Consider the following 57343-nt stretch of genomic DNA (forward strand, 5'->3'; position numbering starts at 1 on the left):
AAAATCCCATGTCTCGGGCCACACGTTTGACGGACGCGATATACCTTCCAAGCTCGGTTGCGATTTCACCCGCGGTCACGGCAGTTGATCAAATCGCTGCAAGAAAATAGTGGCACCTGCCCTCGGCATTGCTCTCAATCAATGCGGGCAGAGAACCCTCGTTCGCCCCGTGAATTGTAGCATGGCAATGCTGGCGTGAGCCGGCGGGCTTTTGGGGTATATTTTCTAAAGCGAACTGAACCTCCACACCGCGCGCCTATACGGATCAGTATCCGGGATTTTTGCTAATCCTGTCCCGGGGCTGGACGGATATCAGGCCGCCGGGACAAGGTATTGTTTGCCCGGCGGCTTCATTTTCGCTTGTCGACTCAGGGGGAGCGCCTGCGAGCGTGACGCGGCGGACGTTCAGGCGACTTTTCCCCACCTACGACAAACGGTAGCTCGCGCGCGTTCCGAGCTACTAGGAATCGATAATTTGCGCGCTACCTACGATGCCGCTTTGATGGCGGCATGCGCACTCGCCGATACGCGAAATGGGCAGGCCACTAACCGCCCCGCAGCCCCGCTGAATGGCTGGCTGACGGCCATGTGACCTGCAGCATCCAGTACCTGAACGGCCGCTGCGATCGCAGGGTCGACGTGCGGCTCGACACACTCCCGCAAGATCAGCCCTGGTCGCGCGTCGGCTTGCGCATGGTCTGCTCAGCATGCGGCGCCGCAGGATCTGTGCATATCGTCCCGAACTGGCATGACAGTCGCGGGCAAGTCAGGCCAAGCAGGGGCTTGAGGTTTTGATTCCAGCGATGAAGCACGTCACCGAACGCCCTTTTGCCAATCCGGAAGTCGCCGCCCGCCAGCTCGTTCAGCTAGCTTCGGGCATCGAGGCGGTACAGGACGGCAGAATCCATATCGAGACGATCAACTACCCCTTCCTCTACACGCTTAAGGCAAGCGGGGCAGAGTTCGGTGCCGGCATTAGGTGCGCTGTAGAGAAGGGCTGGCTGGAGCTGCACGAGAGCGGTACCTACGTGCGGCTCCTGACAACTGTAGGAACCTAGCATCACTGCCCGGCTTGCCGTCTCGCTAGCTCTCTTCTTCGAGCTGGCGGAGCGGCCCCGGCCTTTAAGCTCCAGCCCCCAGAAGCCGGGGCCGTCTCTAAGCCGTGCGGCTTGCCTTACGCGGCGGAGCTTCCTTGGGAACATAAAGCTGCGTCCAGAGTCTGCCCACGTACTGGCGAGACGTGCCTATGACATCAAGACAAGATCCCGTCCGATGTCCCAAGTGCGACCGACTGACACGGGTTATAGAGCGCATTTGGAACTCACAGCCACCCGGCTTCCTCCGGATCTTCGAATGCGAATGCGGCGAGTTGGTCTGGGAAGAACAGCCACATGAGAACGTGGAGGCAGGACCTTGAACAAGGCGCCCGCCCTACGCACGCCGATGGCCGGCAGATGAAGATTACATTTGGCGAGATGGACTTACGGCGCATCCTGGTCCACTGCCATTGCGGTCGTAACGTTGCTTTCAGCGCCGATCGCTGGCCGGACGATGTTCGCTTGTCTGATAGCGAACCGCGGTTTGTGTGCGCCGGATGCGGCAACCGAGGGGCGGAGGTCAGGCCGGATTTCAGCAGCGGCAAGCCACCTCAGTTTGAGGCCTCGAAGCAGACATAGCACCCCGGCCATTTGGAGCATCAAATCCAGAAAAAAGCCCCGGCACTGCCGGGGCTTTGATGAATTTTCAAGCTGAATGGGAGTTCAGTACCTCGCAGCCGCACCGCTCCAGTTGAAGCGGTAGACCAGCGCCGCGCTGATCGTCTGCGTCCACGGCTTGAAAGTAGCCGATACTCCGGTCGTAGCTCCAGCCGGAAAGGCGAAAAAGTTACCCGGAGCGAACGTGACCGGAAGCGTGACGCGGTCATAGAACGCCGAACGGTACTCTGTCTTCATGAACCAACCGGGCGCGGAAATCCCGAAGATGTCCAAATTGTTCTCGACGCCGCCGCCGATGAACCAGCCGTCGCGACGGAACGAAGGTGTAGTCGTCTGCGCGCCTCCGGGGGCTCCGGGAGCAAGAAACGTCTGAGCAGTTCCGGACCACTCCGATCCAGAATAACCGCCGTTGACGTAGGACAGGACGTTCGGAGCGACCAAGTAACCGAGTCTCACACCAGCGGCGTAGCTCGTGCGGAGCTTCTCCCTGCCTTCCGTCCCTAATGTGAGGTCAGACAAAGATCCATGGATGTCACCAAATTGGCCGTCAGCGAAAACGCCAGCTACCCACTTGGAGCTGAATTGCATGTCATAGCCGATGCCCACCGTTCCGAACCAGCCGCTACCGCCTAGCCGCTGATCACGCGTGACAGCTCCGGCCGGCAAAAGGAGGGGGCCAAGGCCGCTGCTGACCAAGTTGCTGTCCGCATTCCAGAGGCCACCGCCGCCACCGCCGAATACGTAAAAGCCGGTCCAGCTAGTGACAGGCGCTGCCATCGGGGCCTTCACGTAGGGACGGGCGCCAAGGTCAGCGGCCGAGGCCGAACCGGTCATCACTGCAACGGCAGCAAGAGAGAGCAGTATCTTCTTCATGGCAAATTCCCCAACCGAGTGCGTCAATGATGTTCGCAATGTACATACGATGGGGAACAATGATGTACCCGAACCGCCACACCAACGAGTAATCGATGAGCGATACACGTCGAACGGGGGCTTGTCTGATTTCGGTTGCAGTCGTGATGTCGACGGGCTCGGCGCCGATGCTCGGGAAAGGCTTTCATGCGAGCAGCACTGAAGGGCGGTGAGCCTGATCGCCTTACCCCTCCGGCGAGGAACGAAGGCTAGCCGATCGGCTTGACAGTCTGGCCAGCCCGCCGCCCGAGCTGGCGGAGCGGCCCCGGCCCATTAACCCCAGGTCTCCCCGACGCCGGGGCCGTCTCTCGGCGAGACCACGCAGCCGGAGCATCCGCGCTTTGGCTGGTTTGGGGGGGGGGCGCTCTTGCTCACCGGTGACCTGGACGCTAAGGCGCTCGCCTAGGTGGCGGCATTCTTCCTGGCGCTCGATACAGCTTCGATGAGGACCGAGCACTTTCCATATTCCTTAGCATCGCCCGCGACGGTACCGCGAAGCTCCCTACATTCGCCGCCGTCGAAGAACCACTTGTCTCTGCCAATGGCGACGATCACCTTGCATTTTGGGCATTGCACCTGCATTTGCCTATCATGCACTCAGAGTCGGTGCATTTCCAGTCACAACCTCAGCGAGTTTGGAAACGAAGGCTGATTTAAGTGCGGATCAGAGCGCCGGAGGCGCGAAAGTGAAGGTCGCAGGAACGGCTAAAGGGCTGCTCCTGCGACCGACGCCGCGACGTTCCGCACGATCGGCACGGCACCGGTAGTGCTAGCACGGAGACCCGGCAGCGTGAACCAACGAGCCGCAACTCGCCTTCTAGCCGACGCGACGGGGCCGTGGGGGACATACGCGGCCTTGTGCTTGTGGTTGAGGACCCGCCAGCTCAGGCAGCCCCGGCGGGTCCTCCCACACCTTGATGCGTGTTAAGCCTGCTGCCGATTGTGAAATAGATCATATAGCAAGCCTGAAAGGCTGCAGTACGATCATCGCACCGGGGCTGGCTGCATATTCCACTTAGACCTTTTTCACCCGGATTTTTTGACAGCGCTAGGCCGCAGCAGTCCCCCTGCTGCGGCCTAGCGTCGGCGACGCTTAGCGCGATCAATCTGGCCGCCGTACTTTGTACCGATGACTTCGGCGTCCTGTGCCATTGGAGAATGGTATTGTGTCCAAACAGAAAAATTGCCTGATCGTTCGTGCTGCGGGAAGACAACTGGACTTGTTACGCGGCGAAGCCTCCCGCATCGTGAAAGGCAGCAACGTCGATTGGTGGATCGATCAGGCGGAGGTCGGCATTCGCTTTTGCTTCGAGGATACAAAAGCAAAAGAGTCATTCGCTCTCGCTTGTGACAACTTCGGTATTCCCTGCCAAGACGGTTAGCCCGCGGTCGATGCTGTAAGCCGGCGGCGGGACCGCGCACCATCATAGAAGTCCAGCGCTAATGCGGCCCCCGTGCCCGGAGGTCCGCACCTGCCCCCAAGCACGGGAACCGAGCCCGTCGCGCCGGCGCCGACAGCGGGCCGTGAAGCAACGCACTGCCCGAGATGAGGGCCAAGCTGCTCTCGTCTGAATTCGTTGGCACGCGCTCTGAGGCCACGCACTGAGATCAGATTGCGCTGTGTAGAGTGCGCCTGAATGGGACGCGAGATCAGAACCAGCTGCGGTTATTTTGGAAGCACGCCTGTTTGGTGCGGTCCCAGATGAAATCCCCGCCGCCGCAGGGTGGACGGGGGCGAGAGGTCGCCGGGCATTCGTTCCGAACCTTGGCTCCCGTGCCCCAGCCGTCAACGACACATGCGCCACCGCTTGTCCTATGACAGCCCTCGCCACAGCCACCCGCTGCGTGCGCCCCACTAGCAGCAGCGAGAACCGTGGTCGCGAGGAGCATTCTTTGTAAGATTTTTATCACTGCCAGCCTCCTGAAAGCGAATGATCCCGAGCGAGAGGGACAAGATAATAGCGCCTGCCGTGCCTCTTAGCTACGATCAGCGCGGCGCGAAGTCCCCGGCTCCGCACGAACCCCTCGATAGCTGCGCTCCCCGGTTCAAAGCTGTTGCGTACCGACCGGCCGTTTTCAGTTGGCTGTTGTAGGCAACAACCGTCGTTTCGGCACCGGCGCTAACCGATCGCGCAAGCACAGTGATAATAATCCCGCTGCAACGAGGCCTCGTCTGTCGATCATGCGACGCCCCTCCTGAAGGTGCGTTACGCCTTGTGCAAAGCACGATACACGCTTGTCCCCATCCGTGACCCGCGAAACAAGGTCGCAGCGAGAGAGGTGGTCAACCGTGAGGGTCGCTCCGGATCAGAAGCTGCCGTCGAGGCAACTTAAGCCGCGCGACCGGTTTGCCAGCGACAGCGGACATCGCGGTTGTTGAGGCGCTCTTCGCTTAGGGCCATCAGCGGACGTATTAGGCAGTTGCGGTGAGTAGGTGAGCTGCTATCGGGAACGATAACCCGCTACTACCTACGTATTTTCTCAAGTCCAATTTGGTATCTTCGGTCAGGTGTTCGCGAGCCACCTCGCTTGTTTGCGATACATGACTGGCCAGTGGCGAACCCGCAACATAGCTAGATACAAATCGTTCGACGGATGGAAACTCGATGGCACCGATCCTCCGTTGAACCGTGATGTCCTGAAAGTTCGCGGCAGCGACAAGCCGGCTCAGCTCATCGGCATCGGCGAGTCCAAATGGAGCTCGCATGATTGTGGCCGCCGCTGGACCGATGTGGCGCTCCAGTATTTTGGCTAAAGATTCAAACCCGGGACTTTGATCGATGCCGCACCACACCATGAGGGCGAGCCTTCCCCTTGAAGATAGAACCCTGCGCATTTCGCGCAAAGCAGCTGGTCTGTCGGCGAAGAACTGGAGGCCGAGTTGGCAGTACGCAATATCAAACGCGCTGTCAGGGGACGGCAGTTTGTCTGCACTGGCCTCCTGCCATTGAACCGAGGCAGCGTCATCGGCCATCCCGAGCGATCGTGCCACGTTCAACATGCCAGGATTGAGATCGATGCCCGTCACGATCCCGGTAGGGCCCACCTTCACCGCCGCGAGGCGCGCCACTATTCCAGTGCCGCAAGCAATATCGACTACGCGTTCGCCCAGCTTCGGTCGAGCGAGGTCTATCAGGATGGGGGCCCATGGCGCAAACACAGCCGGGACCAACTCCCGTTCGTACACTTCGGGCGCACTACTAGCGACCTGCCACTGACCTTGCTGACCCATCAGATGATGCCAAAAGGACGTTCGCTCCTGCGCTTATAGCTCAACACGGCGATGTCCGCCACGGGTCAAAGGCAACCGTCACGCAGCGTCGCGAGGAGCGGACAAGATCTCTGCTTATTCGGCTAAACGCCAATCTCTCCTCGGAATAAAGGCACGTCGGCCGACGGCAGCACGATGTATGCGCCGAAAGGATCGCCTATTTTCCCGTCCATACCGGCTTGCGCTTCTCGCTGAACGCTTTCAGCCCTTCCTTGGCGTCTTCGGTCATGGCAAGCAGCGCGATCTGGCTTTCGGTGTAGGCGATGCTCTCGTCGAAAGACATCGAGGCGATCGCGCGCATCGCGTATTTGCCGCGCCGGATTGCCGTCGGGGATTTGTCGACGATGCGGCCGATCAGCCAGTCGACCTTGGCGTCCAGCTCGGCCGTGGGCACGACGTAGTTCAGGAGGCCCGCTCCCTGCGCCGCTTTCGCGTCGAACGGCTCGCCGGTCAGCGCCCATTCGTTGACGAGGCGAGGTGGCGCGATGGACTGCAACAGGCTCAACACCTGCATCGGGAACACGCCGACTTTCACTTCCGGCAAGCCGAAGATGACGTGATCGGCGGCGACGGCCATGTCGGTCATGCAGAGCAGGCCCATGCCGCCGGCCATGCAGACGCCGCCAACGCGCGCAATCGCGGGCTTGGTCGCGTTCTGCGACAAGCGCAACAAATCGGCATAGTCGACATTCGGCTTCGAATGATCCATCGCGAAAGCCGCGCCGGAGTTCTGCAAATCCGCACCGGCGCAGAACGCCTTGTCGCCAGCGCCCGTCAGCACGATGATTCGGACATCCTTGTCGTCATGCGCGTCGCGATAGCCGCGTGCGATGCCGGCGATGACCTCGCCATTCAGTGCGTTGCGTTTCTCGGGCCGGTTGATGGTGATCCAGAGCGCCTGCCCGCGCTTCTCGATGATCACGGCTGTGGTGTCGGTCATGGCACGCTCGCTTCCTTGGGCTCCCGTTTAGCGGCCATTTGCGGCAGCTCGGGCGGAAGGTGCAAGGACAAACTGCGGCACCGCGCCGCTTTAGCGCCTCGACACAAACTTGAAAGGCGATCGAAGCGCAGGTTCAGGCCGCAACCGCTTTCCTGATCCAGACCTTGTTGTCGTGGAACGCCGCGCCGCCAATCGGCGCAATGGTGTCGGCGCCCGTCAGCATGTTGATGCCGCGGTTGCCGATATGGTTCTTGTTGGGATGAACGGACTCCGCGATCAGCACGCCGCGCCGCACGCCCTCGAACAGTGTGGCGATCAGCGTGGTCTCGCCGCGGGTGTTGCCGAGCGTCACGGCATCGCCATGGGCGATGTCGAGCGCGGCCGCATCCAGGGGATGGATCATCACGCTCGCCTTGCCCTCGCGCGCCTGGGAGGACGGCGTCTCGTTGAAGGTGGTGTTGAGGAAGCTGCGCGACGGGCTGGTGGCAAGGCGGAACGGATGGGCCTGGTCGGAATGCTCGATCACCGCCCAATGGTCCGGCAGCGACGGCATCTTGTCGAAGTCACCCATCTTCTGGCCGAACGGCGGATGCGCCCAATCGGCCTTGAAGTGGAATCTCCTGTCGGCATGGGCGAAGCCGTCGAGATAATGCGACGTGCGGAAGTCCGGCTGCAGGTCGCGCCAGAGGTCGGCTTCGAGGCCGGCAATGTCGCCGTGGTCGCTCAGCTTCAGCGTCGCGTCGATCAACTCGCGCGGCGTCAGCTCGAACCCGGGATGACTGGCGCCAAGCCGCGGCGCCAGCGCCTGCAGCGCCTCGTGGTTGGAGCGGCATTCCCCGGGCGGATCGATCAGCTTCGGTCCGACCGAGATGTGCTGGTGGCCGCCGCCGTAATAGAGATCGTCATGCTCCATGAACATCGTCGCCGGCAGCACGATGTCGGCCATCTCGGCGGTCTCGGTCATGAACTGCTCGTGCACCGCGACGAACAGATCCTCGCGCGCAAAACCCTGCCGCACCAGCGCCTGCTCCGGCGCGACCGTCATCGGATTTGTGTTCTGTATCAGCAGCGCCTTGACCGGACCCCTGCCGTGCAGGGCGTTGGCATCGCCGGTAAGGATGCGGCCGATCTGCGACTGGTCGAGCGCGCGGATGGTTGGGTCGATGGCGTCATGGCCTTCGATGATGGATTCGTTGAAGTGCCACAGCGCGTAATTGTTGAAGAAGGCACCGCCGCCTTCATACTGCCAGGCGCCGGTCACCGCGGGAATGCAGTTCGCGGCATGCATCTGCGCCGCGCCGTTGCGCGAGCGGGTGAAGCCGTAGCCGAGCCGGAAAAAGGTCCGCTTGGTCTCGCCGACCAATTTGGCAAAAGCCTCGATCTCCGCCACCGGCACGCCCGAGATCGCGGACGCCCATTCGGGCGTGCGCGTCTTCAGATGCGCCTCGAGCTCGCCAGGGCAATCGGTGTACTTGTCCATATAGGCGCGATCGGCATAGCCGTCGCGGAACAGGACATGCATCACGCCGCAGGCGAATGCGCCGTCGGTGCCGGGCCGCAGGATGATCTTGATATCCGCCTGCTTCATGGTCTCGTTGTCGTAGATGTCGACGGCCGCGATCTTGGCGCCACGCTCCTTGCGCGCACGCGCGGCGTGCGTCATCACGTTGACCTGCGTGTTGACGGGGTTGGTACCCCAGATCACCACCAGATCGGACAGCGCCATCTCGCGCGGATCGACACCGGCGATCTTGCCGGTGCCGATCGCAAAGCCGATGCGGCCGACATTGGCGCAGATGGTCTGATAGAATCGCGAATATTTCTTCACATGCGTGAGACGGTTGAGGCCGTCGCGCATCACCAGCCCCATCGTGCCGGCGTAATAATAGGGCCAGATTGACTCCGCGCCAAATTCGCGCTCGGCCTGGTTGAAGCGATCCGCAATCTCGTCCAGCGCCTCGTCCCAGCTGATCCGCGCGAACTGACCGGAGCCCTTCGCACCCGTTCGGCGCAGCGGATACATCAGCCTTTCAGGATGATGGATGCGCTCGGCATAACGGGCGACCTTGGCGCAGACCACGCCGGCCGTATAGGTCTGCTTTTTCGAACCGCGGACACGACCGATGCTGCGTCCCTCGACCACCTCGACATCGAGGGCACAGGCCGACGGGCAATCATGCGGACAGGTCGAATGGCGGATTTCGATCTTGGCGTGCTGGTTCATGTCCAATTTGGTAACACCAAAATACCCCTCAGCCGAGGGTATTTATCCGGCAACGCCCATGCGATTTGCTCAAATCACGCGCCGCCGGTTCCTGCCGCGACCGCGAAGAGCGGCGCCGCCACACCGAAAACCACCCGATATTCCAGGCAGCATCGGCCTTGTGAGGCGTCGACAGTCCGCCTCCCCTGCCGCTACAGTGCCGGCCAACAAGAACGACATCAGGGAGGTGGGTGTGACGGCCCGACAATTCATGCTGGCGCTGGCCGCCGGCCTGCTCAGCGCATTCTCCGCAGCCCCGTCCCTGGCGCAAGACTATCCCAACCATGCGGTCCGGATCGTCGTGCCCTTTGGCGCCGGCGGGCCGGCCGATGTCGCGGCCCGGCAAATCGGCAATGCGCTCCAGGAGAGTTTTGGTCAGCCCTTCGTGATCGAAAACCGCACCGGCGCGGGCGGCGTCATCGGCACGGTCGAAGCGGCGAAGTCGCCCGCCGACGGCTACACGCTGTTGATGATGTCCAACACCCAGACCGCGAACGAATCCCTGCTGACACCGGATAAGCGCAAATACGAGCTGATGCGCGACCTCGCGCCGATCGCACCAGTCAACTCTTCTGATCTCGTCATCGTGGTGAACCCGCAGGTCGCAGCGAAGACGCTGCAGGAGTTCGTCGCGCTCGCCAAGTCGCAGCCGGGCAAATTGAACTACGCCTCCTCCGGCCAGGGCACGCCCTATCACATGGCCGGCGAGCTGTTCAAAGCCATGGCCGGCATCGACCTTGTCCACGTGCCCTATCGCAACAGTGGCGAGGCACGCAGCGGCGTGATCGGCGGGCAGGTGCAGATGATGATCGACGCCGTGCCGGCGATGGCGCCGAACATCGGCGAGAACCAGGTCCGCGCGCTCGCGACCACCGGCAAGCAGCGCTCAGCGGTGCTACAGAGCGTGCCGACGGCGATCGAGGCGGGCGTCGCGGGCTACGAAGCCACGATCTGGCTCGGTATGATGGCGCCGGCCGGCACGCCGAAACCTGTGATCGACAAGCTCAATGCCGCCGTGAACGCAATGGTGAAGCGGCCCGACATCGTCAAGCTCTGGACTGCGCAGGGCGCGGTGCCGATGTCAATGACGCCGGAGGAATTCGACAAATTCCTGCGCGGCGACATCGAAAAATGGGCCGACGTGGTCAAGAAGTTCGACAAGTCCTGAGGCCGTAGAGCGACAATGCCTACCATTCAATTCCAGCTCAACGGCACGGCCGCGGCCGTGGAAACCGATCCGGATCAGACGCTGCTCGACGTGCTGCGCAGCCGGCTCGGCGTTACAAGTCCGCATTTCGGCTGCGGGGCCGGCGAGTGCGGCGCCTGCCATGTCATGGTCGACGATCGCGCGATGGCCTCCTGCGACATGCCGATGTGGTCGGTCGCGGACAAGGACGTCGTCACGGTGGAAGGCCTCGGCACGGCTGAGCAACCGCATCCGCTGCAACGCGCCTTTATCTCCGAGCAGGCGATGCAATGCGGCTATTGCTTCTCGGGAATCCTGATCAGCGCGGCGGCTTTGCTGAAGCGCAACCCGTCGCCGACGGAGGCCGAGGTGAGAACCGCGCTTGATCGCAATCTATGCCGCTGCGGATCGCACAACCGCATGGTCCGCGCCGTGCTGCGGGCGGCCTCGGAGATGGCGACATCATGAGTGCGCCGTCCCCTGCCCCGACACTGCCGGTCAGCCTTGCGGCCAATCCCAAGCTGTCATCCTGGGTGAAGCTCATCGGCGAAGGCCGTGTGGCGATCTCGCCCGGCAAGGTCGAGATCGGCCAGGGCATCGTCACGGCCCTGGCGCAGATCGCAGCCGACGAGCTCGACGTCGATATTGGCCGCATCGAGATGATCCGCGCCTCCACGGCGGCAAGCCCGAACGAGGGCGTCACCTCGGGCAGCCTCTCAATCCAGCAATCCGGCCGCGCGCTGCGCCACGCCTGTGCCGAAGTCCGCCAGCGCTTCCTCCTCGCAGCATCCGAACGTCTCGGCGTCGATGCATCACTGCTCGACATCCATGACGGCACGATCTCGGGCCCCGGCAATGTCAGGACCAGCTATTGGGAGTTGGCCGGCGACGTTTCGCTCGACCACGACGCCATTGGAGGCGCGACAGCGAAGATTGTCGCCAAGCGTACTGTAGCCGGACATTCGATCCAGCGCGTCGACATTCCCGACAAGGTGTTCGCACGGCCGCGCTTTGTCCATGACTGTGCGCTGCCGGACTTGCTGCACGGACGCGTGCTGCGGCCGGACATCTCGGGCGCCAGGCTGATCACGCTCGACGAAACGGCGACGCGAGCCGTTCCTAGCCTCGTCGCGATCGTCCGCGACGGCGGCTTTGCCGGCGTGGTTGCCGACAGCGAGGCAGCGGCGGAGGCCGCGCTGAAAGCCTTGCGCAAGGGCGCGACATGGTCGGCCGGCGAGCCGCTGCCGGATGAAGCTGATCTCGCCGGGTTCCTGAAGAGCCAGCCGGTCGAGACCACCGTCATCGACAGCAGGACAACGGCGGCAACGATAAAGAAAGCTGCTCGCACCCTCCGTCGGCAATACATCCGTCCCTACATCGCGCATGCCTCGATCGCTCCGTCCTGTGCGATGGCACAATGGAGTGGCGATCGCGTCCATGTCTGGACGCACAGCCAGGGCGTCTATCTGCTGCGCGCCGACCTCGCGATCGTTCTCAAGCTGCCGGCAGAAAACATCGTCGTCGAGCACATGGAAGGCGCGGGCTGCTACGGACACAACGCGGCCGATGACGTCGCGCTCGATGCCGTGCTGCTGGCGAAAGGGGCCGGCGGCCATCCGGTGCGGATGCAATGGTCGCGCCACGACGAGATGTCTCACGCGCCGTTCGGCGCGGCGATGGCGATCGAGATCGAAGCCGACCTCGATGCGGACAACGAGATCGTCGGTTGGCGCCACGCGATCTGGAGCAACGGCCACGCGGCGCGGCCCGGGCGCGCGGCACAGCCCGCGCTGCTTGCCGCAACCGAGATTACGAACCCCTACCCGCGCATGATCTCGACCAATCCGCCCGCCGCCAATGGCGGCGGCGGCGACCGCAACTCCGTTCCGCTCTACGACCTTAAGGCCTGGACGATCACGAGCCACCGGCTGCTGACCATGCCGGTGCGGACCTCGGCGCTACGGACACTTGGCGGACAAGGCAATGTGTTCGCCATCGAGTCCCTGCTCGACGAGATCGCCGCCCTGCGCGGCGAAGACCCGATCGCGTTCCGCCTGCGCCATCTGCGCGACGAACGGGCAAAGGAGATCATTCGCGCGGTGGCACGACGCGCGCAGTGGAAACCGCAAAAGAAGTCCGGCATCGGTCATGGCGTGGGCTTCGCCCGCTACAAGAACACCGGGGCCTATTGCGCCGCGATTGCGGAGATCGAAGGCACCGATGACATCCGCGTCAAGCGGCTGACGCTTGCGGTCGATGTCGGCGAGGCCATCAATCCCGACGGCGTCATCAACCAGATCGAGGGCGGCGCGATCCAGGCGACAAGCTGGGTACTGAAGGAACGCGTCCGCTTCGACCGGACGCGCATCACGTCGACGTCCTGGACCAACTATCCGATCCTCACCTTCAGCGAGGTGCCAATGGTGGATGTCGAGATCGTCCAGCGGTCGGAGATCGAGCCGGTCGGCGCCGGCGAGGCCGCCCATGGCCCGGTGACGGCGGCGATCGCGAATGCCGTTTGCGATTGCCTCGGCGTGCGCGTGCGCGACCTGCCGATCACCCGCGACAAGATTATTGCAGCCATGGAGCAGGCATCGTGACGACAGTGAACATTTTGAGTGGAGGCGCGGCGCAAGGCCTGGTGCGCGGCCTCAGCGATCCCTTCAAGACGCAGACCGGCTTCGGCATCGACGGCGAGTTCGGTGCGGTCGGCATCATGGCCGACAAGCTGCGGGCGGGAACGGCGGCGGATCTGGTGATCCTGACGCAGGCGCTGCTTGCGAAGCTTGCCGAAGAGAAGCTCGTCGTCCCCTCCTCGATCTCGGATGTCGGGCGGGTCGAGACCGCGCTGGCGGTCCGGAGCCGCGATCCCAAGGTGACCGTGAAGACCGAGGCCGATTTGCGCGAGGTGCTGCGCAGCGCCGACGCGATCTACGTCCCGGACACGAAAGCCTCGACGGCGGGACAGCACGTCGCAAAGGTGCTGGATCAGCTCGGCATCGCCTACGAGGTCGCTTCGCGCCTCAAGATCTTTCCCAACGGCGCGACTGCGATGCGGGAGCTGGCGTCGTCCACTGCGACGCGTCCGATCGGCTGCACCCAAGCGACCGAGATCATCGCGACCGACGGCATCGCGCTGTCAGGAGCGCTGCCGCCGGGTTGCGAACTCGTGACGATGTACACGGCCGGCGTGACCACGCGGGCCGCACATCCGCAAGAGGCGGCGGCGCTGATCGCGTTGCTGACGGGCGCAGACCGCAGAGATCTGCGCCAGCGCGCAGGCTTCACCGGCTAGATAACCGCCCTATGTGTGCAACTGGGTGAGGCCGGTCGGCGGCCCGTCGACCGCGGTCCAGCCGCCATCGACGAACAGCGTGCTGCCGCTGACATAGCTCGCGGCGTCCGAGGCGAGATAGGCGACGGCGGTCGCGACCTCGTCGGCGCTGCTCCAGCGGTTGAACACGGTATGGCCGGCGTAGAGATTGTAGATGTCGGGACGCTGCTTGAACGGGCCGGTCAGCGCGGTCTCGGCGATACTCGGCGCGATCGCGTTGACGCGCACGCCGGAGCGTCCAACCTCGGACGCAAAGCCCTTCACCAGCAGGCCGATCGCCGCCTTGGTCGAGCCGTAGACGCCGAGGCCCGGCTCGATGGTCACCGCCCGCACCGAGGAGCAGGCAATGATGCTGCCGCCCTTCTGCTCGACCATGATGCGGCCGAAGGCCTGGAAGAACCAGACCGTCCCCTTGATGTTGAGGTTGAGGACGCGGTCGAGATCCTCCTCGGTGTAGTCGAGGATGGTCTTGCGGATGTTGAGCCCGGGCGTCGTCACCGCGATGTCGAGCCGCGAAAATTTCTGCATCACGGTCTTGGCCAGCGCGTTGACGTCCGCAGCGCTCGCCGCGTCACACGCAGCCGCTTCGGCCCAGCCGCCCTTCTCACGAATGCCGGCTGCGGTCGCCTCCGCTGCGTCAAGCGCGCGATCGGCGCAGACGACACGGGCGCCGAGCCCGGCCAACGCCTCGGCCGACGACTTGCCGATTCCGGAGGCGGCGCCCAGCACCACGGCCGTCCTGCCGGTGAGATCGAAGAGCTTGCGATAGTCAGTCACGGATAGGATCTCCCTGCGTTGCTGCTAGCCCTTGTAGCCCATCAGCAGACGGGGCAGCCACAGCGAGAACGCGGGGACGTAGGTCACGAACATCAGAGCTGCGATCAGGGCGGCGTAGAACGGCAGGATGGTGCGCATCACCGCGCCCACCGAGATGCCGCCGATGGCGCAGCCTACGAACTGCGTGGTTCCGACCGGCGGGGTATTCAGCCCCAGCGCGCAGTTGATCAGCATCAGCATGCCGAACTGCACCGGATCCATGCCCGCCTTCATCGCGATCGGCAGGAAGATGGGCGTGCAGATCAGGATGGTCGCGGCCATGTCCATGAACGTGCCGAGCACGAACAGGATGACGTTGATGAGCAGGAAGATGACCCAGGGCTGGGTCGAGACCCTGCTCATCATCTCGCCGGCGAAGTCGGCCACCTCGTAAAGCCCCATCAGATACTGGAACATGGTGGAGACGCCGATCAGCAGCAGCACCACGCCCGTCGTCTTCACCGCCTTGGCCGCGGCGCGCAGGAAGTTCGGCAAGGTCATGGTGCGGTAGATGAAGAACGTCAGCAGGATCGTATAGGTGACCGCGACGGCCGCGGATTCGGTCGCCGTGAAGACGCCGGACAGGATGCCCGCCAGGATGATGCCGACGATCAGAAGGCCGGGCAGAGCGGCCGCGAACGAACGGAAAACCGCGGGCCAGCCCGGGAACTTGCCGGCCGGATAGCCTCGCTTCACCGCGACCGCGTAAGCGGCGACCAACATGCACACCATCAGCACCAGCGCCGGCAGGAGGCCGGCGGCGATCAGCGCGCCGATCGAGACCTTGCCGCCGGCGGCGAGCGCATAGATGATCATGTTGTGACTGGTCGGCATCAGCGCTCCGACCAGCGAAGCATGGGTGGTGACGTTGACGGCGTAGTCGGTGTCGAAACCTTCCTTCTTCATCATGGGGATCATCACCGCCCCCATCGCCGACACGTCGGCAACGGGCGAGCCGGACACGCCGCCGAACAGCGTGCAGGCGACCACGTTCGACATGCCGAGCCCGCCGCGGATGTGTCCGACGAGATTCTTGGCGAGCTGCACGATCTTGTCGGCGACGCCGCCATGCAGCATCAGCTCACCGCTGAAGACGAAGAACGGGATGGCGAGGAAGGAGAAGATGTTCATCCCCGACATCATCTGCTGGAAGATGACGGCGACCGGCAGGCCTTCGTAAAGGATGGTGCAAATCGCCGAGAGGCCGATCGCGAAGGCGACGGGGACGCCGAGGACCAGGAAGCCGAAGAAAGTGGCGCCGAGAATGATCAGTTCCATGAGGGGACGACCTCTTCGCCGCGCAGGAGAGCGATGATGTGCTCGATTGAAAAGGAGACGATGAGGACGCCGGAGGCGATCAGCGGTACGTAGCGGATGACTTCGGGCAGGCCGAGATTGGGAATCTTCACGGTTCCGACCGACGCTCCGAGGATCCAGCCGTTGTAGGCCATCGCGACGCCGAACCCGGCCACCAGAACGTGGATGACGAGTTCGATCTTCTCGCGTGCGTGATCCGGCAGCATCACCAGCAAACTGTCCATGCCGATATGCCCGGCATCGCGCACGCCGACAGCGGCGCCGATCAATGTGACATACAGGATCAGAACCAAGGCAAGGTTCTCCGTCCAGGTCGGGCTGGAATTGAGCACGTAGCGTCCGAACACCTGGTAGAAGACGATAGTCACGATGACGAGCAGCCCGGTCACCGACAGATACATCCCTAGCCGGGCGACGGGAGCATTGATCCGGGACAGCAGGCCGGTGGACGGGCGTCCGGCTACGTCCAGTTCGTGGTCTGCGACGTGAGGGTCTGTCATCCAAGTCTCCTTGCAAGTCTCCTTGCGCGCCTCCAACGCGTCGGTCCGGCGTCGCCAGTCGGCAACGCCGGGCCGACGCTATGGCCTTACTTCGTGTCCTGGATACGCTTGACGAGGCTCTTCAGCTTCTCGTCACCGGCGAACTTGTCGTACACCGGCTTCATCGCGTCGACGAACTCCGCCTTGTTGGCGATCGTCACGACCTGAACGCCGGCCGCTTCGACGGTCTTGCGGGACGCCTGCTCACGCTCGTCCCAGAGCTTGCGCATGACAGGAACCGATTCCTTCGCCGCCTTGCGGACCATCGCCTGGTCCTCCTTGCTCAGCGTGTCCCAGACCGTCTTGGACATCACGAGAACTTCGGGCGCCAGGGAGTGCTCGGTGACGTTGTAGAACTTGGCGGCCTCGAAATGGCGAGAGGACTCGTAAGAAGGCCAGTTGTTCTCGGCAGCGTCCACCAGACCGGTCTTGAGAGCGGTATAGACTTCGCCATACGGCATCGGGGTCGGATTGGCGCCGAGGCTCTGGATCATGCCGACCCACAGATCGGATTGCTGGACGCGAATTTTCAGACCCTTGACGTCCGCGAGCGACTTGATCGGTGCCTTGACGGTGTAGATGGACCGGGCGCCGCTGTCGTAATAGGCGAGGCCGATCAGGCCTGCGGGCGCCATGGCCGCCAGGATCTCGTCGCCGATCGGCCCGTCAAGGACGGTGCGCATGTGCTGCGTGTCCCGGAAGATGAAGGGCAGGCACAACGCGATGGTTTCCGGCACGAAGTTGTTCAACGGCGATGCGTTGATCCGCATCATGTCGAGGGCGCCGATCTTGAGCTGCTCGATGGTGTCCTTCTCGGAGCCCAGCGCACCGTTGGGGAACACCTTCACGCCAAGCTTGCCGCCGCTCGCCGCTGCGAGCTGCTTGCCCATGAACTTGACGGCCTCGACGGTCGGATAATCGGCGGGATGGATGTCGGCGGAACGGAAATCGCGTGCGGCCGCCAAGGGGGCTGAGACCGCCAGCAGAGCGGCTGCGATGACGCCGGTAAGTATCTTCATCTGGGCTTCCTCCTGAGTTGATTATGTCGTTGGGCAGATGCTGCGGGCCGCCTTGGGTCGCTCCACTTCCGGTGTGAAGTCAAGCGCCATTGTCGTCCCTAGGGCGCGCGGCATTCTCTGTCCAAGCCAAATCCGGCATCGATCAATGCTAGAGTTGCATCGATGGATCAGACCGGCTTTGGGCGGACAACCGGCTCGTAGCCCGCTTTTTCCGAAATCATCTGTCCGTCTGCCGCGGAAAGCGTTGATGCGCGTTGCTTGACGCCGCCGGTGCGGCCCCCTCAAGATGCCGCGAAACAAAACGGACCATCCCGAGGAATGCCCATGCCGCGGAAGCTGATCGACATCTCCGTGCCGCTGAGAAACGACGTGACGGCGGATCCGCCGGGCAATCACCCGGCGATCCAGTACATCGATCACCAGCAGGGCCTGCCGCGGATGCTGCAGTTCTTCGAGGGCCTCACGGCACAGGACCTGCCGGACGGCCAGGGCTGGGCCGTCGAGCAGGTCTCGCTCTCGACCCACAACGGCACGCATCTCGATGCGCCCTGGCACTTCCATCCGACCATGAATCGCGGCGAGCGGTCATGGACGATCGACGAGGTGCCGCTGGAATGGTGCTTTCAGCCCGGCGTGAAGCTCGACTTCCGGCATCTCCCCGACGGCTACGTGGCGAGCGCCGACGACGTCGAGAAGGAGTTGAGGCGGATCGGGCATTCGCTGTCGCCGCTGGAGATCGTCGTCGTCAACACCGGCGCCGGCGCCAGGTTCGGCCAAGTCGACTATGTCAGCTCAGGCTGCGGCATGGGCTATGAGGCCACCATGTACCTGCTCGAACGCGGCGTGCGGCTGACCGGCACCGACGGCTGGAGCTGGGACGCGCCGTTCGTCCACACCGCGAAGAAATACGCCGAAACGAAAGATGCCGGCCTGATCTGGGAAGGCCACAAGGCGGGGCGGCACATCGGCTATTGTCATCTCGAGAAGCTGCACAATCTCGACCAGCTGCCTTCGACCGGGTTCACCGTCTCGTGCTTTCCAGTGAAGATCGAGCGGGCCTCCGCGGGCTGGACCCGCGCCGTCGCGATCATCGACAGCTAGCTGTCGAGCCCGCTCTCGGCGAGTTCGCGCAAGGCATCCATGTCGAGCACGACGATGGCGCCGTGCTCGAGGCGAACCCAGTTGCGGCCAGCCCAGGCGCGCAATTGCTTGTTGATGCTCTCGCGCGTCATCCCCACCATCTCGCTGATCTCCTGCTGCGTGATGGCGAGAGTGCCGCTGCCGGAGTCGAACTTGCGCTCTTCGGTGAGGCCGAGCAGCGCGCTCGCAAGCCGGCCCGGCAGATTTTGCAGGATCACCTGCTCGACCTGCTGACTGGTCCAGCGCAGGCGCGCGCAGAGCAGCTCGATGAATTTCATTGCAAGCGCCGGCTGGCTCTTCACGAACGGCAGGAAGTCCCGGCGGTCGATGATGTAGAGTTCGCAATTGGTGTTGGCGGTCGCATCGGCCGACCTCGGGGCGCCGTCGAGCACCGCGATTTCGCCGAAAATCTCTCCGGGACCGATCAGATTGAGAATGGCGTTACGGCCGTCGGGCGACGAAGAGGAGATCTTCACCGTCCCCGTGATCACCGCAAACAGGTTGTTGCCGGGATCGCCCTTGGCAGCGATCGTCGCGCCGCGCTTCACCGTGGTGTGCTTGGCGTAACGGCAGAGCTGATCCAGCGCCTCCGGCTCCAGATCCGCAAAGATCGGGTGCTTGCGCAGGACCGATAATTTATTTCCCGCCGCTTGTCGGGGGTCGTCGCCGGTCTTGTCCTGAGGCACGCCACTGGGCTCCTAAGACTGCGAGGCACTGGGGTCCCTGCGTAGTCAGTGTAGCCCAGTTTTTCAACCGGAAAGCATGCTCCTGATTTGAGGCAAACGCGGCGAAAATGCCGCGGTCGGGCGTGAAGCCGGCAGCCGCAGGATGAGCCAATGCGTCCTAGGCGATGCAGAGTTGCAGGCGCCGCACGCCGCCTTGCGTTGAGGCGCTGCCAACCCTCCCGCACTCGCACGGCATAGCCCACGCGGCGGGCGCCGCAAATGCGACCGTGATCTCAGGAGCTTCGACGCTTGACGTCTGACTTGAGCGGGCCTGGACTGGTTTGCCGGTCTGCCCAGGCCAGTGCCCCGGCGAATGTGACAAAGATTGCCACGACAATGATGCTCATAAGCAACGCGTCAGCCGGCATGATGCCCTCCACTGTGGTTTCAGGCATTGTTCTGGGCACGCGGCCGAATGCATTGATCCCGATCAAAATCGAGCCGCGCTGCGTCGGAATCAGGCTGCGGCCAAGGCCTCGACCTTCGCCGGATCGAGCAGGCTGATCCCGCCATGAATGATCTCGATCACGCCGTGGCGCTCCAGCTTGGTGAAGGTGCGGCTGACGGTCTCGATGGTCAGGCCGAGGTAGTCGGCGATGTCCTGGCGGCTCATCGGAAGCGGGACCGTGTCCGATGCCCCCTTCAGCGAGGCCAGCCGCTCGCGCCAGCCGAGCAGAAAGGCCGCAACCTTTTCGTCCGCCGAACGACGGCCGAGCAGGACCATGTGGTCCCGGGCCTGGTTCAGCTCGCGAATCGCCAGCTCGTTGATCCGCCTGAGGAGGTGCAGCCGGTCCTCGATGAAACGGCCGAAGGGTGCCTTCGCGAACTGGCATATGGTCACCGCGCCGATCGCATCGGCCGAAAAATTGTGCCTGCCCGAAATGTTCATCCCCAGGAAATCGCCGGGCAAGGCAAAGCCCACGATCTGCCGGCGGCCGTCGGGCAGCAGCTTGTACAGCCGCATGACGCCCTCGAAGAGATTGAAGAAAGAGGTCGTGATGTCCTCCTCGGAGAACACGGTCTCGCCCGAGGAAAAATGGACGCGCCGGCCGAGATGCTCGAATTCCCGAAGCTCGACGGCATCCAGCGACGAACAAACCGCCGATGCGCGGACGGCGCAATCGCTGCAGAGCTGCCAGTTCGGCTCAATCGTGACCACGGGCTTCATCCACCGCTCCAAGCGCCGGCTGCCCATCAGGCCCATTCCGCCGCGCGGCTGCATTTTACTGCACTGCGCCAACGCCGGTTGACCCAGATCAATTTTGGAGGGAATCCCCGCCCTATTCTTCTCCCGGATTTGAACGGGGTCACTTTACATGCTGCAAGGAACGCTGCGTCAGGGGTTGGTCGGGTTGCTTCTGATGACGTCGGCCCTGGCTGCCCCGACCGCCGAACAACGCGGCAAGGCCTCGCGCGCCAATTGCGCGCGCTGCCACGCGATCGACCGTGCGTCGAACAGTCCGCTCAAGATCGCACCGCCGCTGCGAGCCCTGCACCAGCGCTATCCCATCGAGAGCCTTGGGGAGGCGCTGGCCGAGGGCATCAACACCGGCCACGCCGACATGCCGGCCTTCGAGCTCAGTCCGGACCAGATCCACGATCTCCTGTCCTACCTCAAGACCCTGGAATAGCCGGCGTCATACCGCTTGCACCGTCCAGCCGATCAGCTCCTTCGCGATGCGCGTAAAGGCCCTATCGAACGCTGCGACCGCCGCGGCCGGTTCGACCTTGTCGAGCTTTTCGCTGGTCTCGACGAGACGCGAGGCGATCACCTTGCCGTTCTTGTCGACAATCCGCGCCGACAGGCCGATCTCGACCCGTGTCTCTCCCTCGGTGGCAATGCGGAAGCGCCTGATGTCGATCAGCAGCTGATAGTCCGCCTGCCCGAGATCGGCCGTGCGCAACGGCGCGTGGGCGATGTCGTAGTTCTCGAAACTGTCGATCAGCCGCGCCTGCACCAGCTTGGGAATGCTGTCGGCCCAGAGGAAGTCCGCAAAGCCCGAATTGTCGCCGCCGGGCGCGAACAGCATGCGCTGGGTCTGCAGCATGGCGACTGCCGTCGGCTCGGGGACCGCCAGTGACGCGGAGAGCGTCTTGCCGGCCGGACCGAGGTTCTGCGGCGTGCGCAGGTCATAGGTGACTTTCTGCGCCGGCGTCCCACCGCCGGTCATCTTCTCCAGGCCCGCCAAAATGCCGTCGATCTTGCCGGTGTTGCGCGCCAGCCCGTCGGAGAAGGTCTTGAGATTGGCGATGGTGTCCTTCAGCGGGCCCGAATTGTCCTCCAGCACGGTGTCGACCCGCCGCAGTGCATCCCGCGCGGCCTGCGTCATGCTCTGGCCCGCACCCGCCTCGGCAATCAAGGTCGGAGGCTCGCCGGATTTGGTGACGATGACGCCTCCCTCAAGCGTCACCACCGGCACGCCGGTCAGTCCCTGGAAATCGAGCCCGACCCTGCTGTCGGCGCGCACCGGCGTGGTTGAAGCAACCGATATTGTCGCATTGACGAAGCGTGGATTGTCCGGCGCAAGCCCGAGCTGGGTGACCTCGCCGACGCGGATGCCGTTGAACAGCACGCCGGCGCCGACCAGAAGGCCCGGCACCGGGCCCTGGAATTGCACGTGATAGCTCGTGCGCGGTCCGATGCCGCCGGTGTTGTTCAGCCAATAGACGAAGCCGAACACAGCGAGGATCGCCGCCAGGACGAAACTGCCGATCAACACGTAGGGAGCGCGGGTTTCCATGTCTCATCTCATCTCGTGTTGCAGCATCTGCGAGCGCTTGCCATGGAAATAGGCGCGCACCCAGGGATGCTCGGATTGCAGCAGTTCGCGCATCGGACCGATCGCCACGATCTTGCCGTCGGCGAGAGCGGCGACGCGATCGCAGACCGTTGTCAGGCTCGCCAGATCATGGGTAACCATGAACACGGTGAGGCCGAGGGTCTTTTGCAGGGTCCCGATCAGCGCGTCGAAATCACCCGCCGCGATCGGATCGAGACCTGATGTCGGCTCGTCCAGGAACAGGATCGGCGGATCAAGTGCGAGCGCGCGCGCCAGCGCCACGCGCTTGGTCATGCCGCCGGATAGCTCCGCCGGATATTTATCGGCGTCTTGCGCCCGCAGCCCGACCATTTCGAGCTTGGCGATCGCGATCTCGTCCATCAGCTCCTGCGACAGGACGAGATTTTCACGTAGCGGAAACTGGATGTTCTGCCGGACCGTCAGCGAGGAGAACAGCGCGCCCTGCTGGAACAGGATGCCCCATGTCGTGGCGGCGCCTTCGGTACGGCCGCCGATCGGCCGTCCCGTGACCTCGATGGTCCCGCCCTGGCGCGGGATGAGGCCGATGATGGTCCGCATCAGCACCGACTTGCCGCCACCCGACGCCCCCACGAGTCCGAGGATCTCACCCCGGCGCACGTCGAGGGACAGATGATCGAGCACGGTCTGCCGGCCGAAGCCGACCACGAGGTCGCGGACGCGGATTGAGAACTGCTCTTGCGATTCGCCCATGATCACATTCCGATCGAGGCGAAGAAAATCGCGAACAGGCCGTCGAGCACGATCACCAGGAAGATCGACTTGACCACCGACGTCGTGGTCTGTCGTCCCAGCGACTCGGCGCTGCCCTTCACGCGCAAGCCCTCGCTGCAGGCGACTACTCCGATCACCAGCGCCATGAACGGCGCCTTCAGGATGCCCACCTCGAAATGGGTGACCGAGATCGCCTCGTGCAGCCGCGCGATGTAGATCGCCGGCGCCATGCCGCCGTAGAACTGCGCGACCAGGCCGCCGCCATAGAGTGCGGCGATCGACCCGATGAAGGCAAGGATCGGCAGCGCAATCACCAGGGCCGCAACCCGCGGCAGGATCAGGACGTGGACGGGATCGAGGCCCATGGTCGAAAGGGCGTCGATCTCCTCGCGCATCTTCATCGAGCCGAGCTCGGCGGTGTAGGCGCTTCCCGAGCGGCCCGCGACCATGATGGCGACGATCAGCACGCCGAGCTCGCGCAGCACCAGGATGCCGACCATGTCGACGGTGTAGGACTCTGCGCCGAACCTGCGGAAATGGAAAAATCCCTGCTGGGCGATGATGGCGCCGATCAGGAAGGTGATCAGCACGACGATGGGGATGGCCTGCCAGCCGATGCGATAGAGCTGATAGATCAGCGATGTCAGCCGCAGCGAGCGCGGCCGGCGCAGCACGCCGATCAGGGCCATGAACAGCGCGCCCAGCATTTGAAGAAAGATCGTGAGGTCTTCGCGCGCGCCGACCGTGGACTTGCCGAGATCGTTCAGCCTGAGCAGAACAGGGTTGGGTGCAGGCGGCGGCGGCGGGGTGTGGCGGTTGACCTGACGCACCTCGTCCATCAGGCCGCTGAAATGGTCGGCGACACCGATAAACTCGGCTGATTGACCGGATGATGAGGCCCTGCGCGACAGCTTTTCCAGGACCCAGGCGCCCAGCGTGTCGAGCGCGCTAACGCCCGACATGTCCAAGGTCACGGCTCTGGATCGATCGACGTCCGCCCCGACCGACCGGGACAATGTCTCGAGCATCGACACGTTCGCGGCAATCCACGGCCCTTCCGGGCACAATTTCAGCTCTTCGCCGGAGGGCGTTGCCAGCAACAGCGGTTCGGAATTCACGCTTCCACCTCATCGGGACAACCGGGTCCCCATTCAGCCGGTCATTCTAGGCCAGCATGTGGCAGCCGGTTTGACCTGTCTCAAGACCACGACGCGTCTGCCTCCTTGACGCAAATCAAGCGCGGTCGGGCCGGTGGGTCCTAGGTTTGTTTCCATCAACGGGGAAATCAGAACCATGTTCGACAGCGACAGGATGAGCGAAGAACTGCGCACGCTGAAGGTCGATGTCGCACGCTTGCTGAGCACGGCCGGCGAGGAGATGTTCGGCAGTTCGAAAGCCCGTGCGGAGGCGCTTGTCGATCAGATCAAGGCCGCGCTCGGCGAGACCGTCGACGAGGACCAGCAGCAGCTTCAGGGCCTCATTGCGGACCGCCCGATCACATCACTTGCCTCGGCCTTCGCGCTCGGCGTAGTCGTCGGCTTCATGCTGCGGAGGCACTAGGTGAACACGGAAAATGTCGTCAAACATCTGCGTGTGCTCTGGCGCACCAACAGGATCATCGCGGACATCAGGCTGCGCCACCTGCTGATCGGCCTTGGCATGCGCGCCTTTGCGGCGCTGATCGCCGCGTTCGGGCTCCTGATGCTGGAGCTCTCCGCCTATTTCGCACTGGTGCAGATCTGGAGTGCCATTGGCGCGGCGGCCATCCTCGGCGCCGTCAATTTTGCCATCGCCGCAATTCTCTTTGTGATTGCCAGCCGGCCTCCTGCAGGCCGCGACATCGAACTCGCCAACGAGATTCACGGCGCATCCATCGAAGCACTTCAGCTCGAGGCACGCACATTCCAGGCCCAGGTGTCGGGCGCCGTCCATCATCCGCTCAGCACCATCTTGCCCGTGCTGGTGCCGCTGATTGCGGTCCTGATCAAGACTTTGCGGAGAACGGCCAAGGAGGCCCCCGCCGCAAATCCGGCTGAAGCGCGCTCATAGCGGTCGCGCTCAGAGTTTCAGCCTGACGTCGCAAATATCCGGTTCAGTGGGGTCCGGCTTCACCTCGAAGCCAAGCTGCCGGCACATTTCGAGCATCGTGGTGTTCTCCCTGAGAACATCACCGGAGATCGCTTTGAGCCCCTCCGATCTCGCGTAGTCGATGATCAGCTGCATCAGGGCCCATCCCAGACCCTTGCCCTTGAGATCGGACCGCAACAGGATCGCATATTCACCGCTCTCGTAGATCGAGTCCGAGTGGAGTCGGACCACGCCGACCATCTCACCGGTCGCCTCGTCGAATGCGATAAAGGCCATCGCGCGCGCATAATCCAGTTGGGTCAGGCGCGCGATGAACTCGTGGGTGAACTCCTTCATCGGCGCGAAGAAACGCAGACGAAGGTCGTGCGCCGTGACATGACGCAGAAATGCGTGGATGGTCGGCTCGTCCTCCGGACGCAGGGGCCGCGCGAAGATCCGCCAGCCCTCTTTGAGCTTGAGGCGGCGCTCCCATTGCGACGGATAGGCCCGAACGGCGAAATTGGCGGCGCCGGAGCCCGCAAACTTCCTTTGCGGCAACCCGACCGCGACGCGGGCATCGACCGCGGTCACGCCGGTTTCGTCCGCCAGCAGCGGATTGATGTCGAATTCACGGATCCCGGGAATGTCGGCGGCCATCTGCGCCAGCTTGACCAGGACCATGGCGACCGCGTCGGGCTTCACCGCCGGCACGTCCCGGTAAGCGCGAAGCAGCCGTGACACGCGCGTGCGGTCGATCAGGTCGCGGGCCAGTTGCAGATCGAGCGGCGGCAGCGCAAGCGCCTTGTCGTTGATGATCTCGACCGCGGTCCCGCCGCGGCCGAACACCACGACGGTGCCGAAGGTCGGATCGTCGGCGAGACCCAAAATCAACTCGCGCGCCTTCGCCTTCACGACCATCGCCTGCACGATGACGCCCTCGATGCGGGCATGCGGACGCAGCTTGCTTGCCCGGGCGAGAATGTCGGTGGCGGCGGCGCGGACCGCCTCGACCGTCGTCAGATTGAGCACGACGCCGCCGACATCGGATTTGTGGACGATGTCGCGCGACATGATCTTCAGCACGACGGTGGCGCCTTGCGCAAAGATGTCTTTCGCGTAGGCCACCGCCTGCTCGACATCGGCCGCGGCGTATGTGGGCACCATCGCGATATCGTACGCTTCGAGCAGGTGCTTGATCTCGACGGGTTCGAGCCATTGGCGGCCGTCGGCAATGGCAGCAGCTACGATCTGCTTCGCAGTACGTGCGTCCGGCACGAACGTCTCGGGCATCGCCGGTGGAACCTGGCTCAGCTCCTCCACGACTTCGCGATGCCTCACGAGGTACATGAAGCCGCGCACGGCGTCATCCTCGGTCGGATAGTTCGGGATGCCCGCGCCGGACAGTGTTTCGATGATGTTCTGGTCTGCTCCGATCCACGAGGCGAGCACGGGCTTGGCCCAACTGCGGTGCTTCTCGCGATATGCCTTGACCCGTTCGGTCACCATTGTTGCGATATCCGCAGCCGAGGCAATCGCGGTCTGCACGTTGAGGACGAGGACCGCGTCGTTGTCGGGATCGGCAAGCAACACCTCGAGCGCCGCCGCATAGCGCGACGCATCAGCGTCGCCCACGATGTCGACGGGATTTGCGCCGGACCAAGTCGGCGGCAGCGCGTCATCGAGTTTCTTGCGGGCGTCGGCCGAGATGGTCGCCGGAATGCCGCCGAGCTCGACCAATCGGTCAATAGCGAGGACACCGATGCCGCCGCCATTGGTCAGGATGGCGAGGCGCTTTCCCGCCGGCGACTCGACGCGGCCGAGCGTCTCGGCGCAATCGAACAGCTCGCGGAGATCGGAGACCCGCAGGACGCCCGCGCGCCGGAACGCCGCGTCATAGACGGCGTCGGCGCCGGCGAGTGCACCGGTATGGGTGGCGGCCGCCTTCGCGCCCTGCGCCATTCGGCCGGACTTCACCACGACAACGGGCTTCACACGCGCCGCGGCCCGCGCGGCCGACATGAACTTGCGCGCGTCCTTGATGGCTTCGATGTAGAGCAGAATCGCGCGGGTCTTGTGATCCATCGCGAAATAGTCGAGCAGATCGGCAATATCGACGTCGATTTGATCGCCGATCGAGACGATGCCGGAGAAGCCGACGCCGCGCTGTGCGGCCCAATCGACCATACCGGCCGCGATCGCGCCCGATTGCGAGATCAGCGCGAGATTCCCCGGCCCCGGCATGTGCGCGGCAAAACTCGCATTGAGGCTCACGCCGGGCATCATGATGCCCAAGCAGTTCGGCCCGATCAACCGCATGCCGTATTTGCGGGCCGCAGCGATGGCGGCTTCGTGCAGGGACCCCGGTCCATGGCCGAGCCCGGCCGAGACGATCAGGGCGCCCGCCGAGCCGCGTCGCCCGGCTCGATCAACGATGCCGGGAACCGCGCGCGCCGGCGCGGTGATGATCACGAGCTCGGGCACGAACGGCAATTTGTCGAGGCTGTCCACGGCCGCGACGCCGCCGATCTCGGCATGGCGCGGATTGACGAGGCCGAACTGTCCCGAGAATCCAGCCTTCTGAATGTTCTCCAGAACGGCGCGTCCAACGGAGACCGGGCGGGCGCTCGCGCCGACGAGCGCGACCGAACGCGGCGACAGCAGGTTCTTCAGACGATAGGTTGACATGAAAGCAAATGCGCCCGGTCGGTGGCGGTTCCGATGGTTGACGATCAGGCCGATAAACTGGCCACCCGCCTAGTACGAGAGCATAACCCAGCACGGTGGCTCGCCAACGACGGTCTTTGTCACACCGCCCCAAACGATCTCGTTCAGACGCGAATGATGGTAGGCGCCCATCACGATTGCGTCGATGGCATGGGAATTCGCCCAGCTTCCGAGCACCTTGCCAATCGAGCTGCCGCTGCCCGTCGTGGTTTCGAACGAGGCGTAGACCCCATGTACCCTCAAATGATCGACGAGAGCCGTCCCGGATTGCACGATCGCCTCGGACTTGTCGTCCGCCACGGTCACCACGCGGACCAGGGCTGCTGCCTGAAGGATAGGCAGCGCGTCACCGACCGCGCGCGCCGCACGCGCGGAGTGATCCCAGGCGATCATGACGTTCTCGAATTCCGGTCGCAGTTCGTCCACATGCTGCTCCGGGCAGAGCAGCACTGGCCGCCCGGACTCGAACAGGAGCGTCTCGATGATGTGCTCGGTTCGGCTGTCGTGTGGCTTCACGGGGACCAGCGTGAGATCGCTGAAGCGCCCGTGCTCGGCCAAGACTGACGCGATCTGATCTGCCGGCACCTTGGCTGACCGGCTTTGAGCCCGGATGCCGGTGCGGGAGGTTGCGCGGGTGAACGCATCCAGGAGATGCTGACTGTCGCCAAGCGAGCCGTTTGCCTCGGCCGCATCGGGGAGCATCACCTTCGGCCGCACGAAAACATCCTCTTCGAGTGCCAGCGCGGTGATCCTGGCGCCGAGGTCGGCAGCAACGGCCACGCATTTCTCGATCGCAGCAAGGGCCGGGCCGCGTGGCTGGCCGACGAGCGGCAGAAAGACGTCCTTGATCGGCATCGGGATTCTCCTCAGGCGCCAGAATAGGCTGGCTTTGGTCGGGACGCTTGATCCTCGTCAAGCCCGGGAACTCCGACCGGTTGGAGGGAGACAGGCGTTGACCGAAGTCAAGGACTGGCCGCGATCTGCTTCTATGGATTAACCTGATCGCGTGGCGAGCCGCCTCCCGACGCATCTGGATGTACCAGCTGGAATGACAGACGATTCTACGACTCAGGACCGGATCTTTGCGGCGCTCACCAATTCCGCGGATCATCCGAACGTGAGGCGGATCGATACGCACGCCGCTTCGGTGTTCCTCGAAGGCAGACGCGCCCTGAAAATCAAGCGCGCCGTGAAATTTCCGTTCCTCGACTATTCGACGCTCGAGAAGCGCAAGGCGGCGTGCGAGGAGGAGATCAGGATCAACCGGCCGCTGGCGCCGCAGATCTATCACCGCGTCGTCGCGATCACGGAAGAGGCCGATGGATCGGTGAAGGTCGACGGAAGCGGCCGGCCGATCGAGTATGCGGTCGAGATGTTGCGCTTCGACGAAAGCGGGACGTTGGATCATCTGGCCAAGGCCGGAGCGCTGGATGACACGTTTGCCTCAGCTGTCGCCGACGCGATCGTGGCTTCGCATGCGCAGGCTGTTCGGGCCGACGGCAGCCCATGGGTTTCCTCCATCCCCGGCCTGATCGATGGCAACAGCAATGGCCTGCGGACCCGCAATCATTTCGAAACCGAAGAGATCGCAGAACTCGGCAGAGACTCGCAAGCAATGTTCCTCTGCCTCCGGCCTTTGCTCGAAGAGCGCGGCCGTCAAGGCTTCGTGCGCCGCTGCCATGGCGACCTGCATCTTGCGAACATCGTGTCGATCGACGAGCGGCCGGTGCTATTCGACGCCATCGAATTCGACGCCCAGATGGCAACCACCGACGTGCTCTACGATCTCGCATTCGGATTGATGGACCTGTTGCACCACGATCAGCCACGCGCGGCCAACATCGTGCTGAACCGCTATCTCGCCGCGACTCCAGTCGAAAATCTCGACGCGCTCTCCGCACTGCCCCTGTTCATGTCCATCCGGGCGGCGATCCGCGCCCAGGTCGCGCTGGCACGGCTGAAGCCGCCGCATTCCGATGATCCCAGTATTCTCGACGGGGCACGGCGCTATTTTGGCCTCGCCCGCGCGCTGATCCATCCTCCCGCTCCCCGGCTGATTGCAGTCGGCGGATTGTCAGGCACCGGAAAGACGATTTTGGCACGCACGCTCGCGCCGGACGTAGCGCCGCAGCCGGGCGCCGTCGTGCTGCGCAGCGACCTCGTCCGCAAGCAGATGTTCGGGGTCGAGGACACGGACCGGCTGCCGGCATCCGCATACACGCCGGAGGTCACGGCCCGGGTTTACGAGATATTGGCTCGGCACGCCGGGCGGGTGCTGGCGCAAGGCCATTCAGCGATCATCGACGGCGTGTTCGCCCGTGAGGACGAACGGGACGCGGTTGCAGCACTGGCTCGCGAGCGTAATTTGCCGCTGAGCGGCCTATTTCTGGTTGCGGACCTCGCGACGCGGCAGGCGCGGATCGGAGCCCGCCGGGGCGACGCATCCGACGCCACGCAAGAGGTTGCCGCGCTGCAAGAGCACTATAATATCGGCCATATCGGTTGGGCGACCATCGATGCATCCGGGACGCAAGAGCAGACGCTCCAGAACTGCCGGGACGCGATCGCCGAGAGCAAGTAAGGCAATCTGCAAATGGCGCGACCCAGCACGAATTCGACGGCCGCGCGCGTCAAGCCTGCGGCGAGGCACAATGCCCTGCCCGGCCGCCTCAGCCCCGGCATGGTCTGCGACACGGCGTTCCGGATCATCGCCCGCCGTCACCTCGCCGCCGTTCTCGCCCAGCATGACGGCACCTGCCGCGGCGATCCGGAGGCGCTGCACCAGATCCGGATTGCACTGACGCATCTGCGCACCGCCATCCGCTTCTTCTCGCCGATGGTGGATGACGCCGTACGGCCGGAGGTCTGGACCGAGCTGAAATGGCTGAACAGCCAGCTCGGCATGGTGCGGGATCTCGACGTGGCGATCGAGCGGGTCATCGCCGAAAGTGGAGGCGATTTGACCGTGATTGCCGAGCTCCAGCATTGGGATGAGAAGCGCGCCGAGAGCCACCGCCTGCTGGCGCGCGCGCTGCAATCCGCGCGGTATCGCCGGCTCGTCGAGCAGACGTCAGCCTGGATCGAGAGCGGCCCTTGGTCGACCCGCCGCAGCAAGGAGGCCATCAGGCTGCGCCGCTGCGCGCTCGCCGACCACGCAACAGCGAAACTCGCGGAATGGGAAAAGGCGCTGCTCAAGAAAGCACGTAAGCTCTGCAAGCTCGGTGTCGAGAAACGGCACAAGCTGCGGCTTCTCAACAAGCGGCTGACTTATTCGATCGAGTCCCTGGACGACCTGTTTGCCGACGAATCGCTGACCAAGCAGAAGTCGATCCTCAAGCACTTGCGCAAGGCGCAAAAGTCGCTCGGGCGATTGAACGACGACGCGCGAGGGCAAACCTTGGCGGCGTCATTGAACGAGGCCGTCCCCGAGGCGGGCATTCGCTTCCTCAACCGCAAGCGCGAAAAGAAACTGTTGCGGACCGCCTCAGACGCCTACCGGAAACTCGACAAGGCCAAGCCGTTCCGCTCCGCCGACCTTGCGCCGAATGCGCAGCCCGAGGATTAGGTGTGGACATAGTCTCCCGGCGCGTGGGGCAGACCGTCAAGGTCTCCGCCTCCGGTCTGCGGTTGATCGCAGGGCGCCCCGGAGCGTGCTGCCAGCCATTCTGCCCATTCCGGCCACCACGATCCCTCGACTTGCGGTGCGAGCTTCAGCCATTCGTCCGGGCCGACATAGGGCGCATCGGCGGCCTTGATCAGCACTTGATAGCTGTGGCCGGGCTCGTCCGGCGGCGCGACGACGCCCGCATTGTGGCCGCCGCTGGTCAACACAAAGGTCACGTCGGCATCGACCTGATAGTGGATCTTGTAGACGGATCGCCACGGCGCGACGTGATCGGCGAGCGTGCCGACCACGAACATCGGCGCATGGATGTCGGAAAGCGACACGCTCTTGTCCTCGACACGATAGCGGCCCTCGGCCAGATCGTTGCCCAGGAATAGCTTTCGCAGATACTCCGAGTGCATGCGATAGGGCAGCCGCGTGGCGTCGGCGTTCCAGGCCATCAGATCGCTCGGTGGCGCACCCTCGCCCATCAGATAGTCGTGCGACAGCCGCGACCAGATCAGTTCGTTGGAGCGCAACAACTGGAACGCGCCGGCCATCTGCGTCGTGTCCAGATAGCCCCGCTGCCACATCAGGTCCTCGAGAAAGGCGACCTGGCTCTCGTTGACGAAGAGCGTCAGCTCGCCGGCCTCGGTGAAATCCGTCTGTGCGGCAAGCAGGGTGGTCGTGCACAGTCGCTTATCGCCATCGCGCGCCATCGCAGCCGCAGCGATCGACAGCAATGTGCCGCCCAGGCAGTAGCCGAGCGCATGGGTGTTCCGGCCCGGCACGATCCGGCCGATCATGTCCAACGCCGCCATGACACCCAGCTTGCGATAGTCGTCAAAGGCAACATCCCGGTCTTTGGCATCCGGATTTCGCCAGGAAATCGCGAATACGGTGAAGCCCTGGCCGGTCAGATACCTCACCAGAGAATTCTGCGGCGATAGATCGAGGATGTAGTACTTCATGATCCAGGCCGGCACGATCAGGATTGGCTCGGGTCGCACTTGAGCGGTCGTCGGATGGTACTGGATCAGCTCGATCAACTCGTTGCGATAGACGACCTTGCCCGGCGAAGCCGCGACCGTCTTGCCGACGACAAACTGTTCGTCACCCGCCGGCGTTGCGGCGGAGAGCAGGCGGATCAGGTCGCTGCACCAGTTCTGCCAGCCGAATACGAAATTCTCCCCACCGCTCCGGAACGCCTTCTCCAGCACTTGCGGATTGGTCGCCGCGAAATTCGACGGCGCCAGCATGTCGAGCATCTGACGCATCGAAAATTCGACGATGGCTTCATTTGCGTGCGACACGCCACGTACACCTGTCGCGGCATCGTGCCACCAGCGCTCTCCGAGCAGGAATGCCTGCGCAAGCAGATTGAACGGTGCGGCTTCCCACTGCGGCCCCCTGAAGCGACGATCCCGCCCCTGCGGCGCAATCACGGACCACGGCTTTTGCGACGTCGCATGCGCGGCGGCTTCCACGAACTTGCCCATGTCGCGAAGCACGTTGCGCGACATCTCCACCTGACGCTGTGGCGCCGCAGCCAGATGAGAGCTCCAATCGAGCCAGGCGAGCGACAAGGCCAGCGGCGAAATCCCGCCCGTCAACCGCGCCAGCATCGCATGAAACGCGCGGTCGAGAGGGTATGGCTCCGATAGAGGCAGGTGCTCGGCGGCGACAGGCATTTCAGCCGGTGTGTCGGGGCTCGTCATAGAGGCTTCGGGCTCAACGACAGGATTGAGGGAGAGAGCCTGCGCGGACGGCTCTTCGGCCCTTGGAAATATCTGCACGACGCTCATGGCTGAATGTTCCTGCCAGCTTCTTGGCTACGTGGCAGCAGGATATGGCGAGGCTTGGGATGCGCGTTGAGCTGCATCAAGTCCGGGCATCGGGAAAGGCCCGATTCATCCTTGACCTGCATCAAGCCGCAGCACGAGGCCAGAGCTAGGCTCCGCGCATCGACATTCGACAAGCCAGCGGAGTCCGGCATGCGCGCCCATCAGATCATGACCCGGTCGGTCATCTCGGTTACCCCAGACACCAGCATCGTCGAGGCGGCAAACATCATGCTGAAGCGGCATGTCAGCGGTCTCACGGTCGTGGACGATGCCGGCAAGCTGGTTGGTGTGGTCTCGGAAGGCGACTTCATCCGCCGCAGCGAAATCGGAACGGGACGCAAACGCGGGCGCTGGCTGCGGTTCATTCTCGGATCCGGCAAATCGGCCAGCGACTTCGTCCACGAGCACGGCCGCAAGGTCTCGGAGGTGATGACCTCTTCACCGGTGACCATCACCGAGGATACGGCACTTGCCGAGATCGTCGACCTCATGGAACGGAACAATGTGAAGCGTCTGCCGGTGATCCGCGGCGACAAGATCGTCGGCATCGTGTCGCGCGCGAACCTGCTCCAGGCGGTGGCGGACCTCGCCCGGGACGTACCCGACCCGACCGCGGACGACGATCACATTCGCAGCCGCATCATCGATACCATGGAAAAGAACGACTGGTGCCCGTTCGGGCTGAACGTCATCGTCCGCGACGGCATCGTTCATCTCAGCGGCGTCATCACCGAAGAGCGCGCGCGACAGGCCGCGGTCGTCGCAGCGGAGAACGTCACCGGCGTGAAGAAGGTGCATGACCATCTCTGCTGGGTCGACACCATGTCAGGAATATATCTGAACTCGCCCGAGGACGATGACCTCGCCAAAGCAAGCTGACCAAGGCAAGCTGACCAAGGCAAGCTGAGCGCGCGCCGATCGCAGTTCAGCGCGGAATGACGGCGGTGGCTTCGATTTCGACGCGCGCCGCCTTCTCGACGAGGCGGACGACCTGAACCAGCGCCATCGCCGGGTAATGCGCGCCGAAAATGGCGCGGTAGGCCTTGCCGAGCTCTTTCAGGTTCGTCAGGTACTCCTCCATGTCGACGACGTACCAGGTCAGGCGCACCAGATGCTCGGGCTGCGCACCGGCCTCCGCGAGGATCGCGGCGATGTTGCTCAGGGTCTGGCGCACTTGCGCGACAAAACCGTCCGCGAGACGCTCCTCGGCATCCCAGCCGATGACGCCGCCGGTGACGACGATGCGTCCCTCGGCCGCCATGCCATTGGCATAACCTTTCGGCACCGGCCAACCGGACGGCTGCAGCACCTGCGCCGTGGCGCGGGTTTCGTCCTGGGCTGCTGTCGGCAGCACCGCGAGCTGCGGGCTTTTCGGCGTCGTCACGGACAATTCTCTATCCTTCTCTCATTCCGCCGCGACGCCGGAGGACGTCACCGCGGTCTGCGCCAGTTGCCGCAGGGCAAAGCGCTTTAGTTTGCCGGTCTCGGTCTTCGGTAGTTGCATCACGAACTCGATCGCGCGCGGATATTTGTACGGCGCGATCTCGCGTTTGACATGCTCCTGCAACGCGGCCACGAGTTCCGCATTCGGCGTTACGCCCGGCGCGGCAACGACGTAGGCCTTCACGATCATGCCGCGCGCCTCGTCCGGCGCGCCGACGACCCCGCACTCGACGACGGCGGGATGCGTGAGCAGCGCCGCCTCGACGTCCGTGCCTGCGATGTTGTAGCCGGCCGACACGATCATGTCGTCCGAGCGCGACTGGTACCAGAAATAGCCGTCGCTATCCATCAGATAGGTGTCGCCGGTGATGTTCCAGCCGTTCTGGACGTATTTGCGCTGCCGCTCGTCGGCGAGATAGCGGCATCCGGTTGGCCCGCGTACCGCGAGCCGTCCCATCGTGCCCGGCGGAACGTCATTGCCGGACTCGTCGACAATCTTCGCCTCATATCCCGGCACCGGCTTGCCCGTCGCACCCGGGCGGATCTCGTCCTCGGTCGCGCTGATGAAGATATGCAGCAGCTCGGTCGAGCCGATGCCGTCCATCAGCTTGATGCCGGTCGCCTTCAGCCAGGCATCGAATGTCGGCTTGGGCAGCGTCTCGCCGGCGGACACGCATTTGCGAAGCGAGGAAATATCGCGGCCCGGAAGCTTGCCGATCATCGCCCGGTACGCAGTCGGGGCGGTGAAACAGACCGTCGTCTTATACCGTTCGATCGCATTCAGAATGTCGTCGGGCGCCGTCTTCTCCAGAACGACGAAGGAGGCACCGATGTGCATCGGAAACAGCACGCCGCCGAAACCGAACGTGAAGGCGAGCGGTGCCGAGCCGACGAAGCGGTCCTTCTGCTCCGCGCGCAGGATGTTGCGCGCATAGCCATCGCAGACCGCCAGCATGTCACGGTGGAAATGCATGGTGCCCTTGGGATCGCCGGTCGTGCCCGACGTGAAGGCGATCAGGCAGACATCGTCGGAGGCGGTATCGACAGCTTTGAACTCCGGACTTGCATCCCCCATCAGCGCCTCGAGCGAGTCACCGACGCCATTGCCCCAATAGACCACGCGCTTGAGGCCGGGGGCCGCAGCTTTCGCCTTTTCCATTTCGTCGGCGAGCTTGCCGTCGCAGAGCGCGAGCGTGATCTCCGCCTTCTGGATCGGATAGGACAGCTCCTTGGCGCGCAACAGCGGCATCGTCGCCACGACGATGCCACCGGCCTTGATCACCGCCAGATAGGTCGCGACCATCATCGGATTGTTGGCCGAGCGAAGCAGCACGCGCCCGCCGGTGACGAGACCAAGCTTGCCGACCAGCACATTGGCGATGCGGTTCACGACCGTTTGCAGCTCACGATAGGTGTAGCTGACGGCGGGGCTGATCACGCAAGGAGCGTCGCCATGTCCCTGCTCGACCCAGCGGTCGAGGAAATAGCTGACGCAGTTGAGGCGGGGCGGATATTGCAGCTCCGGCCGCGTGAAGACGAATTCCGGCCAGAGCTCGGCTGGCGGAAGATGCTGCCGCGCGAACGTATCGACATGGGCTGTCGCGGCGTCGTCGTCATGCGAGCCCGAGACTTGAACCTTGGCAGCGTTGGCCATCGCACGCTCCTTTCAGCAGGAAAGCACCCGGCAGCACTCACTCGAAAACATTTTAGGCTTAAAGCAATTTCGCGCAATAGCGGATTTTGGGCATCCCATGCTTTTTCCGGCGGCAAACGGGATTGGTGGGTGCCTCGGCCGCGGACCTAGGCCCGGCGGCGAGCAGCCGATTTCTGCGCCGATGCCTTGGTCTTGGCGAGCAGCCGCATCAATTCGCGCACATCCTTCGGCGTCAGGTCGGCGAAGAGATCGGCGATCCAGGTCTCGTGTTCCGCGGCCATTCTGCGAAACTCGGCGCGACCGAGTTTGGTCAGCCGGATCACCTGGACGCGGCGGTCCGTCTCCGACGTGCGGCGGTCGAGATGACCGGATTCCACCAGGCGCTCGACGAGGCCGGTGACGTTGCCGTTGGACACCATCATGCGCTTGGAGACGTCGGACAGCGTCATGCCGTCGGGTGCCTTGTCGAGCTGCGCCATCAGGTCGAAACGGGGCAATGTGACGTCGAAGCGCTGCCGCAACCGGCCACGGACCTCGCCCTCGATCAGCGTCGTGCAGGTCAAGAGGCGCAGCCACAGCCGAAGCTCTTCGGCGTGATCCTCCGGAGTTTCGACGGCCTTGGTCTCGGAATCGAGCATGTTGATGCAGTCACTCACGGCCTAGCATTGGCGCCCGGCACGGATTCCCAACATTTTGAGCTTCAAATAAATTGCAGCCGGCTGCAAGCCTAAAGCCGTAACAATCGACCGCATCCCGATTTCTTTAGGCTTCAAATAATTGGCGCGCCGCTTGCATGCACCGCGACCCGCAGGATGACGAGTTGAGCTTAGCTTGCCGCGGCAGCAATCATCGGCATAAACTTGGATTGAAGTAGCGGCTTGCAGCGCAAGTCCTGTTGTCACGGGGGACAGATCATGAAGACGCAAATGACGTTGGCCGCAGCCGCCTTGCTGCTTGGCACCGCGGTGAGCCCTTCCCTCGCCCAGGAGAAAATCAAGCTGGGTGTGATCGTGACCCTCTCGGGACCCGCCGCCGCGCTCGGCCAACAGGTTCGCGACGGCTTTGCGCTCGGGATGAAGGATCTCGGCGGCAAGATGGGCGGCCGCGATGTCGAGGTCGTCGTGGTCGACGACGAGTTGAAGCCGGACGCAGCGGTCACCAAGGTCAAGGGCCTACTGGAGCGCGACAAGGTCGACTTCGTGGTCGGCCCGATCTTCTCCAACATCCTCCAGGCGATCCACCGGCCGGTCACGGAATCAAAAACCTTCCTGATCAGCCCCAATGCCGGCCCGTCCACTTTTGCCGGCAAGGACTGCAATCCGTTCTTCTATGTGACCTCGTATCAGAACGATCAGGTGCACGAGATCCTCGGCAAGGTCGCGCAGGATCGCGGCTACAAGCGCATGTACCTGATGGTGCCGAATTATCAGGCCGGCAAGGACTCGGTGGCGGGCTTCAAGCTCGACTACAAGGGCGAGATCGTCGAAGAATCCTACATGCCGCTCAACACGCTGGACTTCCAGCCGGAGCTTTCCAAGATTTCATCGCAGAAGCCGGATGCGCTCTTCACGTTCATGCCCGGCGGCCTCGGCGTCAATCTCGTCAAGCAATACAGGCAGGCTGGCCTCGCCGACAGCATTCCGGTGCTCTCGGCTTTCACGGTGGATGAATCGACGTTGCCGGCGCAGCAGGACGCGGCGGTCGGCATGTTCGGCGGCGCGAACTGGGCGCCCAATCTCGACAATCCCCAGAACAAGAAGTTCGTCGCCGCCTACGAGGCCGCCTATAACGGCGTGCCCGGCACCTACGCGTTCCAGGCGTATGATGCCGCGATGCTGATCGACAGCGCCGTCAAGGCCGTGAAGGGCGACCTCTCCAATAAGGACGCGGTTGCGGCCGCTCTGAAAAAGGCCGACTTCACCTCGCTGCGCGGCGCCTTCAAGTTCAACACCAATGGTTATCCGATCCAGGATTTCTACCTGACCAAGGTCGCCAAGCGCACGGACGGCAAGTTCCAGACCGAGATCGTCCAGAAGGTCTTTGAGAATTACGGCGACCGCTACGCCAAGGACTGCAAGGCGGCGAACTAAGCCGCACGTCGCGTCGAGGGAGGATCACAATGAAAAGCGAAATCACCGGCATCACGCGCGCCAATGAGGGGATCCAGGGCATCTCCTGGAACATCCTCGGCCAGACCTATGTGCCGAAGAGCAACACAGAACACAGCTTCTCCTGGCATGCGACGCTGCCGCCGGGCACGTTCGTACCGCCGCACATTCATCCCGACCAGGATGAGTACCTCTACATGCTGGAGGGCAAGCTCGATTTCATGCTCGGCAATTCCGAGTCGCAGGCGACCGCAGGCGACCTGATTCGGCTCGGCATGGGCGTGCCGCACGGCATCTTCAACAAATCGGAGCAGACCGCGAAGGTGCTGTTCTGGGTGTCACCGACCCGCAAGCTGTTCGACCTGTTCTGGGGCCTTCACAACATGAAAGAACAGAAGCCCGAGGACGTGGTGGCGATGGCCGCCGAGTTCAACATCCACTTCCTGCCGCCGCCTCCCGGCGGCTAGCAGCGCAATTCACGCCCTCACCGCCGCAAGTCCCGGCACTGCGGCGAAGCCGGCCTTGGTGGCATAGCCGCGCACGATCGCCTCGCGCTGAGAATAGCTCAGCACGTTGTCGACATTGTCAAAACCATCAGGCGCGAGCTGCTCGACGGCGTCGATGACGCCCTCGGGGCCGCCGCGCCGGTTGGAGCGGACGATGTCCGCGGTCATGGGCAGCCGCTTCTTCTCGTATTCAAGCAGCGCCTGGCGCGGATGCTCGGCGCGCACCAGCGCGTCGGCAAGGCAGCGCGCATCGAGGATGGCCTGCGAAGCGCCGTTGGAGCCAACCGGATACATCGGATGCGCGGCATCGCCGAGCAGCGTGACTCTGCCCGACGACCAATAGGGCAACGGATCGCGGTCGCAGGTCGGATATTCGTAGAACTCGGGCGTGGCCGAGATCAGGCTCTTCACGTCAACGTAAGGCACCGAGAAGCGCGCCACATGCGGCATCAGCTCCTCGCGACGGCCCGGCCGGGACCAGTCTTCCTTGCGTGGCGGCGGGGCATTGCCCTCGCCGACCTTCACCAGCACCGCCCAGTTGGTGAGACGGCTCGCCGGGCTTGACCCCTCCGCGATGGGATAGATCACCACCTTGGCGTTGAGCCCGCCGGCAACGATCATCGACTTGCCGGTGAGGAATAGCGGCCAATCCCGCGCACCGCGCCACAGCATCAGGCCATTCCAGCACGGCGGCCCCTCGCTCGGGAACAGCGTGTCACGGACCCGCGAATGGATGCCGTCGGCACCGATCAGGATGTCGCCGCGCGCGGTATGGATGTGCACGCCAGCGCGATCGAAGAAGTAAGCGGTGACGCCGCCCTCGTCCTGCGTGAAGGCGCCGAGGCGGCAGCCGGTATGGATGGCCTCCGGCCCGAGCCGCTCATCGACGGCCCGATGGATGACGCCTTGAAGGCGACCGCGATGGATCGAGAATTGCGGCACATCGTGGCCGGCGTCGATGCCGCGGGCCTCGCGCCAGACTTCCTGGCCGTGACGGTTGAGGTAATAGAGCTGGTCGGTGCGGATCGCGACATCGTCAAGCTGTTGGAGCAGACCGAGGCCTGCCAACTCGCGCATGGCATGGGGCAGCGTGTTGATGCCAACGCCAAGCTCGCGGATAGTGTCGGACTGCTCGAAAATCTCGCAAGCGAGGCCCCGCGAACGCAGCATCAATGCGGTGGTGAGACCACCGATACCGCCACCGACGATAATCGCCTTCATCGCCCTCACTCCACTCGGTACACACCAGGCAATGCGGCCAAAGTCGCACGGGCGGTCACTCGGCCGCAAGCGGCTTTGTCGCCTCCGCCTTGAGCTCGGCCCGGGTCTTGGGCTTAGCCTTAATTCTCAGCTCCTCGAGATCCTGCCGGTCGCGCACGCTGTTGCGGAAAATCTGATCTTTTCCGGGAAGATATTGCGGCGGGCAGAACGCGTCGTCCGCCCCGTACCAGGCTGCCGCCCGCATGGTGAAGGAGGGATCGACCAGATGCGGCCGCCCGAGCGCGACGAGGTCCGCCCGGCCGGCAGCCAGGATGGTGTTGGCCTGGTCCGCCGTCGTGATGTTGCCGACGCACATGGTGGCCACGCGCGCCTCGTTGCGGACCTGATCGGAGAACGGCGTCTGGAACATGCGCCCATAGATCGGCTGCGCATCGCGCACGGTCTGCCCGGTCGAGACGTCGACGAGATCGACGCCGGCTTCGGCAAAAGCCCGCGCGATCGCCACCGCATCGTCGCCGCCGATGCCACCCTCGGCCCAGTCGGTCGCAGAAATGCGCACCGACATCGGCTTGTGCGACGGCCATACGGTCCGCAGCGCCTCAAAGATTTCGAGCGGGAAGCGCAAACGGTTTTCGAGCGAGCCGCCATACTCATCCGTCCGGGTGTTCGTCAGCGGCGAGATGAAGCTCGCAAGCAGATAGCCGTGGGCGCAGTGCAGTTCGAGCATGTCGAAGCCACAGCGCTCGCCGCGCTCGGCCGCCGCGACGAAAGCGTCCTTCACTGCATTCATGCCGGCGCGATCGAGCTCGCGCGGAACCTGGCTGTCGGGGAAATAGGGCAGCGGCGACGCAGAACACACCTCCCAGCCGCCCTCCTCGAGCGGACGGTCCATGCCCTCCCACATCAGCTTGGTCGCACCCTTGCGCCCGGCGTGCCCCAGCTGCAGGCAGATTTTTGCGGCTGAATTGGCATGGACGAAATCAACGATGCGTTGCCAGGACGCCTCCTGCTCGTCGTTCCACAGTCCTGTGCAGCCGGGCGTGATGCGGGCGTCGCGGGCAACGCAGGTCATCTCCGTGAAGATCAGGCCGGCACCACCGATCGCGCGCGATCCGTAATGCACCAGATGGAAATCGGTCGGCACGCCCTCCTTCGCCGAATACATGCACATCGGCGACACCACGGCGCGATTGGCGATCTCCATCTCGCGCAGCCGGAAGGGCTGGAACAGCGGCACCATCGGCTTCTCGGTGTCCACGTCGAAACCGCTGTCACGAACACGCTTGGCAAACGATCTTTCGACCTCCGCCACGAAGTCAGGGGCGCGAAGCTTCAGATTGTCATAGGTGATCGCCTTCGAGCGCGTCATCACGCCAAAGGCGAACTGCACGGGATCGAAATCCCAGAAGCGGTCGACATGCTCGAACCAGACCAGCGAGACGTCGGCGGCGTGCTGCGTCTTCTCGACCTCTTCGCGGCGGCCGTGCTCATAGAAGTCCAGCGCCACCTTGATGCTGGGCGCCTTCTCCATGGCGTCAGCCAGCGCAATCGCGTCTTCCATCGCAAGTTTGGTGCCCGAGCCGATCGAGAAATGCGCGCTCGCCTTGGCGTCGCCGAGCAGAACCATGTTGTCCTTGACCCAGCGCTTGCTGCGGATCATCGGGAAATTGCGCCACGTCGAACGATTGGTGAGCAGTTGATGCCCACCGAGGAACCAGCCGAAGATCTCGGCCATTCGCGTAGCCGACTGGGTCTCGTTCAGCCCTGTCAGCCCGGCGCGTTCGAACGTGTCGGGATCGGTCTCGAAAATCCAAGTCGAGTGGCCGGCTTCATATTGATAGGCATGAGCGATGAACGGCCCCCACTCCGTCTCCTGGAAGATGAAGGTGAAGGCATCCAGCGGCCTGGTCGAGCCCATCCAGGCGAACTTGTTGGCACGGAGATCGACTTCCGGCGCGAAATAATCGACGTATTTGTCGCGAAAACGGCTGTTGATGCCGTCCGCGACCAGGATCAGATCGGCGTCCGCGAAGCGGGATTCGTCCTCGACGTCCGCTTCGAAATTCAGGACCACCCCCAGTTCGCGCGCGCGCGCCTGGAGGATCAGGAGCAGCTTCTGCCGCGAGCAGCCACAAAAGCCGTTGCCGCCGACGCGATGGACCGTTCCGCGGAAGTGCACGGCGATGTCATCCCAGTAGGCGAATTCCTGGGTGATGCGGCGATAGCTCGGAAGATCGTGCTTCTCGAAATTATCGAGGGTGGCGTCCGAGAACACCACGCCGAAGCCGAAGGTGTCGTCGGCGCGGTTGCGCTCGTACACCGCGATCTCAGCGCTCGGCCGCTGCTTCTTCAGCAGGATTGCAGCGTAGAGACCCGCAGGTCCGCCACCGATGATCGCGACTTTCATGGGAGCCTCGCCAATTCAACCCGGCCAAACTATTTTAAGCCTAAAATAATCTCGCGCAAGTCCCCATTGCGGCAGGCTGCCGGCAAAGCCCCCGTTTAATCGCCCCTGAAGACCGGCTTGACCTTGTTGGCAAAGGCCTCGAAGGCCCGTTCAAAATCGGCCGTCGTCATGCACAGCGCCTGAGCAACGGCTTCCGCCTCGATCGCCTCCTCCACCGACATCGCCCATTCCATGGCCAGCATCCGTTTGGTCATGGTGTTGGCGAAGGTCGGTCCCTCAGCAATCTGCTTGGCCAGTAGCTGCGCCTGGGGCAACACCTGCTCCGGGGTGACGAGGCGGCTGAAGAAGCCCCAGCGCTCGCCCTCCTCCGCGGTCATGAACCGGCCAGTGTAGAGCAACTCGGAAGCGCGGGACTGTCCGATGATCCGCGGCAGGATCGCGCAGGCGCCCATGTCACAACCGGCAAGGCCCACCTTGTTGAAGAGGAATGCGACCTTGGTCCCGCTCGCCGCAAGCCGCATGTCCGACGCCATGGCAATGATCGCGCCCGCCCCGGCGCAGATGCCTTCAACCGCGGCAACGATCGGCTGCGGGCAGGCCCGCATCGCCTTGACGAGGTCGCCGGTCATCCGCGTAAACGCCGTCAGCCCCTTGGTGTCCATCTTCACGAGCGGACCGATGATCTCGAACACATCGCCGCCGGACGAGAAATTGGCACCAGCGCCGGTCACGACGATGGACTTGACCGCATCGTCGAACGCGCAGGCGCGAAAGAAATCAGTGAGTTCGCGATAGCTCTCGAAGGTCAGCGGATTCTTCCGTTCCGGACGATTGAGCGTCACGGTTGCAACACCATCGACCACGGCCAGCAGGAAGTGCTGCGGCGAATAGTCCGCAAGCGGTAAGGTCACGGGATTGGCTGGTCTGCTCATACGATCTCCTTGGCTTTCTTGTTCCGTGCCGGTGCCATGCGCGCTAAATCTCACCACCGGCAACAGCGATCGCCTGCCCGGTGATTGCGCCGGCGCCCTCGCCGCACAGCCACACCACGGCATCCGCGACCTGCTGAGGAGAGATCAACCGCCCCTGCGGATTATGCTTCGCGAGCTCGGCAACGGCCTGCTCGCGGCTACGGCCCGTCTTTTTCATGATGCTCTCGATGCTGCCGGCGACCAGATCCGTGTCGGTGAAACCGGGGCACACCGCGTTGACGGTCACGTTGCTGCCAGCCATTTCAATGGCAAGGGAACGCACGAGACCGACCACAGCATGCTTGGCCGCGGTGTAGGCGCTGACATAGGCATATCCCTTGAGCCCCGCTGTCGACGCGATCGCGACGATACGGCCATAGGGACGATCCTTCATCCCGGGCAGCACAGCGCTGACAGCATGGACCACGCCCATGAAATTGACATCCATCATGCGCGCGAACAGGGCACTGTCGGATTTGGAGAACGGCGCGGACTCGGCGCTTCCCGCGTTGGCGATCAGGATATCGATCGGCTGCCGCGCACTTGCTTGAGCGATGGCGGCTTTCAATGAGGTTTCGTCCGAGACGTCGGCGACGGCCGCAAAATGCGCGGCGCCTGCGCTGACGGCCTGTTCAAGCATCGCAGCGTTCCGCCCAAGGACGGTCACCGTGGCACCGGCCTCGACGAGCGCTGCTGCGATGGCGCGACCGATGCCGCGACCGCCACCGGTCACCAGCGCGTGCGGCGAATGCGGTAATCCGGACATGCTGGCTTCCTTGCATTCTGCTGATCGCCCTCTCGATATATTTTAACCTTCAAACTTTTGCAAACAAAGCTCGACGCGACCCCGCGAAAGGCGGCACGCCGAAGACCGGCCCGAAAATTGCTTTAAGTATAAAATTATCTCTTCCCATCCCTCACAGGCCTGTTAGCATCGAAGGGCCAAGCAAAAGGATGTCGCGTGTCGCAGCCTGCGCCAATGATAACAAAGGACGGCCGCTTCGCCTATGAAGCAGCGGGCGATCCGGGCGGGACACCTCTGATTTTCCTGCATGGCATCGGCGGTGCGGCACGGGCCTGGCTGCAGCAGCTTGCGACATTCGGCGACCGCTTCCACGCGATTGCATGGGACATGCCCGGCTATGGCGGATCGGCGCCGCTCGCCAGCGTCAGCATCGCTGCCCTGGCGGATGCGCTTCAGCGATTCATCGAGCAGCTTGGTGCGAGCAGGCCGATTCTGGTCGGCCATTCCATCGGCGGCATGATCGTCCAGAAATGGCTGGTGCACTCCCCAAAACTGGCGCGCGCGATCGTGCTGGCGCAGACCAGCCCGGCGTTCGGCAAGGCCGACGGCGATTGGCAGAAATCGTTTATCGCCGCACGGCTCGGGCCGCTCGATCGCGGCGAAACGATGAAGTCGCTGGCGCCCTCTCTGGTGAAGGAACTGGTGGGCGACGATCCTGATCCCAGGGGAATGGAGCTTGCACGCGAGTGCATGGCAAGTGTGCCCGAGGCGAGCTATCGCGCCATGATGCTGGCCTTGATCGGCTTCGACCAACGCAGCACCCTCAAGGATATTTCCATACCGACGCTGCTGCTGTCCGGCTCCAAGGACAACAACGCGCCAGCGCCGATGATGGCGAAGACGGCGACCTACATTCCATCTGCCGAGTATGTCGAGTTGGCCGGTGTCGGCCATCTCGCCAACCTGGAGCGTCCCGATGCCTTTAACGAGGCGCTCGGCCGGTTCCTGAATTCCGTCGCGACCAACACGTAGGATGACTGCGCGATGACCATGCAAGTCAGCAAGACCATCGGCGCGACCGACAAGGTTGCGCTGGATGCGCCGATCTTCGATCCCGTTGCATTCCGACTGAGCGACGAGCAGGCCGGCATCATCGCGCGGGCGCGCGAGATCGGCCAGAGCGTATTCGCCGGCCGCGCCGCGACCTACGATCGCGAGGCGATCTTCCCGTCCGAGAATTATCGCGACCTGCATCGCGTCGGCCTGCTTGGTATTGCCGTGCCCAAGAAGCATGGCGGACTCGGCGCGAATTATCAAACCTACGCACTGGCGGCAGCCGAAATCGGCCGCTATTGCGGCGCGACTGCGCTCACCTGGAACATGCATGTCTGTTCGACGCTGTGGTCGGGCCCGCTCGCCGACGATCTCGACATGGATGCAGAGACCCGTGCCGAGCACGAGCAGCGGCGTGCAGTCCACTACAAGCGTATCGTCGAGGACGGCGCGATCTATTCGCAGCCTTTCTCGGAGGGCGGTGCGGCAGCGGCAGGCGGCGTCGCTTTCGGCACGGAAGCAAGGCCGGTCGAGGGTGGCTGGATCGTCAACGGCAAGAAGATCTTTGCATCACTCTCCGGCCATGCCGACTATTACGGCGTTCTCTGCACGGAGATCGAGGAAGGCGAGAAGGCTTCGCGCCGCAATACGCTTTACCTCGCCATCCCCGCAAAATCGGCAGGCGTTTCGGTCGTCGGCGACTGGGATCCGCTCGGCATGCGCGGAACGGTCTCGCGCACGCTGCTGTTCAAGGACGTGTTCGTGCCGGCAGATTCGGCGCTGATGCCGCGCGGCGTCTATTTCCAGGCCGCGATGCGCTGGCCGCACATGTTCCTTACGCTGTCGCCGACCTATATGGGCCTTGCTCAGGCCGCCTATGACTTCACCGTGCGATATCTGCGCGGCGAAGTGCCGGGCATGCCGCCGGTCAAGCGCAGGATGTATCCGACCAAGCAGATTGCGGTCGCGCAGATGCAGATCAAGCTCGAGCAGATCAAGGCGATCTGGTTCCAGGCCGTCACCGAGGCGCGCGCCAACCCGAGCAAGGAGCAGGTGCTGCGCGCCTATGCCGCGCAATATTCTGTGATGGAGGGCGCCAATGAGCTCGCCGCGCTCGCGATCCGCACCTGCGGCGGACAGGCCATGCTGCGCTCGTTGCCGCTCGAGCGCATCTATCGCGATAGCCGCTGCGGCTCGCTGATGCTGCCCTGGACAGCCGAGCTCTGCCTCGACCGGATCGGGCGCGAGGCGCTGTACGAGGCCGGCGAAACGGACGACTGACGGTGGACCTCTGCAGTCTGATCGATCGCAACGCGGCGTTCGCGCCAGACAAGACAGCCATCGCCTTCGAGGGCGAACGGTTGAGCTATGCGGCATTCGCTGCACGCATCGAGCGGACGGCGGCGACGTTGAAGCAGGAGCTCGGCGTCGTCAGGGGCGACCGCGTTGCGATCCTCAGCCTGAACCGGCCGGACTATCTGGTTCTGCTCTATGCCTGCGCGCGGCTCGGCGCGATGCTGGTGCCCCTGAACTGGCGGCTCGCTGTCGCCGAGCAGCTTTTCATCCTCAACGATGCCGGCGCCAAGGTCCTGGTGCTCGAGCAGGCATTTGAGGGGGTACTTGCCGAGCTTGAGGGAACCGCAATCGTCGGGCTCGATTTCGAGCCGCCCCGCGGCACGACGTTCGAAAACCTGTTGGCTCGAAGCCGGGGCACCGGCCGCAACCCGCACACCGATCTCTCCTGCCCGCTCCTCATTGTCTACACGTCGGGAACGACCGGACGGCCAAAAGGCGCGGTGTTGCGCCAGGAGGCGCTGTTCTGGAACGGCGTCATGAGTCAGCACATGCACAACATGACGTCCGATGACCATGTGCTGACGCTGCTACCGTTCTTCCACGTCGGTGGCCTCAACATCCAGACCACGGCGGCGCTCCAGCTGGGCGCGACGGTCACGGTTCACGCACGCTTCACGCCGGACACCGCGCTTGCAGCCATCGAACGGGAACGGCCGACCTTGAGCGTGATGGTGCCGGCGATCATCCAGGCGGTGAGCGAGCATCCCGCCTGGCCCACGACCGACCTTTCGTCACTCAAAGCCGTCGCGACCGGCTCGACCATCGTGCCGCCGCATCTGATCGACCGCTTCGTAGCGCGCGGCGTACCCGTGCTTCAGGTCTACGGCTCGACGGAAACTTGTCCCATCGCAGTCTACACCCGGCTTGGTGGCGATCTTTCGCGCGCGGGATCGACCGGACTTGCCGGACTGTGCTGCGAAGCGAAAGTGATCGATCACGCCGGCAACGAGGTGCCGGCGGGCGCACCGGGGGAGATCGCGGTGCGCGGCCCCAACGTGTTCTTCGAATATTGGGGCAATGCGGACGCCACGCGCGATGCGCTGCACGACGGCTGGTATCGTACCGGCGATATCGGCCTGTGCGACGCGGACGGCTATTTCTGGGTGCGCGACCGCAAGAAGAACATGATCATTTCCGGCGGCGAGAACATCTATCCGGCGGAGGTCGAACGCGTCCTGCTGGAACATCCCGATGTCAGCGAATGCGCTGTGATCGGCCGGCCCGATCCACGCTGGGACGAGGTGCCCATCGCCTACGTGATCCCGCGATCCGGCTGTCGGCTCGAAGCAGACGCATTGAAAATACATCTTCAGGCCCAACTCGCCCGCTACAAGGTTCCGCGCGACGTCGTTTTCGTCACCGACCTGCCGCGCACAGCGCTGGGCAAGGTCCAGCATTTCCTGCTGAAGCAGCTTGATGCGCAATCGCGCACGCAAGGAGAAGCATCTTGAAGATTGCGGTTCTGGGTGGGGGGAACGGCTCTTTCGCGGCCGCGGGCGATTTTGCGCTGTCGGGACATGAGGTCCGGCTCTGGCGCCGCGACGCGGATCAGGTCGCAGCACATCGCGCCGCCGGCTCGCACATCCTGGTGAAGGATCATAACCGCCGTCACGACGTGAAACTGGCGCTGGTCACGACCGATATCGCCGAGGCCGTCAACGGCGCAGAGCTGATCCTGTGCCCCGCCCCCGCCTTCGCGCAGCCTGATATTGCGCGCCTGCTTGCTCCACATCTGCGGGACGGACAGGTCGTGTTTCTGCCGCCGGCCACGTTCGGCTCGATGATCTTCGCCCAGGCCGCGCGGGATGCCGGCAACCGCGCCAAGGCGTGCTTTGCCGAAACCGGGACCTTGCCTTGGCTGACCCGCAAGCACGGCCCGTTCGAGGTCGCGATCACCATCCGCGCCAAGCGACTGCCGGTCGGCGTTTTCCCGCTTGATCAAGCGCCGCGCGCACTTGAAGTGATTGGACAGGCTTTCCCCGGCGCAATCGAGCCGTGCGGAGATGCTCTCTCCGGCGCACTGATGAACGCAGGCCCGATCATCCATCCGCCGCTGATCGTAATGAATGCAGGTCCGATCGAGCATTTCGAGAAGTGGGACATCCACAAGGAAGGAACGCAAGCCGCGATTCGCCGGGTCACCGACGCGCTCGACTCCGAACGAATGGCCGTGCGTGAGGCGCTCGGATATGGCGCACCGCATTTTCCGCTCGCCCATCATTATGCCAAGGAAGGCGAGATCTGGATGTACGGCCGCGGCTCGCATGACCGGCTGACCGATTCCGGCGACTGGCGCGAGCGGATCGTGCTGACCGAGCATCGCTACATGAGAGAGGATTTGCGGCTTGGGCTATCGCTGCTGGTCTCCGTCGCCGGCCTGGCGGGCGTGGCTACGCCGCTGGCCAAAGGATTTCTGGCCATCGGTGGTGCAATCTGCGGTGAGGATTTTACGCAAGGCGGCCGAACCCTCGAGACGCTGGGCCTCGGCAATCTCGACAAGGCCGCTTTGCAGACGCTTCTTCGCGGGGGATTTTGACCGATGACCAGCCGAACCACCATCGCCTGTCTCGGGGCCGGCCGCATGGGCCGCGGCATCGCCGTCGCGTTCGCCTACGCGGGGCATATGGTCACGATGATCGACATCAAGGCCCGTCCAGCCGAAGATTTCGCGAGGCTGGAGGCAGATGCGCTCGGCGAAATCAGGAAGACCTTTGCCAGCCTGTCGAAGCTGGGACTACTGACCGAGTCGGATGTCGACCCGCTCATCGCGCGGGTCTCGGTGGTGCCGGCCAGCCAGAGCGATGCGGCACTGTCCAATGCTGGAATAGTCTTCGAAGGGGTCCCCGAGATCGTCGAGCTCAAGCGGGATGTGCTGGGGGCGGCCTCACAACAAGTCGGCCCAGATACGATCATCGCATCGACCACGTCGACCATCCTGGTCGACGACCTCTCAGGCGCGATCGTGAATCCCCGCCGTTTCCTCAATGTGCATTGGCTCAATCCAGCCTATCTGATTCCGCTTGTGGAGATTTCGCCCGGTAAGGCCACCGATCCAGGCATCGTCGAGGCGGTCAAGGCGCTACTCGAAGGCATCGGCAAGGTCCCGGTGGTCTGCGCGGCGACGCCCGGATTCATCGTTCCGCGCATCCAGGCGCTGGCGATGAACGAGGCCGCGCGCATGGTCGAGGAAGGCGTCGCCAGCGCCGAGGAGATTGACAAGGCGATCCGCTACGGCTTCGGCTTCCGCTACGCCGTGCTCGGGCTGCTCGAATTCATCGACTGGGGTGGCGGCGACATTTTGTACTACGCCAGCCGCTATCTCGAAGGCGCACTCGGCAGCGACCGCTATCGTGCGCCGGAGGTCATTTCGCGGAACATGCAGGAGGGCCGGATCGGCCTGCGAACGGGCGCAGGCTTTCTCGATTATTCAGGTATGGACATCGACGCCTATCGGGCAAAACGGCTTCAGGCCATGGTCGATTTGCTTCGGCACTTTGACCTGGCGCGGCCACCAGTGCTCGATCGCGGTTAGCCGAAGACGTCCTGCAGCACCCCTTCGCGCACCACCGCAATGCCGTCGAGCTCGATCGTCGTCCCCATCATCGGCAGATCGAAATGGCCCGCCGTGTAACGGCCGGCGAATTCGTTGGCACCGGTCGAGAACAGGAAGTTGCCGGAGACGGCGCGAATTTCCGTGCCGTTGGTGTCGCGCTGGTCATACATCGACAGTGCCTCGTAGCGCGCGCCGGGATTCATGCCGAAGCCGACATGCGACACCGCATAGGCTTCCCGATCGCCCCAGGCGGCAAGATAGGCACGCATCATTGCGGCATCCGTGCCCTCGCCTTCCAGCTCGACGACATAATCGTCCTTCAGCGTCATCTTCACCGGCGAGGTCAGGTAACGCTTGAAGGTCAGGTTGATGTCGCCGGGCGCCATCACCAGCGTGCCGTTGATCGTTCCGCTCTTGGGGAAGCTGACGACGATGCCGCCGGGCCAATGCGCCAGCGTACCGGGCTTGTCCGTCCACCCCCACACGCCGACCGTGGACGCGCCGACCATATCGACGTCGAGCGCCGTGCCGGCTTTTGACGTCACCCGCATCCGCTTGGTCCCGCGCAGCATCTTCGCCGCCGCGCGAACGCGCTTCTCGAGCGCGGAATCCGGCACCATCCGCTCCAGCGCTTCGGGATGCTCGTTGGAGATCACCAGGATGCGCGCGCCGGCTTTGAGGATCTCGGGTGTCTCCACCGCATGCATCAGTCCCTCTATGGTGCAATCCACCACAAAGCCGGCTTGTTGAAGCGCAGTGATGACCGGGCCGAGCCGCTGGATCGCCTCGCTCGCCCCTGTCGAGCGAACAGGAACGATATTCCGGTTACGCGGGGTCGGCATGACCACGTGAAACGGTCGCGCGCCCATCCGCAGCAGCGCGAGCTCCGCCAGATGAACATTCAACGCACGTGACTGGGTTTCCGAGAGGATCGCCGCAGTATCGCCGGCCTTGACGGCGCATCGCTCGAAAATCTCGCAAAATGCGTCGATCCATTTTGCCTCGATGCGATCAGCCAGCATGGTCTACTCCCGGTCTTTCCTGTTTCTTCTTCGTCAGTTCATGCTTCGGGGAAGCCCCGCAGCAGGTACGCGCGCACTGCCCCCAGCAGGCCATTGAGGATCAGGCCCAGCAGCGAGATCGTGATCAGCGGCACGAACATATCGACGGCCTGAAAGGTCCGAGCCGCCGTGACGAGGACATGTCCGAGCCCGTCGCTCGACGTGATCATCTCCGCCAGAAACACCACGATGCAGGAAATGACAAGGCCGATCCGGCAACCGGTCAGAATCGACGGCATCGCGGCAGGCAGCACCACCTTGAACAGGATCTCATAGCGCGGCGTTCCCGCCGCCATGGCCGACCAGATCAGCTTCTGCTCCACCGTTGACGCGCCGTAATAGGTAGACAACAGAATGGGAAAGAGTGCATCCGCCGCCACCAGCGTAATCTTCGATCCGTGACCGAAGCCGAGCAGCAGCAGCAATGCTGGATAGAGCGCGACCTTTGGCAAGGGTGCAAGCACGCGAACGATCGGCCGAACCACGGCGTTGATAGCCGGATTGGCGGCAGCGGCGATGCCGATGCTGACACCGAGCACGACCGCAATCGCAAAACCGGCAAACAGCCGGATCAGAGTCGCCGCGATCTCCTGCTGGAACGTCCACGTCAGGAGTTGCTGAAGCAGCCTACTGAAGACGTATCCCGGCGGCGGCAGCAAGACCGCAGGCGCGAAGCCAAATGATACAAGGCCTTGCCACAGCGCGATCACCAGCACGATCGGCGCGAGCCCGAGGATGATGCTGGTGGAGCGAAGCTGCGGCATCATGAAAAGCTCAGCGGCATGTCGAACTGCGGTTCAGACCAGCGCACCAGCCTTGCGCGGACCCGCTCGAAGATCGCATCCAGGCATATTCCCATCGCGCCGACGATGATGATCATCGCGAACACGGTGTCGTATTGGCCCATGTCGAGGGCGTTGAACAAGATGTTACCGGCGCCGGACTGACGGGCGATCATCTCGCTGGTGATCATCGTGATCAGCGCCAGCACGAGTCCGGTGCGGCAACCGGTTAGAATTTCTGGAAGCGCCGCCGGCAGTACGATCCGGACCAGCCGTTGCGCAGGCGAAAGCCCCATCGCGGCGCCCGACCATAGCATCTTCTCTTCCACCGCCTTGGCGCCCTCGAAGCTGTGATAGATCACGGGCAGGCTGACACCGAGGAAGATCACCAGCGTCTTCGTGATGTCGCCGACGCCGAGCCACAGCATGATGATCGGCATCAAGGCGGCCTTCGGCACCGGGTAGATCACCATCAGGAGTGGATTGAAGAACGCCGCGACGGCCCGGCTGCGGCCCATCAACAGGCCGAGCGGAATCGAAACCAGCACCGCGACCGCGAACCCGATCGCCATGCGGCGGAGCGAGGCCAGGATGTTGATCAGTGATTCCTTGTCCCCGAGAATGTCCGGGATTGCACGAATTGCTTCGATCGCCGTCGGAAAGCTGTCATTCTTCAACGCGAGGGACGCCGCCTGCCAGATCGCGAGCAATCCGATGCAGGCAAGCACCGGGGCAGCACGTCTCGCCAGGGCGGCGGGCGACATCATGACGGAGACCCGACAGGGTCGGTCTCGTCGAACATCCGCTCGATATCGACAACGTATTTCTGGTAGCGTGGATCGAGCAGCAGCTCGCTGCGGCGGCGCGGCCGCGGCAGATCGATGTCGATAACCTCGCGGATGCGGCCGGGAGACTTCGACATCATCACGACCTTGTCTGACAGGAAAACCGCTTCGTCCACAGAATGCGTGACGAACAGCACCGTCTTGCGATCACGCTCCCAGATATTCAACAGATCGTTCTGCAGCCGCGTTCGCGTGTGAGCATCGAGCGCGCCGAACGGCTCGTCCATCAACAGAACCTCAGGATGGTAAGCCAGCGTTCGAGCCAGCGCTACGCGCTGCTTCATGCCGCCGGACAGCTCCTTGGGATAGAAGTTCTCATAGCCCTTGAGCCCGACCATTTCGATCAAGGCCCGGCTCTGTGCTTCCGCCTCGGTGGTGCGCACGCCCTGCTGGCGAGGGCCATACATCACATTGCCAAGCACGGTCTTCCACGGAAACAACGCGAATTCCTGAAATACCGGGCCGCGATCCGGCCCTGGTCCCGTGATCGTCCGTCCCCTGATCCTTGCTGAGCCGCTGGTCGGGCTGACGAAGCCGCCGACGACGTAAAGCAATGTCGACTTGCCGCAGCCGGACGGACCAAGGATGGAGACGAAGGCTCCCTCCTCGATTGCCAGCGAGATGTCCGATAGCGCCACATGGTCCTTGCGCGCCGAGGTCTGAAATACCTGCGAGACGCTCTCGATCTCGATGATTGCAGAAGCCGGTTTTTGCGGCGTCACCGGTCTCACCCATTCGCTCGATCTCGAAGGCACTACCTTCATCCCGTCTCACTTCATTCGCGCGAAACCTGCGCAACAGGCTTGCTGAACATCCTTCGTCAGCGACGCGAGCTTAGCAAGAAACTTGCCAGACCATTGGCTGTTTTCGGGCAGGTGCGCCGTATCATCCGAACCAGGGCCATTCTGCGGGCCCCTCATGCGTCACGGCACCGCCCGGTGCCTGGCCAACCAATCGCGCATATTTCGCCAGCGCCCCGGCGCGGTGACGAGGCGGACGCGGCTTCCAATCGTGCCGGCGAGCAGCGAGTTCCTGCTCGTCGACCAGCATATCCATCCGCCGGTTCGCAGCATCGATCCGGATCCTGTCGCCATCGCGAACCAGCGCCAGCGGACCGCCGACGAAGGCCTCGGGAGACACATAGCCGATGCACATTCCGCGCGTGGCGCCAGAGAAGCGTCCATCCGTGATCAGGGCCACCTTCTCGCCCATGCCTTGTCCATAGATCAGCGCGGTGACGCCGAGCATCTCGCGCATGCCGGGGCCGCCCACCGGCCCCTCATTTCGGATCACGAGAACCTCGCCCGCCTGATAGGTGCGATCACGAACCGCAGCGACGCAGGCCTCCTCGTCTTCGAAAACGCGCGCCACGCCTTCAAAGAACTGACTCTTCAGGCCCGCGACCTTGATGACCGCGCCGTCGGGACAGAGGTTTCCCTTCAGCACAGCGACGCCGCCATCTGGCATGATCGGCGCGCAAGTCGCGTAAACGACCTCTCCGTCAGGAGCGTTGGCGGCGCCATATTCTTCGGCAAGCGTACGGCCTGTGATCGACAGGCAACTGCCATCGATATGCCCGCTCTGGATCAGCTCCCTGATCACCACGGCGGCGCCGCCGATATCGTAGACATCTTTCGCCGTATATTTGCCTCCAGGCCGCAGGTTTCCGATCAGCGGCGTCCTGGCAAAAACCTCGCCGACATCATCGATCGTGAATGCGATGCCGGCCTCGTTCGCGATCGCCGGCAGATGCAGCGCAGCATTGGTCGAACCGCCCGTGGCGGCTACGATTGCCGCACCGTTTTCCAGCGATTTCCGCGTCACGATGTCGCGCGGCAAAGGCCCGCCGCGCTCCAGCATTTCCATGACGAGGCGCCCGGCCCGCCTGGATATCTGCGCGCGTTCGGCATAGACACCCGGCACCATCGACACGTTAGGAATGGTGAGGCCCATCGCCTCCGAGACCATCCCCATGGTGTTAGCAGTGAATTGGCCGGCGCACGCGCCGATGGTCGGCAGGCAGGCCCGCTCAATCCGCTCGAGCGTGGCGCCGTCGATCTCTCCGGTCATGAAGCTGCCGACAGCCTCATAGGAGTCGAGCACGGTCAGGGTCCGCCCGTCCACGCGGCCCGGTAGCGCGCTGCCGCCATAGATGAAAATAGCCGGCACGTTACAGCGGACCATGCCCATCATCACGCCGGGAAGCGTCTTGTCGCATCCGCCGTATCCGATCAGTGCATCGTAGGCGAGACCATGGACGACGGCTTCGATCGAGTCGGCAATCAGCTCCCGCGAAAAAAGGGAGAACTTCATCCCCTCGTGATTCATGCTGATACCGTCGGAAACCGATACGGTCGAAAACTCGCGCGGCGTGCCGCCGGCCTCCTCGATTCCGGTCTTGGCCGCGGCGACCTGAAAGTCGTGCGTCATGTTGCAGGGTGTCTGTTCGCCCTTCATGCTGACGACGCCCACCATCGGCTTGGCAATCGCAGCGTCGTCGAGCCCCATGGCGCGCATGAACGCGCGGTGCGGGGCGCGGTCGAGGCCATCCGTCGTGATCCGAGATCGGAGCTTCTTCATACGTGCATCTTCTTCATGCAACGTCCCGGATCATCCTGGACGCCGCGACCTTCTCGCTCGGCTCATTCGCTCGATCGCCTATTGCAGCGGAGCGACAATCGTCGAATGCTTGAATTGGGCGACATCCAATTTTGGCAGCATCCCCGTCTCCGCGTAGATGTCCAGCATCTTCTGGATCGCGGGGAAATTCGGTGCCGCACCAGGATCGCGGCCGAAATCATTGTCCTTGAGCAGATAGGTCTCGAGAACCGGAATAGGTGCCTTCAGGACTTCGTTGACGACTTTCAACGTCTCTTCGCGGTTCGCCAGAGCTTTCTTCATGCCGGAGGTAATGTCACGCACGTAAGCCTTGACCAGTTCCGGGTTCTTGTCGACGAAATCGGCACGGCAGGCTTCCAGGATGTGCACGATGTTGGGCATCGCCTGCGACAGCGAGAACAGTTTGCGCGTGCCACCCTTTGCCTCCGCGCGCGCGGCAAACGGCTGGTTCATGTTGACCGCATCGACGCGGCCCTGCCGCAACGCATCTTCGGAGACGGCAAAGCCCACCTCGACCAGCTTGATGTCCTTGGCCGGATCGATGCCATTCTGCTTCAGCAACAGATTGAACGGGCCCTGGGTGCCGCCGCCGATCACGGAGATCCCGACCGTCTTGCCTTTGAGATCGGCGATCGTCTTGATCGGGGAGTCGTCCATGACAGCCCAGTAGACCGAGAAACCACCAGCCTTTTCGAAGACGTGCTGCGCCACGATGTAGGCTTTGAGGTTGCCGCCAACCACGCCGTTGGCGAGCGACAGCGGCGCCTGGATCGCGCAATCCAGCGCGCCGGCCGCCAAGGCCTGCGTCATCGGAGCGGTGCCCTGAAACTGGGTCCATTCGATGTTGTAGGTCTTGCCGATATTGGGAAACTCAGCCGGGCGTCGCATCATCCAGTATTTGGATTCCTCGGCCGGAATCGTCCAGCCGACGCGAATTGTCTGCTGCGCCCATGACGGGCCCGCGCTCGCGCTCACGGCCGCTGCCGCCCCCAAAGCCAGGATCCACTTCGAAACGGTTCGCATCGTGCCCACTCCGCTGCCCAGGCGCCGACCGGCGCCATCCAACCCGACCGCGGCAAATGTTTCATGGTTCAAACAATCAAGCAAGCCATGCAGGCCGGGCGGTTTCGTCGTGGGATTCGCCATGTATGGTGATGCAGCGTCGCGCAGCGTCAGATGGAGGCAACCTATGGCTGAGGCAAGCAAGACAAACCCGCAAGGCGCCGAGCGGCTCGGCTATCTCGGCCTTGGGCTGATGGGGACACCGATGAGCCGGCGCCTGCTCAACGCCGGCCATCAGGTGACTGTCTGGAACCGTTCGGAAGGAAAGATGGCCGCGCTCGTCGAAGCCGGTGCCAGGCGCGCAGCCAGCCCACGCGACTTGATGGAGAGCTCGGACATCGTTTTCATGTGCGTGACGGATGTGGCTGCCGTGGAAGAGGTGATCTTCGGGCCCGAGAGCATCTCAACTGCGCCCGGCGCGGGTAAGCTCGTGGTCGACTTCTCGTCCATCCATCCCGATGCCGCACGGGACCTTGCAATGCGATTGTTAGCTGCGAACGGCGCGGGCTGGATCGATGCGCCGGTGTCCGGTGGTACCAAGGGCGCCGAGGAAGGCACGCTTGCCATCATGGCCGGCGGAAAAGCCGGCGATATCGAGCGGGTCCGCCCCTACGTGCTGGCCATGGCACGCAGGTTCACCCACATGGGCCCGACCGGTGCGGGGCAGACCACAAAGCTGTGCAACCAGGTGATCGTCGGATGCGCGATGGCTGTTCTTGCGGAGGCAACACGCCTTGCAGTGAACGCCGGAATCGATGCCAACCGCTTGCCCGAAGCACTCGCCGGCGGCTTCGCGGACTCCATTCCGTTGCAGCTATTCGTGCCGCGAATGGTTCAGGGCATTCACTCACCGCCGCTTGGTCACATTGCGACAATGCTCAAGGACCTCGACACGATCGCCGATGTCGCGCAGACGACGTCGACGCCGGTGCCCATGGCCTCGCTTGCCGGACAACTTTTCAGGCTCGCCAAGGCCGCGCGAGGCGCGGATGCGGATGCGCTCGAAAT

The 57343-nt window shown here is 63.5% G+C and carries 51 protein-coding genes (1 of these 51 cut by a window edge); 21 read left to right on the forward strand and 30 right to left on the reverse strand.

Annotation, left to right across the window (positions count from 1 at the left end; translation table 11 throughout):
- Window positions 1–803: 803 nt before the first annotated feature.
- On the forward strand, window positions 804–1058 hold the full coding sequence (locus AC0L20_RS32650) for a hypothetical protein (RefSeq protein ID WP_473294651.1): 255 nt from the start codon (window positions 804–806) through the stop codon (window positions 1056–1058).
- A 702-nt stretch (window positions 1059–1760) separates the two neighbouring features.
- Here AC0L20_RS32650 and AC0L20_RS32655 read toward each other — a convergent pair.
- Window positions 1761–2588 (reverse strand): outer membrane protein, encoded by an 828-nt coding sequence (locus tag AC0L20_RS32655; RefSeq protein WP_473294652.1) that lies wholly within the window; start codon window positions 2586–2588, stop codon window positions 1761–1763.
- A gap of 1205 nt (window positions 2589–3793) precedes the next feature.
- Here AC0L20_RS32655 and AC0L20_RS32660 point away from each other — a divergent pair.
- On the forward strand, window positions 3794–4009 hold the full coding sequence (locus tag AC0L20_RS32660; RefSeq protein WP_473294653.1) for a hypothetical protein: 216 nt from the start codon (window positions 3794–3796) through the stop codon (window positions 4007–4009).
- A gap of 268 nt (window positions 4010–4277) precedes the next feature.
- Here AC0L20_RS32660 and AC0L20_RS32665 read toward each other — a convergent pair whose 3' ends face one another.
- From AC0L20_RS32665 to AC0L20_RS32680, 4 genes are all read right to left on the reverse strand, one after another.
- Window positions 4278–4517 carry a hypothetical protein gene (locus tag AC0L20_RS32665; protein ID WP_473294727.1) on the reverse strand — a complete coding sequence of 80 codons (240 nt, stop codon included), beginning with the start codon at window positions 4515–4517 and terminating at the stop codon, window positions 4278–4280.
- Window positions 4518–5040: 523 nt separating this feature from the next.
- Window positions 5041–5859 carry a methyltransferase domain-containing protein gene (locus AC0L20_RS32670; RefSeq protein ID WP_473294654.1) on the reverse strand — a complete coding sequence of 273 codons (819 nt, stop codon included), beginning with the start codon at window positions 5857–5859 and terminating at the stop codon, window positions 5041–5043.
- 196 nt (window positions 5860–6055) lie between these two features.
- Window positions 6056–6838: an enoyl-CoA hydratase/isomerase family protein gene (locus AC0L20_RS32675; protein WP_473294655.1), complete on the reverse strand. Its 783-nt coding sequence runs from the start codon at window positions 6836–6838 to the stop codon at window positions 6056–6058.
- A gap of 133 nt (window positions 6839–6971) precedes the next feature.
- Window positions 6972–9062 (reverse strand): molybdopterin-dependent oxidoreductase, encoded by a 2091-nt coding sequence (locus tag AC0L20_RS32680; protein WP_473294656.1) that lies wholly within the window; start codon window positions 9060–9062, stop codon window positions 6972–6974.
- A 250-nt stretch (window positions 9063–9312) separates the two neighbouring features.
- Here AC0L20_RS32680 and AC0L20_RS32685 point away from each other — a divergent pair, with 250 nt between their 5' ends.
- Genes AC0L20_RS32685 through AC0L20_RS32700 form a run of 4 tightly spaced genes read left to right on the forward strand, consistent with a single transcriptional unit; the run spans window position 9313 to window position 13582 of the window.
- The gene (locus tag AC0L20_RS32685; protein ID WP_473294728.1) at window positions 9313–10269 is read left to right on the forward strand and encodes a tripartite tricarboxylate transporter substrate binding protein; all 957 of its coding nucleotides are present in this window, start codon (window positions 9313–9315) and stop codon (window positions 10267–10269) included.
- Window positions 10270–10284: 15 nt separating this feature from the next.
- Window positions 10285–10755, forward strand: coding sequence for a (2Fe-2S)-binding protein (locus AC0L20_RS32690; RefSeq protein WP_473294657.1), 471 nt, complete (start codon window positions 10285–10287; stop codon window positions 10753–10755).
- Entirely contained in the window at window positions 10752–12887 is a 2136-nt protein-coding gene (locus AC0L20_RS32695) for a xanthine dehydrogenase family protein molybdopterin-binding subunit (protein ID WP_473294658.1), read from the forward strand. The genes AC0L20_RS32690 and AC0L20_RS32695 overlap by 4 nt, the downstream gene beginning before the upstream one ends.
- A complete protein-coding gene (locus AC0L20_RS32700) occupies window positions 12884–13582 on the forward strand; it encodes a molybdate ABC transporter substrate-binding protein (protein ID WP_473294659.1) in 699 nt (232 codons plus the stop codon). The genes AC0L20_RS32695 and AC0L20_RS32700 overlap by 4 nt, the downstream gene beginning before the upstream one ends.
- Window positions 13583–13591: 9 nt before the next feature.
- Here the strand turns inward: AC0L20_RS32700 and AC0L20_RS32705 are convergent, their stop codons facing one another.
- The 4 genes from AC0L20_RS32705 to AC0L20_RS32720 all read right to left on the reverse strand — a co-directional run bounded on the left by AC0L20_RS32705 (window position 13592) and on the right by AC0L20_RS32720 (window position 17312).
- Window positions 13592–14398 carry an SDR family NAD(P)-dependent oxidoreductase gene (locus AC0L20_RS32705; protein ID WP_473294660.1) on the reverse strand — a complete coding sequence of 269 codons (807 nt, stop codon included), beginning with the start codon at window positions 14396–14398 and terminating at the stop codon, window positions 13592–13594.
- 24 nt (window positions 14399–14422) lie between these two features.
- Window positions 14423–15715 (reverse strand): TRAP transporter large permease, encoded by a 1293-nt coding sequence (locus tag AC0L20_RS32710; RefSeq protein ID WP_085349490.1) that lies wholly within the window; start codon window positions 15713–15715, stop codon window positions 14423–14425.
- Window positions 15706–16254 carry a TRAP transporter small permease gene (locus tag AC0L20_RS32715; RefSeq protein ID WP_027566714.1) on the reverse strand — a complete coding sequence of 183 codons (549 nt, stop codon included), beginning with the start codon at window positions 16252–16254 and terminating at the stop codon, window positions 15706–15708. The genes AC0L20_RS32710 and AC0L20_RS32715 overlap by 10 nt, the downstream gene beginning before the upstream one ends.
- Window positions 16255–16340: 86 nt before the next feature.
- The gene (locus tag AC0L20_RS32720) at window positions 16341–17312 is read right to left on the reverse strand and encodes a TRAP transporter substrate-binding protein (protein WP_473294661.1); all 972 of its coding nucleotides are present in this window, start codon (window positions 17310–17312) and stop codon (window positions 16341–16343) included.
- 324 nt (window positions 17313–17636) lie between these two features.
- On the opposite strand from AC0L20_RS32720, the gene AC0L20_RS32725 reads away from it, so the two are divergent.
- Window positions 17637–18413 carry a cyclase family protein gene (locus AC0L20_RS32725; RefSeq protein ID WP_473294662.1) on the forward strand — a complete coding sequence of 259 codons (777 nt, stop codon included), beginning with the start codon at window positions 17637–17639 and terminating at the stop codon, window positions 18411–18413.
- Here the strand turns inward: AC0L20_RS32725 and AC0L20_RS32730 are convergent.
- Complete coding sequence (locus tag AC0L20_RS32730) at window positions 18410–19138, reverse strand: Crp/Fnr family transcriptional regulator (RefSeq protein ID WP_007601607.1); 729 nt, start codon at window positions 19136–19138, stop codon at window positions 18410–18412. The two genes, AC0L20_RS32725 and AC0L20_RS32730, sit on opposite strands and share 4 nt — an antisense overlap.
- Before the next feature lie 496 nt (window positions 19139–19634).
- Window positions 19635–20345, reverse strand: coding sequence for a helix-turn-helix domain-containing protein (locus tag AC0L20_RS32735; protein WP_473294663.1), 711 nt, complete (start codon window positions 20343–20345; stop codon window positions 19635–19637).
- 148 nt (window positions 20346–20493) lie between these two features.
- Between AC0L20_RS32735 and AC0L20_RS32740 the strand changes: the two genes are divergently transcribed.
- On the forward strand, window positions 20494–20808 hold the full coding sequence (locus AC0L20_RS32740; RefSeq protein WP_473294664.1) for a c-type cytochrome: 315 nt from the start codon (window positions 20494–20496) through the stop codon (window positions 20806–20808).
- Window positions 20809–20814: 6 nt separating this feature from the next.
- On the opposite strand, the gene AC0L20_RS32745 is transcribed toward AC0L20_RS32740, so the two are convergent.
- From AC0L20_RS32745 to AC0L20_RS32755, 3 genes are read right to left on the reverse strand one after another with little or no spacing between them, the layout of a single operon-like run.
- Window positions 20815–21918: an ABC-type transport auxiliary lipoprotein family protein gene (locus AC0L20_RS32745; RefSeq protein ID WP_473294665.1), complete on the reverse strand. Its 1104-nt coding sequence runs from the start codon at window positions 21916–21918 to the stop codon at window positions 20815–20817.
- Between the two features lie 3 nt (window positions 21919–21921).
- Entirely contained in the window at window positions 21922–22689 is a 768-nt protein-coding gene (locus AC0L20_RS32750) for an ABC transporter ATP-binding protein (protein WP_473294666.1), read from the reverse strand.
- 2 nt (window positions 22690–22691) lie between these two features.
- Entirely contained in the window at window positions 22692–23828 is a 1137-nt protein-coding gene (locus AC0L20_RS32755; protein ID WP_473294667.1) for an ABC transporter permease, read from the reverse strand.
- A gap of 175 nt (window positions 23829–24003) precedes the next feature.
- Between AC0L20_RS32755 and AC0L20_RS32760 the strand changes: the two genes are divergently transcribed.
- Together AC0L20_RS32760 and AC0L20_RS32765 are read left to right on the forward strand one after the other, a co-directional pair.
- Window positions 24004–24270, forward strand: a complete 267-nt coding sequence (locus AC0L20_RS32760; RefSeq protein ID WP_473294668.1) for a hypothetical protein — start codon at window positions 24004–24006, stop codon at window positions 24268–24270.
- Entirely contained in the window at window positions 24271–24759 is a 489-nt protein-coding gene (locus AC0L20_RS32765) for a phage holin family protein (protein ID WP_473294669.1), read from the forward strand. It begins immediately after the preceding gene.
- A gap of 9 nt (window positions 24760–24768) precedes the next feature.
- Here the strand turns inward: AC0L20_RS32765 and AC0L20_RS32770 are convergent, their stop codons facing one another.
- Both AC0L20_RS32770 and AC0L20_RS32775 read right to left on the reverse strand, forming a co-directional pair.
- On the reverse strand, window positions 24769–27462 hold the full coding sequence (locus AC0L20_RS32770; RefSeq protein ID WP_473294670.1) for a bifunctional acetate--CoA ligase family protein/GNAT family N-acetyltransferase: 2694 nt from the start codon (window positions 27460–27462) through the stop codon (window positions 24769–24771).
- Between the two features lie 69 nt (window positions 27463–27531).
- Window positions 27532–28356 (reverse strand): universal stress protein, encoded by an 825-nt coding sequence (locus AC0L20_RS32775; RefSeq protein ID WP_473294671.1) that lies wholly within the window; start codon window positions 28354–28356, stop codon window positions 27532–27534.
- 193 nt (window positions 28357–28549) lie between these two features.
- On the opposite strand from AC0L20_RS32775, the gene AC0L20_RS32780 reads away from it, so the two are divergent.
- Together AC0L20_RS32780 and AC0L20_RS32785 are read left to right on the forward strand one after the other, a co-directional pair.
- Window positions 28550–30082: a bifunctional aminoglycoside phosphotransferase/ATP-binding protein gene (locus tag AC0L20_RS32780; protein ID WP_473294672.1), complete on the forward strand. Its 1533-nt coding sequence runs from the start codon at window positions 28550–28552 to the stop codon at window positions 30080–30082.
- A 12-nt stretch (window positions 30083–30094) separates the two neighbouring features.
- Complete coding sequence (locus AC0L20_RS32785; protein ID WP_473294673.1) at window positions 30095–31066, forward strand: CHAD domain-containing protein; 972 nt, start codon at window positions 30095–30097, stop codon at window positions 31064–31066.
- On the opposite strand, the gene AC0L20_RS32790 is transcribed toward AC0L20_RS32785, so the two are convergent.
- Complete coding sequence (locus tag AC0L20_RS32790) at window positions 31063–32910, reverse strand: PHA/PHB synthase family protein (RefSeq protein ID WP_473294674.1); 1848 nt, start codon at window positions 32908–32910, stop codon at window positions 31063–31065. The two genes, AC0L20_RS32785 and AC0L20_RS32790, sit on opposite strands and share 4 nt — an antisense overlap.
- 189 nt (window positions 32911–33099) lie before the next feature.
- Here AC0L20_RS32790 and AC0L20_RS32795 point away from each other — a divergent pair, with 189 nt between their 5' ends.
- Window positions 33100–33828 (forward strand): CBS domain-containing protein, encoded by a 729-nt coding sequence (locus tag AC0L20_RS32795; protein ID WP_473294675.1) that lies wholly within the window; start codon window positions 33100–33102, stop codon window positions 33826–33828.
- A gap of 46 nt (window positions 33829–33874) precedes the next feature.
- Here AC0L20_RS32795 and AC0L20_RS32800 read toward each other — a convergent pair whose 3' ends face one another.
- From AC0L20_RS32800 to AC0L20_RS32810, 3 genes are all read right to left on the reverse strand, one after another.
- Window positions 33875–34333, reverse strand: a complete 459-nt coding sequence (locus tag AC0L20_RS32800) for a RidA family protein (RefSeq protein ID WP_473294676.1) — start codon at window positions 34331–34333, stop codon at window positions 33875–33877.
- 21 nt (window positions 34334–34354) lie between these two features.
- Complete coding sequence (locus AC0L20_RS32805; protein ID WP_473294677.1) at window positions 34355–36046, reverse strand: benzoate-CoA ligase family protein; 1692 nt, start codon at window positions 36044–36046, stop codon at window positions 34355–34357.
- A 146-nt stretch (window positions 36047–36192) separates the two neighbouring features.
- A complete protein-coding gene (locus tag AC0L20_RS32810; protein WP_156527288.1) occupies window positions 36193–36684 on the reverse strand; it encodes a MarR family winged helix-turn-helix transcriptional regulator in 492 nt (163 codons plus the stop codon).
- 276 nt (window positions 36685–36960) lie between these two features.
- On the opposite strand from AC0L20_RS32810, the gene AC0L20_RS32815 reads away from it, so the two are divergent.
- Complete coding sequence (locus AC0L20_RS32815) at window positions 36961–38136, forward strand: ABC transporter substrate-binding protein (protein WP_473294678.1); 1176 nt, start codon at window positions 36961–36963, stop codon at window positions 38134–38136.
- Window positions 38137–38165: 29 nt separating this feature from the next.
- The gene (locus tag AC0L20_RS32820) at window positions 38166–38621 is read left to right on the forward strand and encodes a cupin domain-containing protein (protein WP_007601580.1); all 456 of its coding nucleotides are present in this window, start codon (window positions 38166–38168) and stop codon (window positions 38619–38621) included.
- Between the two features lie 9 nt (window positions 38622–38630).
- On the opposite strand, the gene AC0L20_RS32825 is transcribed toward AC0L20_RS32820, so the two are convergent.
- The 4 genes from AC0L20_RS32825 to AC0L20_RS32840 form a co-directional block, all read right to left on the reverse strand.
- A complete protein-coding gene (locus AC0L20_RS32825) occupies window positions 38631–39881 on the reverse strand; it encodes a flavin-dependent oxidoreductase (RefSeq protein ID WP_473294679.1) in 1251 nt (416 codons plus the stop codon).
- 55 nt (window positions 39882–39936) lie between these two features.
- Window positions 39937–42288 (reverse strand): bifunctional salicylyl-CoA 5-hydroxylase/oxidoreductase, encoded by a 2352-nt coding sequence (locus AC0L20_RS32830; protein WP_473294680.1) that lies wholly within the window; start codon window positions 42286–42288, stop codon window positions 39937–39939.
- Window positions 42289–42383: 95 nt separating this feature from the next.
- Window positions 42384–43220, reverse strand: coding sequence for an enoyl-CoA hydratase family protein (locus AC0L20_RS32835; protein ID WP_473294681.1), 837 nt, complete (start codon window positions 43218–43220; stop codon window positions 42384–42386).
- Between the two features lie 43 nt (window positions 43221–43263).
- The gene (locus AC0L20_RS32840; RefSeq protein ID WP_473294682.1) at window positions 43264–44025 is read right to left on the reverse strand and encodes an SDR family NAD(P)-dependent oxidoreductase; all 762 of its coding nucleotides are present in this window, start codon (window positions 44023–44025) and stop codon (window positions 43264–43266) included.
- A gap of 213 nt (window positions 44026–44238) precedes the next feature.
- Here AC0L20_RS32840 and AC0L20_RS32845 point away from each other — a divergent pair, with 213 nt between their 5' ends.
- The 5 genes from AC0L20_RS32845 to AC0L20_RS32865 are packed head-to-tail and all read left to right on the forward strand — an operon-like array spanning window position 44239 to window position 49945.
- Window positions 44239–45036, forward strand: a complete 798-nt coding sequence (locus AC0L20_RS32845; RefSeq protein ID WP_473294683.1) for an alpha/beta fold hydrolase — start codon at window positions 44239–44241, stop codon at window positions 45034–45036.
- A 12-nt stretch (window positions 45037–45048) separates the two neighbouring features.
- On the forward strand, window positions 45049–46338 hold the full coding sequence (locus tag AC0L20_RS32850; protein ID WP_473294684.1) for an acyl-CoA dehydrogenase family protein: 1290 nt from the start codon (window positions 45049–45051) through the stop codon (window positions 46336–46338).
- A gap of 2 nt (window positions 46339–46340) precedes the next feature.
- Entirely contained in the window at window positions 46341–47864 is a 1524-nt protein-coding gene (locus AC0L20_RS32855; protein ID WP_473294685.1) for a class I adenylate-forming enzyme family protein, read from the forward strand.
- Window positions 47861–48949, forward strand: coding sequence for an NAD/NADP octopine/nopaline dehydrogenase family protein (locus tag AC0L20_RS32860; protein ID WP_473294686.1), 1089 nt, complete (start codon window positions 47861–47863; stop codon window positions 48947–48949). Before AC0L20_RS32855 ends, AC0L20_RS32860 begins: the two co-directional genes overlap by 4 nt.
- 3 nt (window positions 48950–48952) lie before the next feature.
- A complete protein-coding gene (locus AC0L20_RS32865; protein WP_473294687.1) occupies window positions 48953–49945 on the forward strand; it encodes a 3-hydroxybutyryl-CoA dehydrogenase in 993 nt (330 codons plus the stop codon).
- Here the strand turns inward: AC0L20_RS32865 and AC0L20_RS32870 are convergent.
- The 6 genes from AC0L20_RS32870 to AC0L20_RS32895 all read right to left on the reverse strand — a co-directional run bounded on the left by AC0L20_RS32870 (window position 49942) and on the right by AC0L20_RS32895 (window position 56296).
- On the reverse strand, window positions 49942–50988 hold the full coding sequence (locus AC0L20_RS32870; protein ID WP_456768932.1) for a 2,5-dihydroxypyridine 5,6-dioxygenase NicX family protein: 1047 nt from the start codon (window positions 50986–50988) through the stop codon (window positions 49942–49944). The two genes, AC0L20_RS32865 and AC0L20_RS32870, sit on opposite strands and share 4 nt — an antisense overlap.
- A gap of 38 nt (window positions 50989–51026) precedes the next feature.
- Window positions 51027–51794 (reverse strand): ABC transporter permease, encoded by a 768-nt coding sequence (locus AC0L20_RS32875; protein WP_027519277.1) that lies wholly within the window; start codon window positions 51792–51794, stop codon window positions 51027–51029.
- A complete protein-coding gene (locus AC0L20_RS32880; RefSeq protein WP_473294688.1) occupies window positions 51791–52576 on the reverse strand; it encodes an ABC transporter permease in 786 nt (261 codons plus the stop codon). The genes AC0L20_RS32875 and AC0L20_RS32880 overlap by 4 nt, the downstream gene beginning before the upstream one ends.
- On the reverse strand, window positions 52573–53418 hold the full coding sequence (locus AC0L20_RS32885) for an ABC transporter ATP-binding protein (RefSeq protein WP_473294689.1): 846 nt from the start codon (window positions 53416–53418) through the stop codon (window positions 52573–52575). The genes AC0L20_RS32880 and AC0L20_RS32885 overlap by 4 nt, the downstream gene beginning before the upstream one ends.
- Before the next feature lie 121 nt (window positions 53419–53539).
- Entirely contained in the window at window positions 53540–55234 is a 1695-nt protein-coding gene (gene ilvD, locus AC0L20_RS32890) for a dihydroxy-acid dehydratase (RefSeq protein WP_473294690.1), read from the reverse strand.
- Between the two features lie 78 nt (window positions 55235–55312).
- Complete coding sequence (locus AC0L20_RS32895; RefSeq protein WP_473294691.1) at window positions 55313–56296, reverse strand: ABC transporter substrate-binding protein; 984 nt, start codon at window positions 56294–56296, stop codon at window positions 55313–55315.
- Between the two features lie 121 nt (window positions 56297–56417).
- On the opposite strand from AC0L20_RS32895, the gene AC0L20_RS32900 reads away from it, so the two are divergent.
- Window positions 56418–57343: the 5' portion of an NAD(P)-dependent oxidoreductase gene (locus tag AC0L20_RS32900; protein WP_473294692.1), read on the forward strand. The gene runs 46 nt beyond the window's last position; 926 of the gene's 972 nt are visible here — the first part of the coding sequence; its start codon is at window positions 56418–56420; its stop codon lies off the right edge, out of view.

It is taken from the genome of Bradyrhizobium sp. Kon58, from assembly GCF_055807455.1.

Coding starts and splice junctions, on each gene's coding strand:
- AC0L20_RS32675 (WP_473294655.1), bottom strand. CDS start 6,838: ATGACCGACACCACAGCCGTGATCATCGAGAAGCGCGGGCAGGCGCTC.
- AC0L20_RS32790 (WP_473294674.1), bottom strand. CDS start 32,910: ATGAGCGTCGTGCAGATATTTCCAAGGGCCGAAGAGCCGTCCGCGCAG.
- AC0L20_RS32725 (WP_473294662.1), top strand. CDS start 17,637: ATGCCGCGGAAGCTGATCGACATCTCCGTGCCGCTGAGAAACGACGTG.
- AC0L20_RS32895 (WP_473294691.1), bottom strand. CDS start 56,296: ATGCGAACCGTTTCGAAGTGGATCCTGGCTTTGGGGGCGGCAGCGGCC.
- AC0L20_RS32850 (WP_473294684.1), top strand. CDS start 45,049: ATGACCATGCAAGTCAGCAAGACCATCGGCGCGACCGACAAGGTTGCG.
- AC0L20_RS32865 (WP_473294687.1), top strand. CDS start 48,953: ATGACCAGCCGAACCACCATCGCCTGTCTCGGGGCCGGCCGCATGGGC.
- AC0L20_RS32825 (WP_473294679.1), bottom strand. CDS start 39,881: ATGAAGGCGATTATCGTCGGTGGCGGTATCGGTGGTCTCACCACCGCA.
- AC0L20_RS32745 (WP_473294665.1), bottom strand. CDS start 21,918: ATGGAAACCCGCGCTCCCTACGTGTTGATCGGCAGTTTCGTCCTGGCG.
- AC0L20_RS32785 (WP_473294673.1), top strand. CDS start 30,095: ATGGCGCGACCCAGCACGAATTCGACGGCCGCGCGCGTCAAGCCTGCG.
- AC0L20_RS32710 (WP_085349490.1), bottom strand. CDS start 15,715: ATGGAACTGATCATTCTCGGCGCCACTTTCTTCGGCTTCCTGGTCCTC.
- AC0L20_RS32665 (WP_473294727.1), bottom strand. CDS start 4,517: ATGCTCCTCGCGACCACGGTTCTCGCTGCTGCTAGTGGGGCGCACGCA.
- AC0L20_RS32650 (WP_473294651.1), top strand. CDS start 804: ATGAAGCACGTCACCGAACGCCCTTTTGCCAATCCGGAAGTCGCCGCC.
- AC0L20_RS32840 (WP_473294682.1), bottom strand. CDS start 44,025: ATGTCCGGATTACCGCATTCGCCGCACGCGCTGGTGACCGGTGGCGGT.
- AC0L20_RS32830 (WP_473294680.1), bottom strand. CDS start 42,288: ATGAAAGTCGCGATCATCGGTGGCGGACCTGCGGGTCTCTACGCTGCA.
- AC0L20_RS32845 (WP_473294683.1), top strand. CDS start 44,239: ATGATAACAAAGGACGGCCGCTTCGCCTATGAAGCAGCGGGCGATCCG.
- AC0L20_RS32835 (WP_473294681.1), bottom strand. CDS start 43,220: ATGAGCAGACCAGCCAATCCCGTGACCTTACCGCTTGCGGACTATTCG.
- AC0L20_RS32810 (WP_156527288.1), bottom strand. CDS start 36,684: ATGCTCGATTCCGAGACCAAGGCCGTCGAAACTCCGGAGGATCACGCC.
- AC0L20_RS32760 (WP_473294668.1), top strand. CDS start 24,004: ATGTTCGACAGCGACAGGATGAGCGAAGAACTGCGCACGCTGAAGGTC.
- ilvD (WP_473294690.1), bottom strand. CDS start 55,234: ATGAAGAAGCTCCGATCTCGGATCACGACGGATGGCCTCGACCGCGCC.
- AC0L20_RS32750 (WP_473294666.1), bottom strand. CDS start 22,689: ATGGGCGAATCGCAAGAGCAGTTCTCAATCCGCGTCCGCGACCTCGTG.
- AC0L20_RS32870 (WP_456768932.1), bottom strand. CDS start 50,988: ATGCTGGCTGATCGCATCGAGGCAAAATGGATCGACGCATTTTGCGAG.
- AC0L20_RS32815 (WP_473294678.1), top strand. CDS start 36,961: ATGAAGACGCAAATGACGTTGGCCGCAGCCGCCTTGCTGCTTGGCACC.
- AC0L20_RS32780 (WP_473294672.1), top strand. CDS start 28,550: ATGACAGACGATTCTACGACTCAGGACCGGATCTTTGCGGCGCTCACC.
- AC0L20_RS32885 (WP_473294689.1), bottom strand. CDS start 53,418: ATGAAGGTAGTGCCTTCGAGATCGAGCGAATGGGTGAGACCGGTGACG.
- AC0L20_RS32695 (WP_473294658.1), top strand. CDS start 10,752: ATGAGTGCGCCGTCCCCTGCCCCGACACTGCCGGTCAGCCTTGCGGCC.
- AC0L20_RS32720 (WP_473294661.1), bottom strand. CDS start 17,312: ATGAAGATACTTACCGGCGTCATCGCAGCCGCTCTGCTGGCGGTCTCA.
- AC0L20_RS32775 (WP_473294671.1), bottom strand. CDS start 28,356: ATGCCGATCAAGGACGTCTTTCTGCCGCTCGTCGGCCAGCCACGCGGC.
- AC0L20_RS32795 (WP_473294675.1), top strand. CDS start 33,100: ATGCGCGCCCATCAGATCATGACCCGGTCGGTCATCTCGGTTACCCCA.
- AC0L20_RS32655 (WP_473294652.1), bottom strand. CDS start 2,588: ATGAAGAAGATACTGCTCTCTCTTGCTGCCGTTGCAGTGATGACCGGT.
- AC0L20_RS32690 (WP_473294657.1), top strand. CDS start 10,285: ATGCCTACCATTCAATTCCAGCTCAACGGCACGGCCGCGGCCGTGGAA.
- AC0L20_RS32875 (WP_027519277.1), bottom strand. CDS start 51,794: ATGATGCCGCAGCTTCGCTCCACCAGCATCATCCTCGGGCTCGCGCCG.
- AC0L20_RS32680 (WP_473294656.1), bottom strand. CDS start 9,062: ATGAACCAGCACGCCAAGATCGAAATCCGCCATTCGACCTGTCCGCAT.
- AC0L20_RS32880 (WP_473294688.1), bottom strand. CDS start 52,576: ATGATGTCGCCCGCCGCCCTGGCGAGACGTGCTGCCCCGGTGCTTGCC.
- AC0L20_RS32685 (WP_473294728.1), top strand. CDS start 9,313: ATGCTGGCGCTGGCCGCCGGCCTGCTCAGCGCATTCTCCGCAGCCCCG.
- AC0L20_RS32820 (WP_007601580.1), top strand. CDS start 38,166: ATGAAAAGCGAAATCACCGGCATCACGCGCGCCAATGAGGGGATCCAG.
- AC0L20_RS32670 (WP_473294654.1), bottom strand. CDS start 5,859: ATGGGTCAGCAAGGTCAGTGGCAGGTCGCTAGTAGTGCGCCCGAAGTG.
- AC0L20_RS32805 (WP_473294677.1), bottom strand. CDS start 36,046: ATGGCCAACGCTGCCAAGGTTCAAGTCTCGGGCTCGCATGACGACGAC.
- AC0L20_RS32735 (WP_473294663.1), bottom strand. CDS start 20,345: ATGAAGCCCGTGGTCACGATTGAGCCGAACTGGCAGCTCTGCAGCGAT.
- AC0L20_RS32740 (WP_473294664.1), top strand. CDS start 20,494: ATGCTGCAAGGAACGCTGCGTCAGGGGTTGGTCGGGTTGCTTCTGATG.
- AC0L20_RS32770 (WP_473294670.1), bottom strand. CDS start 27,462: ATGTCAACCTATCGTCTGAAGAACCTGCTGTCGCCGCGTTCGGTCGCG.
- AC0L20_RS32715 (WP_027566714.1), bottom strand. CDS start 16,254: ATGACAGACCCTCACGTCGCAGACCACGAACTGGACGTAGCCGGACGC.